General features: G+C 26.8%; 56 protein-coding genes, 1 other RNA gene, 2 pseudogenes and 1 other annotated feature (1 of these 60 running past the window's edge). Of the genes and pseudogenes, 53 read left to right on the forward strand and 6 right to left on the reverse strand.

Features of this window, described 5'->3' with window-relative positions:
- The 50 genes from dnaA to SGLAD_RS05435 all read left to right on the forward strand — a co-directional run bounded on the left by dnaA (position 1) and on the right by SGLAD_RS05435 (position 46,904).
- A complete protein-coding gene (dnaA, locus tag SGLAD_RS00005) occupies positions 1 to 1,329 on the forward strand; it encodes a chromosomal replication initiator protein DnaA (RefSeq protein WP_166739183.1) in 1,329 nt (442 codons plus the stop codon).
- Positions 1,330 to 1,466: 137 nt separating this feature from the next.
- Positions 1,467 to 2,591 (forward strand): DNA polymerase III subunit beta, encoded by a 1,125-nt coding sequence (gene dnaN / locus SGLAD_RS00010; protein WP_134297006.1) that lies wholly within the window; start codon positions 1,467 to 1,469, stop codon positions 2,589 to 2,591.
- Positions 2,592 to 2,644: 53 nt separating this feature from the next.
- A complete protein-coding gene (gene gyrB / locus SGLAD_RS00015; protein WP_134297007.1) occupies positions 2,645 to 4,546 on the forward strand; it encodes a DNA topoisomerase (ATP-hydrolyzing) subunit B in 1,902 nt (633 codons plus the stop codon).
- A gap of 15 nt (positions 4,547 to 4,561) precedes the next feature.
- Positions 4,562 to 7,000: a DNA topoisomerase (ATP-hydrolyzing) subunit A gene (gene gyrA, locus SGLAD_RS00020; protein WP_134297008.1), complete on the forward strand. Its 2,439-nt coding sequence runs from the start codon at positions 4,562 to 4,564 to the stop codon at positions 6,998 to 7,000.
- A complete protein-coding gene (gene serS, locus SGLAD_RS00025) occupies positions 7,000 to 8,265 on the forward strand; it encodes a serine--tRNA ligase (protein ID WP_134297009.1) in 1,266 nt (421 codons plus the stop codon). The genes gyrA and serS overlap by 1 nt, the downstream gene beginning before the upstream one ends.
- 106 nt (positions 8,266 to 8,371) lie before the next feature.
- Positions 8,372 to 8,459, forward strand: an RNA gene (gene ffs, locus SGLAD_RS00030) — signal recognition particle sRNA small type.
- A 19-nt stretch (positions 8,460 to 8,478) separates the two neighbouring features.
- A complete protein-coding gene (locus SGLAD_RS00035; RefSeq protein ID WP_134297010.1) occupies positions 8,479 to 8,907 on the forward strand; it encodes a deaminase in 429 nt (142 codons plus the stop codon).
- Positions 8,908 to 8,935: 28 nt separating this feature from the next.
- Entirely contained in the window at positions 8,936 to 10,813 is a 1,878-nt protein-coding gene (gene dnaX / locus SGLAD_RS00040) for a DNA polymerase III subunit gamma/tau (RefSeq protein WP_134297011.1), read from the forward strand.
- Between the two features lies 1 nt (position 10,814).
- A complete protein-coding gene (locus SGLAD_RS00045) occupies positions 10,815 to 11,390 on the forward strand; it encodes a toprim domain-containing protein (RefSeq protein WP_134297012.1) in 576 nt (191 codons plus the stop codon).
- A 7-nt stretch (positions 11,391 to 11,397) separates the two neighbouring features.
- Complete coding sequence (gene tmk, locus SGLAD_RS00050; RefSeq protein WP_134297013.1) at positions 11,398 to 12,036, forward strand: dTMP kinase; 639 nt, start codon at positions 11,398 to 11,400, stop codon at positions 12,034 to 12,036.
- Positions 12,029 to 12,775: a hypothetical protein gene (locus SGLAD_RS00055; protein ID WP_134297014.1), complete on the forward strand. Its 747-nt coding sequence runs from the start codon at positions 12,029 to 12,031 to the stop codon at positions 12,773 to 12,775. Before tmk ends, SGLAD_RS00055 begins: the two co-directional genes overlap by 8 nt.
- Positions 12,775 to 13,524 (forward strand): tRNA1(Val) (adenine(37)-N6)-methyltransferase, encoded by a 750-nt coding sequence (locus SGLAD_RS00060; protein WP_134297015.1) that lies wholly within the window; start codon positions 12,775 to 12,777, stop codon positions 13,522 to 13,524. The genes SGLAD_RS00055 and SGLAD_RS00060 overlap by 1 nt, the downstream gene beginning before the upstream one ends.
- Positions 13,508 to 14,653, forward strand: coding sequence for a tRNA lysidine(34) synthetase TilS (tilS, locus tag SGLAD_RS00065; RefSeq protein WP_166739139.1), 1,146 nt, complete (start codon positions 13,508 to 13,510; stop codon positions 14,651 to 14,653). Before SGLAD_RS00060 ends, tilS begins: the two co-directional genes overlap by 17 nt.
- Before the next feature lie 42 nt (positions 14,654 to 14,695).
- Entirely contained in the window at positions 14,696 to 16,600 is a 1,905-nt protein-coding gene (ftsH, locus tag SGLAD_RS00070; RefSeq protein WP_134297017.1) for an ATP-dependent zinc metalloprotease FtsH, read from the forward strand.
- 103 nt (positions 16,601 to 16,703) lie between these two features.
- Positions 16,704 to 17,564 carry an Hsp33 family molecular chaperone HslO gene (locus tag SGLAD_RS00075; RefSeq protein WP_134297018.1) on the forward strand — a complete coding sequence of 287 codons (861 nt, stop codon included), beginning with the start codon at positions 16,704 to 16,706 and terminating at the stop codon, positions 17,562 to 17,564.
- Between the two features lie 175 nt (positions 17,565 to 17,739).
- Positions 17,740 to 18,723: an ABC transporter ATP-binding protein gene (locus SGLAD_RS00080; protein WP_425057116.1), complete on the forward strand. Its 984-nt coding sequence runs from the start codon at positions 17,740 to 17,742 to the stop codon at positions 18,721 to 18,723.
- Between the two features lie 97 nt (positions 18,724 to 18,820).
- Complete coding sequence (locus SGLAD_RS00085; RefSeq protein ID WP_134297019.1) at positions 18,821 to 19,135, forward strand: DUF1904 family protein; 315 nt, start codon at positions 18,821 to 18,823, stop codon at positions 19,133 to 19,135.
- Positions 19,135 to 20,130, forward strand: a complete 996-nt coding sequence (gene dusB / locus SGLAD_RS00090) for a tRNA dihydrouridine synthase DusB (protein ID WP_134297020.1) — start codon at positions 19,135 to 19,137, stop codon at positions 20,128 to 20,130. Before SGLAD_RS00085 ends, dusB begins: the two co-directional genes overlap by 1 nt.
- Entirely contained in the window at positions 20,120 to 21,625 is a 1,506-nt protein-coding gene (gene lysS, locus SGLAD_RS00095; protein ID WP_134297021.1) for a lysine--tRNA ligase, read from the forward strand. Before dusB ends, lysS begins: the two co-directional genes overlap by 11 nt.
- 3 nt (positions 21,626 to 21,628) lie before the next feature.
- Positions 21,629 to 22,633: a class-II aminoacyl-tRNA synthetase family protein gene (locus tag SGLAD_RS00100; protein ID WP_134297022.1), complete on the forward strand. Its 1,005-nt coding sequence runs from the start codon at positions 21,629 to 21,631 to the stop codon at positions 22,631 to 22,633.
- 53 nt (positions 22,634 to 22,686) lie between these two features.
- Positions 22,687 to 23,295 (forward strand): IspD/TarI family cytidylyltransferase, encoded by a 609-nt coding sequence (locus SGLAD_RS00105; RefSeq protein ID WP_166739140.1) that lies wholly within the window; start codon positions 22,687 to 22,689, stop codon positions 23,293 to 23,295.
- A 109-nt stretch (positions 23,296 to 23,404) separates the two neighbouring features.
- Positions 23,405 to 23,905 (forward strand): 30S ribosomal protein S6, encoded by a 501-nt coding sequence (rpsF, locus tag SGLAD_RS00110; protein WP_134297024.1) that lies wholly within the window; start codon positions 23,405 to 23,407, stop codon positions 23,903 to 23,905.
- Positions 23,906 to 23,927: 22 nt separating this feature from the next.
- A complete protein-coding gene (locus SGLAD_RS00115; RefSeq protein WP_134297025.1) occupies positions 23,928 to 24,374 on the forward strand; it encodes a single-stranded DNA-binding protein in 447 nt (148 codons plus the stop codon).
- A 14-nt stretch (positions 24,375 to 24,388) separates the two neighbouring features.
- Positions 24,389 to 24,613: a 30S ribosomal protein S18 gene (rpsR, locus tag SGLAD_RS00120; RefSeq protein WP_134297026.1), complete on the forward strand. Its 225-nt coding sequence runs from the start codon at positions 24,389 to 24,391 to the stop codon at positions 24,611 to 24,613.
- Between the two features lie 76 nt (positions 24,614 to 24,689).
- Positions 24,690 to 25,136 (forward strand): 50S ribosomal protein L9, encoded by a 447-nt coding sequence (gene rplI / locus SGLAD_RS00125; protein ID WP_134297027.1) that lies wholly within the window; start codon positions 24,690 to 24,692, stop codon positions 25,134 to 25,136.
- The gene (gene dnaB / locus SGLAD_RS00130; protein WP_134297028.1) at positions 25,136 to 26,488 is read left to right on the forward strand and encodes a replicative DNA helicase; all 1,353 of its coding nucleotides are present in this window, start codon (positions 25,136 to 25,138) and stop codon (positions 26,486 to 26,488) included. The genes rplI and dnaB overlap by 1 nt, the downstream gene beginning before the upstream one ends.
- Before the next feature lie 49 nt (positions 26,489 to 26,537).
- Positions 26,538 to 27,764, forward strand: a complete 1,227-nt coding sequence (locus SGLAD_RS00135; RefSeq protein ID WP_134297029.1) for a hypothetical protein — start codon at positions 26,538 to 26,540, stop codon at positions 27,762 to 27,764.
- 156 nt (positions 27,765 to 27,920) lie between these two features.
- On the forward strand, positions 27,921 to 30,209 hold the full coding sequence (locus SGLAD_RS00140; protein ID WP_134297030.1) for a hypothetical protein: 2,289 nt from the start codon (positions 27,921 to 27,923) through the stop codon (positions 30,207 to 30,209).
- Between the two features lies 1 nt (position 30,210).
- On the forward strand, positions 30,211 to 30,876 hold the full coding sequence (locus SGLAD_RS00145) for a uracil-DNA glycosylase (protein WP_208338084.1): 666 nt from the start codon (positions 30,211 to 30,213) through the stop codon (positions 30,874 to 30,876).
- A 10-nt stretch (positions 30,877 to 30,886) separates the two neighbouring features.
- A complete protein-coding gene (locus tag SGLAD_RS00150; RefSeq protein ID WP_134297032.1) occupies positions 30,887 to 31,804 on the forward strand; it encodes a hypothetical protein in 918 nt (305 codons plus the stop codon).
- Positions 31,805 to 31,814: 10 nt separating this feature from the next.
- Positions 31,815 to 33,149, forward strand: a complete 1,335-nt coding sequence (cysS, locus tag SGLAD_RS00155) for a cysteine--tRNA ligase (RefSeq protein ID WP_134297033.1) — start codon at positions 31,815 to 31,817, stop codon at positions 33,147 to 33,149.
- Between the two features lies 1 nt (position 33,150).
- Positions 33,151 to 33,870 carry a 23S rRNA (guanosine(2251)-2'-O)-methyltransferase RlmB gene (gene rlmB / locus SGLAD_RS00160; RefSeq protein WP_166739141.1) on the forward strand — a complete coding sequence of 240 codons (720 nt, stop codon included), beginning with the start codon at positions 33,151 to 33,153 and terminating at the stop codon, positions 33,868 to 33,870.
- A 22-nt stretch (positions 33,871 to 33,892) separates the two neighbouring features.
- The gene (locus SGLAD_RS00165; protein WP_134297035.1) at positions 33,893 to 34,474 is read left to right on the forward strand and encodes a hypothetical protein; all 582 of its coding nucleotides are present in this window, start codon (positions 33,893 to 33,895) and stop codon (positions 34,472 to 34,474) included.
- A 24-nt stretch (positions 34,475 to 34,498) separates the two neighbouring features.
- Positions 34,499 to 34,660 (forward strand): 50S ribosomal protein L33, encoded by a 162-nt coding sequence (rpmG, locus tag SGLAD_RS00170; RefSeq protein WP_134297036.1) that lies wholly within the window; start codon positions 34,499 to 34,501, stop codon positions 34,658 to 34,660.
- 2 nt (positions 34,661 to 34,662) lie between these two features.
- On the forward strand, positions 34,663 to 35,058 hold the full coding sequence (gene secE / locus SGLAD_RS00175; RefSeq protein ID WP_134297037.1) for a preprotein translocase subunit SecE: 396 nt from the start codon (positions 34,663 to 34,665) through the stop codon (positions 35,056 to 35,058).
- A 14-nt stretch (positions 35,059 to 35,072) separates the two neighbouring features.
- A complete protein-coding gene (gene nusG, locus SGLAD_RS00180; RefSeq protein ID WP_134297038.1) occupies positions 35,073 to 35,705 on the forward strand; it encodes a transcription termination/antitermination protein NusG in 633 nt (210 codons plus the stop codon).
- A gap of 54 nt (positions 35,706 to 35,759) precedes the next feature.
- Positions 35,760 to 36,269, forward strand: coding sequence for a peptidylprolyl isomerase (locus tag SGLAD_RS00185; protein WP_134297039.1), 510 nt, complete (start codon positions 35,760 to 35,762; stop codon positions 36,267 to 36,269).
- A gap of 443 nt (positions 36,270 to 36,712) precedes the next feature.
- A complete protein-coding gene (gene rplK / locus SGLAD_RS00190; RefSeq protein WP_134297040.1) occupies positions 36,713 to 37,150 on the forward strand; it encodes a 50S ribosomal protein L11 in 438 nt (145 codons plus the stop codon).
- Positions 37,150 to 37,836, forward strand: coding sequence for a 50S ribosomal protein L1 (gene rplA, locus SGLAD_RS00195; RefSeq protein WP_134297041.1), 687 nt, complete (start codon positions 37,150 to 37,152; stop codon positions 37,834 to 37,836). The genes rplK and rplA overlap by 1 nt, the downstream gene beginning before the upstream one ends.
- A 147-nt stretch (positions 37,837 to 37,983) precedes the next feature.
- Positions 37,984 to 38,844 carry a hypothetical protein gene (locus SGLAD_RS00200; RefSeq protein ID WP_134297042.1) on the forward strand — a complete coding sequence of 287 codons (861 nt, stop codon included), beginning with the start codon at positions 37,984 to 37,986 and terminating at the stop codon, positions 38,842 to 38,844.
- Positions 38,829 to 39,920: a hypothetical protein gene (locus SGLAD_RS00205; RefSeq protein WP_134297043.1), complete on the forward strand. Its 1,092-nt coding sequence runs from the start codon at positions 38,829 to 38,831 to the stop codon at positions 39,918 to 39,920. The genes SGLAD_RS00200 and SGLAD_RS00205 overlap by 16 nt, the downstream gene beginning before the upstream one ends.
- Before the next feature lie 140 nt (positions 39,921 to 40,060).
- On the forward strand, positions 40,061 to 40,477 hold the full coding sequence (locus SGLAD_RS00210) for a lipoprotein (protein ID WP_134297044.1): 417 nt from the start codon (positions 40,061 to 40,063) through the stop codon (positions 40,475 to 40,477).
- Between the two features lie 681 nt (positions 40,478 to 41,158).
- Entirely contained in the window at positions 41,159 to 41,968 is an 810-nt protein-coding gene (locus tag SGLAD_RS00215; RefSeq protein WP_134297045.1) for an HAD-IIB family hydrolase, read from the forward strand.
- Between the two features lies 1 nt (position 41,969).
- Positions 41,970 to 42,347 carry a MerR family transcriptional regulator gene (locus tag SGLAD_RS00220; RefSeq protein WP_134297046.1) on the forward strand — a complete coding sequence of 126 codons (378 nt, stop codon included), beginning with the start codon at positions 41,970 to 41,972 and terminating at the stop codon, positions 42,345 to 42,347.
- 14 nt (positions 42,348 to 42,361) lie between these two features.
- Entirely contained in the window at positions 42,362 to 43,390 is a 1,029-nt protein-coding gene (locus SGLAD_RS00225; RefSeq protein WP_134297047.1) for a zinc-binding dehydrogenase, read from the forward strand.
- 75 nt (positions 43,391 to 43,465) lie between these two features.
- Positions 43,466 to 44,263 (forward strand): Cof-type HAD-IIB family hydrolase, encoded by a 798-nt coding sequence (locus SGLAD_RS00230; RefSeq protein ID WP_134297048.1) that lies wholly within the window; start codon positions 43,466 to 43,468, stop codon positions 44,261 to 44,263.
- A 144-nt stretch (positions 44,264 to 44,407) separates the two neighbouring features.
- On the forward strand, positions 44,408 to 44,557 hold the full coding sequence (locus SGLAD_RS05280) for a hypothetical protein (RefSeq protein WP_166739142.1): 150 nt from the start codon (positions 44,408 to 44,410) through the stop codon (positions 44,555 to 44,557).
- Positions 44,558 to 45,117: 560 nt separating this feature from the next.
- Positions 45,118 to 45,273, forward strand: a sequence feature (ribosomal protein L10 leader region).
- Between the two features lie 30 nt (positions 45,274 to 45,303).
- The gene (rplJ, locus tag SGLAD_RS00235; RefSeq protein ID WP_134297049.1) at positions 45,304 to 45,804 is read left to right on the forward strand and encodes a 50S ribosomal protein L10; all 501 of its coding nucleotides are present in this window, start codon (positions 45,304 to 45,306) and stop codon (positions 45,802 to 45,804) included.
- A 55-nt stretch (positions 45,805 to 45,859) separates the two neighbouring features.
- Positions 45,860 to 46,225 (forward strand): 50S ribosomal protein L7/L12, encoded by a 366-nt coding sequence (rplL, locus tag SGLAD_RS00240; RefSeq protein WP_134297050.1) that lies wholly within the window; start codon positions 45,860 to 45,862, stop codon positions 46,223 to 46,225.
- 94 nt (positions 46,226 to 46,319) lie between these two features.
- Complete coding sequence (locus tag SGLAD_RS05435) at positions 46,320 to 46,904, forward strand: CatB-related O-acetyltransferase (RefSeq protein WP_134297051.1); 585 nt, start codon at positions 46,320 to 46,322, stop codon at positions 46,902 to 46,904.
- 195 nt (positions 46,905 to 47,099) lie between these two features.
- Here SGLAD_RS05435 and SGLAD_RS00250 read toward each other — a convergent pair whose 3' ends face one another.
- From SGLAD_RS00250 to SGLAD_RS00260, 5 genes and pseudogenes are all read right to left on the reverse strand, one after another.
- Positions 47,100 to 47,378, reverse strand: a complete 279-nt coding sequence (locus SGLAD_RS00250) for an IS3 family transposase (protein WP_166739143.1) — start codon at positions 47,376 to 47,378, stop codon at positions 47,100 to 47,102.
- A gap of 147 nt (positions 47,379 to 47,525) precedes the next feature.
- On the reverse strand, positions 47,526 to 47,699 hold the full coding sequence (locus tag SGLAD_RS05285) for a hypothetical protein (protein WP_166739144.1): 174 nt from the start codon (positions 47,697 to 47,699) through the stop codon (positions 47,526 to 47,528).
- Between the two features lie 60 nt (positions 47,700 to 47,759).
- Positions 47,760 to 47,867 (reverse strand): annotated as a pseudogene (locus tag SGLAD_RS05495) (hypothetical protein); the annotation flags it as partial.
- Positions 47,851 to 48,057, reverse strand: coding sequence for a hypothetical protein (locus SGLAD_RS00255; protein ID WP_134297053.1), 207 nt, complete (start codon positions 48,055 to 48,057; stop codon positions 47,851 to 47,853). The gene SGLAD_RS00255 and the pseudogene SGLAD_RS05495, both read right to left, overlap by 17 nt.
- Positions 48,029 to 48,355 carry a hypothetical protein gene (locus SGLAD_RS00260; protein WP_134297054.1) on the reverse strand — a complete coding sequence of 109 codons (327 nt, stop codon included), beginning with the start codon at positions 48,353 to 48,355 and terminating at the stop codon, positions 48,029 to 48,031. Before SGLAD_RS00260 ends, SGLAD_RS00255 begins: the two co-directional genes overlap by 29 nt.
- A gap of 386 nt (positions 48,356 to 48,741) precedes the next feature.
- On the opposite strand from SGLAD_RS00260, the gene SGLAD_RS00265 reads away from it, so the two are divergent.
- The gene (locus SGLAD_RS00265; RefSeq protein WP_134297055.1) at positions 48,742 to 48,975 is read left to right on the forward strand and encodes a hypothetical protein; all 234 of its coding nucleotides are present in this window, start codon (positions 48,742 to 48,744) and stop codon (positions 48,973 to 48,975) included.
- A gap of 26 nt (positions 48,976 to 49,001) precedes the next feature.
- Here SGLAD_RS00265 and SGLAD_RS00270 read toward each other — a convergent pair.
- Positions 49,002 to 50,371: pseudogene (locus tag SGLAD_RS00270) on the reverse strand (ISNCY family transposase).
- 194 nt (positions 50,372 to 50,565) lie between these two features.
- Here SGLAD_RS00270 and rpoB point away from each other — a divergent pair.
- The gene (gene rpoB / locus SGLAD_RS00280; RefSeq protein WP_134297058.1) at positions 50,566 to 54,396 is read left to right on the forward strand and encodes a DNA-directed RNA polymerase subunit beta; all 3,831 of its coding nucleotides are present in this window, start codon (positions 50,566 to 50,568) and stop codon (positions 54,394 to 54,396) included.
- Between the two features lie 14 nt (positions 54,397 to 54,410).
- Positions 54,411 to 57,671, forward strand: the 5' portion of a protein-coding gene (gene rpoC, locus SGLAD_RS00285) for a DNA-directed RNA polymerase subunit beta' (protein ID WP_134297059.1). Its footprint extends 501 nt past the window's final position; 3,261 of the gene's 3,762 nt are visible here — the first part of the coding sequence; its start codon is at positions 54,411 to 54,413; its stop codon lies off the right edge, out of view.

The raw sequence follows: 57,671 nt of genomic DNA on the forward strand, positions 1-57,671 counted from the left end.
ATGAAAAACTCAGAGCTATGAAAAAACATAAAAGGGTGATTGATAACTTCAGAAAATGTTGAACCTAACATTTACGATGATTATATTAAAAAAGCAACTTTAGAAACATTGTCTCAAGATCATTTAGCAATTGTTGTTTCAAGTGAAGTTGCAAAAAAACACCTAGAATATATGAAAAATAATATTAACAAACAAATGAATTATTTGTTAGAAAAAGAAATTGTACTTTCTATTTTAACAAATGAAGCTTTTAATAAAGAAAAATCAATACAAAAAATAGTTGATAAACAAAAAAAGAATAAAAATAATGAGTTTTCATTTGAAAACTTTATTCCTGGGATTAGCAATAAGAACGCTTTAGAAGCTACAAAAGCTGTTGTTAATAATCTTGGAAATAAATGAAATCCTTTATTTATTTTTGGAGACTCTGGGTTAGGAAAAACTCACCTATTAAAAGCCATAAATAATGAACTTTGTAAAAAACAAGAAGGTATAGAAATAAAATACTATACATCATCAGATTTTAGAAAAGAAATTATAGATTCTCTGCAGGGAGGTTTTCATGAAATAGAAGCTACAAAAAACAAATTTAATAATTTAGACGTATTATTAATTGATGATATTCAATTTTTAGCAAAAAGTGATAAAACTAATGAAATTTTTTTTGATTTATTTAATTCATGCATTGAAAACAATAAACAGATCGTTATTACTTCAGACAAATATGCTGAAGCGTTAAACGGTTTTGATAAAAGACTAATTTCACGTTTCACTCAAGGATTAAATGTAAAAATAGAAAAACCTGATACGATTACTGCAATAAATATAATTGATCATAAAGCTAAAGTTGCTAATATAAATCTTTCGGATGAAGCTAAACGCTACATTGCATCTTACTATGGTTCTGATGTTAGAAAAATTGAAGGGGCAATTAACAAAATTGAGTTTGCTTTGATTCAAAATAAAATTGATTCTTCAAATTTAATAAACGATGATGAAGTTACAGTATTTCTATCTGACTATTCTTATGCTCCTGGTGGAGAAATAACTGTGCAAAAAATAAAAAACGTTGTTTCACAAAACTATGGAATAGCTCCAAATTCAATTGACTCTAAAATAAGATTGCAAAAAGTTGTTTTAGCTAGACATTTAGCTATGTACCTAACAGGAGAATTGTTAAAAAGAAATTATACCGAAATTGGGGTTTCATTTGGAGGTAAAGATCACACCACTGTTATGCACGCATTCAAAAAAATAAATGAACTCATAAATACAGACAAGGTGTTTAAAAAATTGCTTATAAAAATAAAAAAAGAAATAACTTCATAGTTGTGAATAACTTTTTTGCGGTGTTAATATCGATATCTCTCACGACTTATAAAGTTTAGGTTGTAGTCAATTATCCACTTATTAACACTATAATAATAATAAATAATTAATAATAATCTAATAGTAGGGGTGAATATATGTATTTTAAAATAAATAGAAATTATTTTATTGATGAATTAAGTAAATGTAATAGAATTATTGATTATAAGAATCCTGTTCCTGCGTGTACCGGAATATTAATAGAAGTTGAAACTGATAAAATTTCAATCGTTTCAACAAATAGTTCAGTTTCTATTAAAACTTCAACTTATGCAAATCAACATGATTTAGAAATAAAAGAAGCTGGAATTTTTTTAATTAGAGGAAAAAACTTTATTGAAATTTTAAAAAGAATGGAAGACGAGATTATTTCTTTAAATAAAGTTGAAACAAACATAATAACATTGTCAGGAAATAAATCGGAATTTTTATTGAATGTTTTAGAACATACCGATTTTCCTACTATTCTTTTTAAAGAAGAAGGGGTGTTTTTTGAAGTTTATGGATCTGAATTAAAAAAAGGAATGAATCAAACTATAATTTCGGTTAATGAATGAAATCAAAAAATTGTTTTACAAGGACTGAATTTTTTAGCTGAGGCAAATAACTTTTACATAACTGGAACTGATGGGTTTAGAGTTTCTAGAAAATTGATTTCTTTAGAAAGTTCAGTAATTGAAAAAGTTACAGCAAACGTACCTTTTAAAAGTGTTTTTGAAATAATAAAAGTTATTGACGATAAGCAAATGATTAAAATTATAGTCCATGATAATCTAATTTCTATAAGAAGCAAAGATACTATTATTCAATCTACTTTGTTAGAGGGGCAATTTCCTGATGTTAACGGAGTTTTTCCAACTGATTTTAACAGTACAATTTTTGTAGAAAACAAAACTTTTTATAAACTAATATCAAGAGCAGATATACCAAGTGAAGAAAACACTTCAACAGTTGTAAATTTTGTTTTAGATGGAGATGTAATTTCAATAAAATCAAACATACAACAAATTGGAAGTTTTGAGGAAGAATTTAAAGATTTTGAGTTAAGAGGTATAGATGATCAAAACATTTATTTTAATTCAAAATTTATTTTAGATTCTTTGAGAAGTTTTGAAACAAAAATTATTGAAATAAGTTTTATAGATTCAAAAACACCGATTGTTATTGCTTCAAGTGAAGATACTTCTTTAAGTCAAATAATATTGCCGATGTTTTCTAACTAGCATATTATCTATACCTTTAAATGGTATAATAGCAATAGTGGGAGAAAATCGTTATGTCAAACAACAAATACGGTGCAAATCAAATTCAAGTTCTTGAAGGACTTGAAGCTGTTCGTAAGAGACCTGGAATGTATATTGGTAATACTAACAAAAACGGGTTACATCATTTAATATGAGAAATTTTAGATAATTCTGTTGATGAAGCATTAGCAGGTTTTTGTGATGAGGTTACAATTGTAATAACTGAAGAAAACGAAATTATTATAAAAGATAATGGAAGAGGTATTCCGGTTGATATTCATCCAAAAACTAAAAAAACTACTTTGGAAACTATTTTTACAGTTTTACATGCTGGAGGTAAGTTTGATGAATCAGCTTATAAAATCTCTGGTGGTCTTCATGGTGTAGGAGCGAGTGTGGTTAATGCACTCTCTTTATATGTTGAAGCAATTGTTATGAGAGATGGAAAAATGTATAAACAGTATTTTTCAGAGGGTGGAACAAAAGCAACGCCATTAGAAGAATTAGGAGCTTCAGATCAAAATGGAACAATAGTTAAATTTAAACCAGATCCAGAAATTTTTAAAGAAACAACAACTTTTGAATTTAAAATTATTCAAACAAAAATAAAACAACTTGCATTTTTAAATAAAGGGTTAAAAATAAATTTAATAGATCAAAAATACGACAAACATCTTTCTTATTGTTTTGAAGATGGTATTAAAGATTATATTAAAGAAATTAATAGTGGAAAAGAAAAAATTGGAAGTGAAATATTTTATGTAAATGAATTATTTAATAAAATCGATGTTGAAGTAGCGATCCAATATAACGATACATACGATGAAAATATTTATTCATTTTGTAACAACATTTTTACAAGTGAAGGTGGAACACACGAAGAAGGTTTTAAAATTTCAATTTTAAAAGCGATTAATTATTATGTAGGTAATCAAAAAAACTATAAAGGAAAAAAATTTATTTTTGATGATATCAAAGAAGGATTATGTGCAGTAATTTCAATTAAGCATGTTGATCCACTTTATGAAGGACAAACTAAAGCAAAACTTTCTAACTTAGATGCAAAAGAAGCGGTTTCAAATATTTTGTTTGAAAATTTTAAAGAATTTCTTTTAAAAAACCCAAATGACGCTAAAAGTATTATTGAAAAAATTATTATTTCAGAAAAAGCTAGAAAAGCAGCTCAACGAGCAAGAGAAGATACAAGAAGAAAGTCAGCAATTGACAATTTTTCATTGCCAGGGAAATTAGCAGATTGTGAATCTAAAGATGCAGAAACTTCAGAACTTTATTTAGTCGAAGGAGATTCAGCTGGAGGTAGTGCAAAAATTGGAAGAAATCGTAAATTTCAAGCAATTCTTTCTTTAAGAGGAAAAGTATTAAATGTTGAAAAAGTAAAACAAGCTAAAGCTTTTGAAAACAACGAAATTCAATCAATAATAGCAGCTATTGGAACAGGTGTTAAAAAAGATTTAAATTTAAATAAATTAAGATATAAAAAAATTGTAATTATGACCGATGCTGATGTTGATGGTGCTCATATTAGAGTTTTATTATTAACTTTTTTTTATCGTTATATGAAAGAACTTATTGTGAATGGAAATATTTACATCGCACAACCCCCACTTTATAAAATTGAGTCTGGAAAAAATGTAGATTATGCATACTCTGACTTACAATTAGAAGTTCTAAAAAATGATAAATATAAAGATTTGAAATATGTAATTCAACGTTACAAAGGATTAGGAGAAATGGATGCAATTCAATTATGAGAAACAACTATGGATCCATCAAGAAGAACAATGTTACAAATTAAAGTAGATGATGCTTTCATGGCAAATGAAGTTTTTTCTAGTTTAATGGGAGAAAATGTAGAAATGCGTAGAAATTTTATAACAGAGAATGCGCAATTCGTAGAAAATATAGATATATAAAATTGAGGTGATTAAATGATTGACAATAAAGAAACAATATTAGAAATAGATATTAAAGACGAAGTTGAAAAAGATTTTTTAGAATATTCAATGAGTGTTATTGTTAGTCGTGCTCTTCCAGATTTAAGAGATGGTTTAAAACCTGTGCAAAGAAGAATTTTATATTCTATGAATGATTTAAAAATTACTTCAGATACTCCACATAAAAAATCAGCTCGTATTGTTGGTGATGTTATTGGTAAATATCACCCACATGGAGACAGTTCAGTTTATGAAGCAATGGTAAGAATGTCACAAGACTTTTCTTATCGTTATCCTTTAGTTGAAGGTCATGGAAATTTTGGATCGATTGATGGTGATGGAGCAGCTGCTATGCGTTATACTGAAGCAAGATTATCAAAAATATCTTCAATGTTATTAAAAGATATTGATATGGAAACTGTTCCTTATATAGATAATTATGATGCTTCTGAAAAAGAACCACAATATCTAACTGGTTATTTTCCAAATCTTTTAGTTAACGGAGCAACCGGAATTGCTGTAGGAATGGCTACTAATATACCGCCTCATAATTTAAGAGAAGTTGTTGACGCGATTATTGCATATATAGAAAATACAGATATTACAATCGATGAAATTTTAACTTTCATTAAAGGTCCAGATTTTCCAACAGGAGCATTAATGACAAATGGTTCTAATATGATTGATGGATATAAAACTGGTAAAGGAAGTTTAATAGTAAGAGCAAAAATAGAAATTGAAGACACGTCTAAAAAACAAAGAATAGTAATAAGTGAAATACCTTATCAAACTAATAAAATAAGAATAGTTGAGAAAATAGCTGAACTATATAAAAATAAACAAATTACAGGAATAACAGATATTAGAGATGAATCAAATTATGAAGGCATAAGAATAGTTTTAGATTTATCTCAAAACACAAATGCTCAATTGATTATTAAAAGACTTTATAAATATACAAGTCTACAAACAAGTTTTGCAATTAACATGCTTTCTCTAAATAACGGAATACCACAGATTTTAAACATCAAAGATATAATAAAATTTTATGTAAAACACCAAATTGATATGATTTTAAAAAGATCAATTTTCGAAAAAAATAAAATTAAAAAAAGACTACACTTATTGTATGCTTTAAAAATTGCTTTAGATTCTGATAATATCGATAAAATTATTCAAATTATTAGAAGTTCAAAAACAAATGAAATAGCTTATAAAAAACTAAAAGAAAACTTTGGTTTTGACGAAGTACAAGCAAAAGCGATTTTAGACATGAGACTACAAAGATTAGTTGGTTTAGAAAGAGAAAAAATTGAAACTGACATTAAAAACTTTGAGCTAAGATTAGCAGAACTTGAAAAAATAATTAATTCTAAAGAAGAACAAAATTTTATATTAAAACAACAGCTAACAGATATTGCAAACAAATATGGTGACGATAGGCGAACTGTAATAATAAATGAATCGCAAACTAAAATTGAAGAAGAAGAATTAATTCAAGATCAAAGAATGATTCTAACTATCACAGAGAGCGGTTATATTAGAAGACTTAGTTCAGAAGAATTCAAAACTCAAAAACGTGGAGGGAAAGGAATCATAATCAATTCTTATCCTGAAGATAATATTGTTATTTCACAAATGGGAAAGACAAAAGATGATGTACTATTTTTCTCAAACGAAGGAAAAGTTTACAAAGTAAAAGGATACAATATTACACAATTTACAAGAACATCAAGAGGTCTTCCTATAATAAATTTTATAGGTATTAACTCAACAGAAAGAATAACAGCAGTCCTTTCCTATAAAAACAAAAATAAAAAATTTAAGTATTTAGTTTTTGTTACTAAAAAAGGAACAATTAAAAAAGTACCTATAGAAGAATTTGATAAAATAAATAATTTTGGTAAAATAGCTATTATTTTAAATAAAGGGGACGAACTAGTTTCAGTTGTTCCAAGTGCTGGTGTGAATGAAATTTTAATTGGATCAGAAAAAGGAAAAATACTTAAAATTGATGAGACAGATGTTAGAGCGATGTCAAGGTCTTCAATCGGTGTTAAAGGAATTTCTCTAGATAAAGATGACGCAGTTGTTAAAGCTGTAACAAATTATGGAAATGAAATTGTTGCTACAATATCAGAATCAGGAATAATGAAAAAAACTTTAATTAGTGATTATAGTATTTATGGTAGAGGTTCAAAAGGAATTACTGGAATGAAATTGAATGATAAAACAGGTAAGTTTAAATCATTTCACGCTATAAGAGAAACTGATGATTTAATAATGATTTCCTCAAAAGGGAAAATTATAAAAATCGAAGCAAAGGATATTAATCTACAATCAAGAAACTCTATTGGTGTAATCGGATTTGGTTTAGAACCAGGCGAAACGATAACAGCAACAGCAATAGAATATAAAAAAGGAGATTACTAATGATTGATATTAATAGGATTGAAAATGAGTTTGAGAATGTTTTAAAGCAATTAAACAAACGTCAAAACGACTATACAGATAAATTGCAAAGCATTTTAGACTTAAACAAAAAAAGAAAAACTATTATAAAAGAAGTTGAAGACCTTAAAGCTAAAAAAAATAAATATTCAAAAGAAATAGGTACTCTTGCAAGAGAAAAAAAAATAGATCAACAAGAGCAATTAAAAACTAAAGTTATAGAAATAAATCAAATTATAGAAAGTTTAGATACAAATTTAAAAACTTTAGAAATTAATCTAAATAAAGAATTACTTCAAATTCCTAATATTCCTAATGAAAAAATGCCAGAAGGTAAAGATGATGAAGATAATATTGAAATTAAAACATGATTAACACCTAATATGAAAAGTAATAATGAAGCTCACTGAGATATTGCGACAAAACTTAAACTAGTAGATTTTGAATTAGGAGTTAAAATATCAGGTTCAAGATTTCTTTCTTACACAGGTAAAGGGGCTAAGTTTGTAAGAGTCCTTGCTGACATATTAATAGACAGACATGTAAAAAATGGTTATAAAGAAATTACTCTACCGATTTTAGTAAATGAAGAAAATATGTTAGGTACAGGACAATTACCTAAATTCGCTGATGATGCTTATAAAGTTGGCGATCAATATTTAATTCCTACCTCAGAAGTTTCTTTAACTAATATTGTAAGAAATGAAATCTTAGAACAAAAAGACTTGCCAATTTATTTAACATCGTTTTCTCAATGTTTTAGAAAAGAATCTGGAAGCGCAGGAAGAGATACAAAAGGAATGATAAGACTACATCAATTTAATAAAGTTGAAATGGTTAAAATTTGTGAACCTATTAACTCTGAAAAAGAGTTGGAAAAAATGCTTAATGATGCAGAAGAGTGTTTGCAAATGTTCAACCTTTCTTATAGAGTTGTAGAGTTGTGCTGTGGTGATGTTGGATTCTCTTCACAAAAAACTTATGACTTAGAAGTGTGATTCCCTAACCAAAACAAGTTTAGAGAAATATCTTCTTGTTCTAATTGTGGAGATTTTCAAGCCAGAAGAATGATGGCAAGATATAAAAATAAAGAAGGAAAAACAGATTATGTTAATACATTAAATGGTTCAGGATTAGCAATTGATCGCTTGTTTGCAGCCATTTTAGAAAATTACTACGATGGAGAAAAACTAATTCTTCCAGAAATCATGAGACCTTACTTTAATAACAAAGAGTATATTGATTAAAATGTTTCACGTGAAACATTTTTTTATTATTTGAATGTTTCACGTGAAACAAAAAAAAAAAAAAATAAACAAATTATTGAAAAAAATAAATATATGGTAATATTAGTATGTCATTGTAAGGGTGACGTTCGAACTTGGTCAGGACCGGAAGGTAGCAGCCATAAGAATCTAGTGCCTTGTACAGTGACTTTTTTATTTGGAGAAATTAGATATATGACAAATGAAATTTGAGAAAAATTAGAAGAAAAACTAAAAGAATGTGAAGTCTCAAAAGATGTACCTGTAGCAGCTTTATTATTTAAAGAAGACAAAATAGTTGCAAGTGCAAGAAATGTTAGAATGCAGAATAAAGATATTGCAGGACATGCAGAAATTAAAGTAATTAACAAATTATATAAAACTAATAACTCTAAAAATTTATCAGATTACAATATGGTAGTAACCTTAAAACCATGTTTAATGTGTATTGCTGCAATAGAACAGGTTAATATTTCTTGTGTTTATTATTTTTTAGATAACTGAAAGGTTCCTTATGATAAATATAAAACTAAAATAAATTTCATTAAAATAAATTCAAATAAAAACGAGTTGTATGAAATAACACTAAAAGAATTTTTCAAAAAGCTTAGAAATAGTATGTAAAATTAAATTATTAGAGGAGTAATTTTTAATGGAAAACAAAAAATCCTTATATAGAATTTATAGACCTAAAAATTTAGATCAAGTAGCAGGACATGAAGAAATCAAAGAAATTCTTTCTATTCAAGTAGAAAGAAATAATTTTCCTCATGCACTTTTGTTTTCAGGACAAAGAGGTACAGGAAAAACTTCTATGGCAAAAATTTTTGCTAAAATGATTAATTGTGAAAATTTAAATAACAACAAATCTTGTGACGATTGTAAGAGTTGCCTAGAGTTTAACAGAAATGCAAACCCAGATATTTTAGAAATGGATGCAGCTTCAAACAATGGAGTAGATGAAATAAGAAACATTAATAATAATGTAAACACATTACCAACAATATCTAAGTTTAAAGTTTATATTATTGATGAAGTTCACATGTTAACAAACTCAGCTTTTAATGCTTTGTTAAAAACTCTTGAAGAACCACCTGCTCATGTTATTTTTATTTTGGCAACAACTGAGTATTTTAAAATACCAGCAACAATAATTTCAAGATGTCAAATATATAATTTTAAAAAAATTTCAAAAGAATCTGTAGAAAAGAAACTTATTGAAATTTCTAAAGCTGAAGGAAAAGAAATTGATAAAGAAGCCTTACAAGAATTATTTTACATGTCTGAAGGTTCATTAAGAGATGCTCTTAATTTGTTAGAACAAACCTTAATAATAGCTAAAGAAACAATCACTATAAATGAACTTAAAAAAGTATTTTATATTTCAACTAAAGAAGAAAAATTAAATATCATAAAAAATATATTTTCTAAAAACTCAAAAAATATAATTGATTATTTTGAAAATGCAAACAACCAAGGACTAGATTTTCAATCAACTTGTATTGGTCTATTAAATATTTTAAAAGAAATAATAACTTTTAAAATGACAAACTCATTAGAAGTTTTAAGCATTTTAGAAAAAAAAGATATAGATCAATTATCAGACATTGAGTTAAAAGATTTATTTTGTCTATCTGATAATATTACAAATGCTTATACAAAGTCTAAAAATTCTAATATTAACTACCAATATATATTAATCAACATATTAAAAACTGTAGCAGAATTAACTACACATATAAGTGTAGTTAATTTAAACAAAAAAGTCAATTCTTCTTTACCAAACAACACTTTATCAAAAAATGAAGTTAAAAAAGAAAATGATATTGTTACAAAACCTGCAAAAGTTTATGAAGAAACAAAAACAATATCTCAAGAATTACAAAATGAATTAATAATTGATCAAAAAAAAGAAGTTGAAGCAGAGAATGAAAAACTTGAAAAAGATAGAAAAAAAGTTTTTAAAGAAGAAGAGGGAGAAAGCAAATTATTAAATTATCAAATATCGACTTTATGTCTTGAAACAAATAATTTGATTTCTGAAGTTAAAGTTACAGACGATCAAATTTTTAATTTAATTGTTGGAGCAACAAAAGAAGGAAGAAAAATATTTGAAGAAAAGTTTGAGCTTTTAATTAAAGAAAGCCAAGATAACGAAGAAGATTTAAAAAATACAATCTATTTTTACAACGTTAAAGTTAGAGCTGCAAACGATGAAGCTGTTTTAATAGTTGTTGAAGACAGTTTAACTGCAAACTGAATTAATAATAAATTTCAAGATCACGAATTCAGAAAGCTAATTTTTCAAAAATTAGGAAATGAGTTTGCTATGATTTGTATTGACAAATATAGATGAAATCATATTAAAGAAGAATATATGTATAGAAAAAAAACAAACACACTAAAACAAAATTATGAAAAAATTAATGCAATTAATTACTATACAAATTTAAGTAAAGTAGAAAACGAAAGTATATATTTACAAAGAGCAAAAAAACTTTTAAAAATAAACATAAAAGTGGTGGACTAATATGGATGAATTAATAGAAATTTTAAAACAGTTTGATGGTGTTGGTAACAAAGCGGCAAAAAAAATTTTTTTTCAAATTATGACAAGTAAGAGTAAAAAAGATAAATTAATTGAAACTATAAACAAAATTTCTGAAAGTTATTCAATTTGCGAAAGGTGTAATTTTTATAAGTTTCAAAATAAATGTTCATTTTGCGATGACGAATTAAGAGATAAAAATTTTATCTGTGTTGTATCTTTTATAACTGATGCCCAAAAAATATTAGAAAGTAATTTCAAAGGTTTGATACATGTTTTGAATGGGGAAATAAATTTAAATAAAAATATTCAACCCGAAAACCTAAAAATAAAAGAATTATTTGCTAGAATAAATAAGGAAGTAGAGATATTATTGGCTTTAAATTTAACTTTTGAGGGCGAAGTTACTGCAAATTATATTGCTAACCAATTAAAAAATAATATCAAAGGCATAACAAGAATTGCAAGGGGAATTCCTTTAGGTGGAGTTTTAGATTATATGGATTCTAAAACTTTAGAAGATGCTATAAATAATAGAAAAAATATTGAGAAAGGATAAAAGAAGTATGCTTTTTATAACACTAGAAGGAATTGATGGTTCTGGAAAAACAACTGTATCAAAAATGTTGAAAGACTCTTTAATGCAAAGTGGTCATAGAGTTTTATTAACAAGAGAACCAGGAGGAGAACCTTTAGCAGAAACAATTAGAAAAATAATTTTAGACACAGAATCAAATCCGACACCTTGAACAGAAACTCTTTTATATATTGCGGCGAGAAGACAACACTTAGATAAAGTTATTGTTCCAGCTTTAAAAGATGGGATTATAGTTATATGTGACAGATTTATGGACTCGACTAGTGCTTATCAAGGATACGCAAGAAATATTGGAGTAACCGATGTAGAAGAAGTTCAAAATATAGTTTTAGGAACTACAAAACCAGACATAACAATTTTTTTTGATATTACTCCAAAAGAAGCACAAGTTCGTTTGCTTAACAGAAAAAGAAATCCCGATAGATTAGAAAAAGAAGATCAAAAATTTCATGAGGCTGTTTATGCGGGTTATCAAATGTTAATTTCTGAAAATACAGAAAGAATAAAGGTTATTGACTCAAGAAAACCAATTAACGAAGTTATGCAACAAGTTAAATTTATTGTAGATAATGCTATTGGAGAGTTAATTTCAAACAATAATGAATAAAACAGATACATTGAATTACTTGAATAAAAATATAAAAAGCAAAACTTTACATCATGCAATTTTATTTGCTTGTCCTAATCAAGAGATTTTAGAAGAAATTTCAAACGAGTTTTCTAGAATGATTGTTTGTAAAAACTCATCTTTAGAGTTCGATGATTGCGAATGATGTATTAAAGCATCAAGAAACTTATCTTACAATATATTAAACTTAGGAAATGGAATTGAAAAAATTAAAAAAGAGGAAGTAAGTAAACTAATAAAAACTTTTTCTTCTACTAATATTGAAAACACAATTTACAAAATTTACAAAATTAAAAATGCAGAAAACTTATCAGAAGTTTCTGCAAACTCTTTATTAAAATTTTTGGAAGAACCGCCAAAAAACACTTTGGCAATTTTATTAACTAATGATCTTAATCAAGTTCTTCAAACTATAAAATCAAGATGTTTATCTATTGTTATTAACGGTGATCAAAACGAAAAATTTCATAAATCAGATATAGAAGATTTTATTTTAAATAAAGAGAAAGAAAATTTATTATTATATGCAAGAGAATTTAAAAAAATAGATAAATTAGATCAAATAAAAAATTTAGAATCTGTCTTTCACAGAATTATTTTAAACAGTTATCCAAAGTTAGCAGATATTTTTTTAGACTCTATTTTAGAATTAAAAAACTCTTCTTATACAAATTTAGTTATAGAAAATTTATTTATCAGTATATATGAGGCTATCTAATGAAAGTGATTAACAAAGTTTTAAATTATAAAAATTTAAATATTATTCAAGATACTGAAATGTTTTCGTTTTGTTTAGATTCAATTCTGCTTGCAAATTTTTACAAACCTAAAACAAAAGAAAAAAAAATTTGTGACTTTGGTACAAATAATGCAATTATTCCATTAATAGTTTCAAAGTTCTCAAATGATCAAACAAAAATAACTGGAGTAGAGATTCAAAAGCGAGCTTCAGATATCGCAAAAGAAAATGTTTTGTTAAATTGCTTGGATAAAAAAATAGAAATAATAAACGAAGACATAAAAGATTTTTTAAAAAATAAAAATAATTATTTTGACATTATTTATTGTAATCCTCCATTTTTTAAAACTAATAAAGATTCAAATTTGAATAAAAAAAGTGAAACTTTAATTCCTGCAAGACATGAAACTTTAATAAATTTAGAAGAAATTATTTTTTCAGCAAAAGTAGCTCTAAAAAATGGAGGAAGGTTTGTGATGGTGCATTTAGCAGAAAGATTAGATGAAATTATTTATTTACTTTGAAAGAATAATTTTAAAATTAAAAATTTACAATTTATTTATTCAAAAAAAAACCAACAACCAAAAAAAATACTTTTAGACGCTATAAATGACGGTAATTGTGGAATAAATATTATGAAAAACTTTTATGTTCACAATGAAAATGGAACATACACAAATGAAATGAAAAAAGTATTTGGAGACTTATCTGATGAAGATATGCAATAAAAAAAAATACATTGTTGGTTTATCTGGTGGACCAGACAGTTTATTTCTTTTGGACAACTTAATAAAAAAAGTAAATAGAGCAAAAATTATTGCTTGTCATGTTAATTATAATTTTAGAGAAGATTCTGAAAAAGATAAAAATATTGCTATAGAGTTTTGTAAAAAAAATAATATTGCTATTATTGTAAAAGATATAAGAAAAGATTATTCAAATCTAGAAAAAAATTTTGAAGCTTGAGCAAGAGAACAAAGGTATGATTTTTTTGTAGAGCAACTAGAAAAATTTAATTTTGACAAAATTCTTATTGCGCACAACATGAATGACGATATAGAAACTTACTTAATGCAAAAACAAAAAAATAATTTAACTAAATATTGGGGAATAAAAAAAGAAACTTATTATAAAGAAAAAAAAATTTTAAGACCTATAATAGAAGTTAAGAAGTCTGAGATTTTAAATTACTTAAAAGAAAATAGTATAAATTATGCTATTGATTCGACAAACTTTGATACAAAATATTTAAGAAATAATATCAGAAGCAAGTTGAGTGAAAATGATTTTGAGATCTTATTAAAAGAAAAAAAAGAACAAAATATATTATTAAAAAAACAGTACAAAAAAATTTATTCTATTCTAGAAACAGATCTTAGTATTAAACATTTCAACAAAGATTTTCATTTCAACGAGAGATTACTATTTAGTTTTTTTGAAAGTAAAGGTTTTGGTGATATCTTTTATTCAAGGAAAAAAAATACTTTAAAAGAGATTATCAAACAATTAATGTCTTCAAAGTCTTTTATAAAAATACAAATTGAAAGTTTATTATTAATTAAGGACCGTCAATACATTAAATTTATTAACTTACAAGCTTACAAAATTATAGATAAGCCAATAGGTCTTTTAGATATAAATGAAATGAATTATTTATTTTTGAAAGAAGATATCAACGATTTTGATAAAAAATTATATATAACAAATAATTGAGAGTATCATAAAAATGATTTATTTTATCAAGATAAAAAACTTAATTTATTTTATAAAAAACAAAAAACAAGCTATTATTTTAGGTTTTATCAAGCTATTATATATGACAAAAAAAATAAGAAAATAAAAAATAGTTTAAATTAATGATAAAATCAAAATATTGTCCTAGAAAAGGTGAAACAAAAAATGAAAAATAAAAGAAAGATATTTTTATGAATATTATTCTTGGCAGTTTTAATTGTTATTGGGGTTGTTTTGTACTATTTCCAAAAAGGAACTGTAACAAAATGGAATTATGATCAACTTTGTCAAAATGCTTCAAGTATAACAGGTCAAGTATCTGTTAAAGTTACATCAAACGGTGTATATGTATTAGAAGGTTACTATACTTCTGCTGGAAAAATATACAAATTTATGGCGGTTCTTGACGAGAAAGACTACTATTCTTTCAAAGGTTTAGGAATTGCAGATATGATGTTAGGTTATGAAGAAGGTAATACTTGGAAACAATTATTAGTTAGTCTTATACCAACAGTACTAATTGTTGTTTTCTACATCTGAATGTTTTCAAGCATGATGAAAGGCGGAGGCATGGGTGGTAACATGTTTGGTAACAATAAACAAAGACCAAGAGAAACCAAGTCTGACGTAAAATTTAAAAATGTAGCAGGTATTAATGAAGAAAAACAAGAATTAGTCGAAATTGTAGACTATTTAAAAAATCCAAACAAATATGCACAAATGGGGGCAAGAGTTCCTAAGGGTGTTCTAATGGAAGGGCCTCCTGGAACAGGAAAAACTCTTTTAGCAAAAGCTGTTGCAGGGGAAGCTAATGTTGCTTTCTTCTCTATGGCCGGATCAGAATTTGAAGAAATGTTTGTTGGTCTTGGAGCAAGCAGAGTTAGAGATTTATTCTCTGATGCTAAAAAAGCCGCACCTTGTATAATCTTTATTGATGAAATTGATGCGGTTGGTAGAAAAAGAAACTCTTCAATGGGTCTTGGAACAAGTGAACAAACTTTAAACCAATTACTTGTTGAAATGGATGGATTTGGAACAAACTCTGGAGTTATTGTTATGGCAGCAACTAACAGAGTTGATGTTCTTGATCCTGCCTTATTAAGACCAGGTCGTTTTGATAGAACTATTCAAATTTCTTTACCAGATATTAGAGAAAGAGAAGCAATTCTAAAACTGCATGCAAACAACAAATCTGTTTCACCAGAAATTGATTGAAAACGTATAGCTGAAAGAACTCCTGGGTTCTCAGGAGCTCAACTAGAAAATGTATTAAATGAAGCTGCAATATTAGTTGTTAGAGAAAAAAGAAAAATGATAACAATTAACGATATTGATGAAGCTATTGATAGAGTTGTCGGGGGACCAGCAAAAAAATCAAGAGCTATGACACTAAAAGATAAACAAATAGTTTCATATCACGAAGCTGGTCACGCTTTAATTGGATTAAAATTAAGATCTGCTTCAAAAGTTCAAAAAGTAACTATTATTCCTCGTGGAAACGCCGGAGGATATACAATAATGACTCCAAAAGATGAATCAAACTTTTCATCTAAAGAAGATTTACATGCAGCTATTGCAGGTTATCTAGGAGGAAGAGCAGCTGAAGAAGTTATTTTTGGAAAAGATAACATTACAACAGGAGCTCATGACGATTTAGATAAAGCAACAAACATTTCTAGAAAAATGGTTACTCAATTTGGTATGTCTAAACTTGGTTTAACAAAATATTTGACAATGGCAGAAGAAGCTTATGGTCAAACTAAAGGTGTTTATTCTGATGAAGTAGCTTATAAAATTGATCAAGAAATTAGTAATATGCTTGATGAATGTTATAAAATAGCAATTAAAATCATTAATGAAAACAAAGAGTTATTAGAATTAATCGCTGAATCATTAAGGGTTTTAGAAACTATTACAGCAGAACAAATTGACTATATTAATAAAAATAATAAATTACCAAACGAAGTTATTTTAGAAAAAGAAAGAAAAGCAAAAGAAGATAAAAAAAGAGAAGCCGGAGAAATCTTGGAATTTGAACCTGATGCTGATGAAGGCGATACAAAAAACTAATCTAACTTAAATCTGTGTTATACACAGATTTTTTTTATCTCTAAATTACTCTTATATAAGAGTTTTTAATTTATAATTATTGTATGTAAAATGGAGGTAACAAATGGATATGCAAATTAGAGCTACAAGCTCAAAAAGAAATGTAAAAATGGCAATTGTTGACATTTCAGAATCATTAGAAAAAATAATAAAACTACAAAAATCAAACCCATTAGCTTCTGTGGCTTTAGGAAGAACAATAATAGCAAACTCTTTGTTAAGTTTAAGTATTAAAGATGGAACTAAAATGACAACAAATATTAATGGAATGGGCTTAGTCGGATCAGTTATTGCAGAGTTTCAAAACAACACTATTAGAGGATATATTGAAAATCCAAACTTTGATGCTTCTAGGCTAAATGAAAACGAAGCAAGTCCGTTAGCACAAGCTGTTGGAAAGTCTGGTTTTTTACAAGTTTCAAGAGATAATGGAGGAAGCGAACCTTACACTTCAAAAGTTGAAATGATCTCTGGAGAGATAAATATGGATTTTATGTATTACTTACAACATTCAGATCAAATAAATTCACTAATAACTTCTACTGTTGAAATAAATGACGATGGAAGCATTAAAAAAGCTTGCGGAATAATTATTCAATTATTACCTGGATTTAAAGATGAAGATATTGATTTTATTGAAGAAAAAATTGGAACACTTGATCATTTAAAAAAAACACTTCTAGAAACAACAAACTATGAAGCTTTACTAAAAGATATTTGTGAAGATGCAAAAGTTTTAAGTGTTAGTGAACTAAAATTTGAATGTACATGTAATTTGGAAAAAGTAATGAATTCAATAAAAATGTTAGGGCAAGACGAAATCCAAAAAGCTTACAATGAAGGAGAAGTCGTTGAAGTTATTTGTGATTTTTGTAAAAAACAATACAATATTGAAGCAAATGAATTAAAAAACCTACTAAATTAAAATATGATATAATATTTTAGACGTTATTTAATTTGAAATAAGGAAGTGTTTTATGACAAGTACAAACTCAAATAATGGATCAGATAAAAATAATCCAGATAATATTAAATCAAAAGCAAAAGTTAATAATAAAAAAGCTAATGCAAAAAAAAGTAAAAAAGATAATGTAGAGTGATTGCCTGAATTAACTAAGGATGAAAGAGCTGCAGAAAAACAAGCTAGAGCAAAAGAAAAAATGCTAGCTAAGGCTAAAAAGTATGCTGCAAAAAAAGACTTATCTAATAGAGTTCTTAAAGTTGTTGACTTTCCAGAAGTTAATGAAACTGGATTAAAAGGATATAAAACAAGAATTAAATTACAAAAACAATTAACAAGTAAATATTCAAAAGATATATTAGTTAATAAAGATATAATTTCTACAACAGGTAACCAACCAGATACAAATAAGTATGCAATCGAATTGTACGGAGCTAAAAAGTGATATACAAATGGAGATATGGTTACACAAATTTTAAAAGGCGTAGATTTAAAAATTGAAAAAAGTAAATTTATAGTAATTTTAGGACCCTCTGGTTCAGGTAAAACTACATTACTTAACTCGATTTCTGGACTAGACAAAGTTACATCAGGAGATGTGTTCTCTGTTGGCTATAATCTAACTTTATTAAAAGACTCACATTTAACAAAATTTAGAAGGGAAAACGTAGGATTTATATTTCAACAATATAATTTATTATCAAATTTAACAGCAAGAGAAAATGCTGAAGTTGGAGAAAACCTAAGTGTTCCAACAGAAAATTCAATGTCAATTGAAGAAATATTTGAAACAATTGGTATGAAAGAACAAATGAACAAATACCCACACCAAATGTCTGGAGGACAACAACAAAGGGTTTCAATCGCTAGAGCATTAGCAAAAAATCCTGAAATTTTATTCGGAGACGAACCAACTGGAGCTTTAGATGAAGAAATGGGTAGAAAAGTTTTAGAAATATTATTAGAAGTTAAAAACAGATTTAAAACTACTGTTATTATTGTAACTCACAACCCAAACATTGCAGAAATTGGAGATACTGTAATACATGTTAGAAATGGGTTGATTGATCAATTAACAAACAATCCAAATCCAAAAAAACCATCTGAAATTGACTGATCTTAATCATTACGTTTTAGTAATTTTAACAATAAAGCTTGTATGTTTATTTTTAAAACTTAAAAAATTGTTTATAATAAAAAAGAAAAGGTAGGAAAAAAGTATGCCAGTTTTTACATTTAGAGGTATATCTGAAAATAAGGTACAAGAATATTTTAAAAAAATAGGAGAATTAGCTCAATTAATCAACGCAGACATTGAACAATTTGTTTTTTGAAATGAGGAAGCAAAGTTAATTGGGAACGGTTATGAAAAGGATGCTATCTATATTTCTATAGAATGAAAGGGTAGACCTTTAAAGCAAGAAGCTGTAACTATGCATATTCAAGAATTTTTTGGTTCAATTTCTAAACATATTTATGTTAAATTCACTGAGATTAATAGCTTCTTATACATTAACGGAGAAGTAATTAGCTAATGAAAATTAAAAACATTAATTTAAAAGGTAAAGTTTTTTTAGGTCCAATGGCTGGAACAACAAACGCAGCTTTTAGAATAATTTGTAAGGAAAAAGGAGCATCTCTTGTTTATGCAGAGATGGTTAGCACTGAAGGTCTTGTTCATAACAATCAAAAAACAAAGACAATGATTGAAGTTTCAGAGCTAGAACACCCGATTACCTTACAAATTTTTGGTTTTGATACAAACTCTTTTGTAGAAGGGGCAAAAATAGTAGAAGAGCTTTCTGAGTGTGATATAATTGATATCAATATGGGTTGTCCCGCTCCAAAAGTAGCTTTAAGAAGTCAAGCGGGGGCTAATTTATTAAAATACCCAGAAAGAGTTGGAGAAGTTATAAAAGCAGTTGTTGAAAATACAAATAAACCTGTAACTGTAAAAATGAGAATTGGTTGAGATGAAAACAACAAAAATGTTGTAGAACTTGCAAAGATTGCAGAAAAAAACGGAGCGTCAGCTATTGCGGTTCATGGTAGAACTAGAAACCAATTTTATACCGGAAAAGCAGACTGATCATGAATTAAAAGAGTTAAAGAAGCTGTTTCTATTCCTGTAATAGGGAATGGTGATGTAACTGATGGACCAACAGCTAAAAAGATGATCGAAGAAACTGGTTGTGATGGAATAATGATAGCAAGAGCGGCACAAGGAAATCCTTGAATTTTTAGAGAAATACAACATTATTTAGATACTGGAGAAGAACTTGAAAAACCATCATATCAAGAGTGAAAAGAAACAGTTATTCGTCATACAAATCTTTTAATAGAGATGCGTGGAGAAGAATTTGCAATAAGAGAAATGCGGAAGCAGGTTTTGTGATATTTAGCAAGATTAAAAAAAGAACCAATAGTTATAGAAATGAAAAAATTAGCAACCCAAATAGAAAATATTGACGATTTAAATAATTTATTTAAAATGTATGAATTAGAAATAGGAGAAAATTATGAACGATAATTTTGAAAGAGATTTTAGTGAACAAGAAATTATTCGACGCGAAAAATATCAAAAATTAGTAAGAGAAGGAAGAGACCCTTTTGAAATAACAGTTTTTGATAGAACTCATGTAATCAATCAATTGATTGAAAACTATTCAAATTTTTCAAAAGAAGAATTAGCAAACAATAAAGACCAAATCTCAACAGCAGGAAGAATAAGACTTTTTAGAGAAGCGGGGAAAAAAGCAATATTTGCAAATATTCAAGACCAAAACTCTATAATTCAAATTTATGTTAGAGAAGATGAAGTAGGAGAAGAAGAATTCAAGTATTTTCAAAATCTTGACTTAGGTGACATTATTGGAGTTAAAGGTACAATGATGAAAACAGATCATGGAGAATTAACAATAAGAGTTAAAAAAGCTCTTCTTTTATCAAAAGCTTTAAAACCGTTACCGGACAAACATTTAGGAATAGCAGATATTGAAGAAAAATATCGCAGAAGATATGTAGATTTAATAGTTAATCCTGAAACTAAAAAAACTTTTATTAACAGAAGTAAAATAATCAGAACAATTCAAAACTTTTTAGATCAAAAAGGGTACATGGAAGTTGAAACTCCAATTTTACACTCATTAAGTGGTGGAGCTGCAGCCAAACCATTTGCAACTCATTATAATGCTTTGGATAGTCAATTCTATTTAAGAATTGCAACCGAATTACACTTAAAAAGATGTATAGTTGGTGGTTTTGAAGGTGTATATGAAATAGGAAGAATTTTTAGAAATGAAGGATTAAGTACAAGACATAATCCTGAATTTACATCAATTGAATTATATGTTGCGTATAAAGACATGTACTTTTTAATGGACTTATGTGAAGAAGTAATCAGAACTTGCGCTATAGCTGTTAATGGAAAAACTACATTATCTTATGGAGGTTATGATTTAGATTTAGGAAAACCTTTTAAAAGATGACATATGGTTGATGCAATTAAAGAAGTAACAGGAGTTGATTTTTGAAAAGAGATTACTTATGAAGAAGCAAAAAATATTGCTCAAAAACACAACGTTAAAGTTGAAAATCACCACTTCTCAGTCGGGCATATAATTAATTTGTTTTACGAAGAATTTGTAGAAGAAAAAATAATTGAACCAACTTTTGTATATGGACATCCAAGAGAAATATCACCATTGGCAAAAGCTAACCCAAAAGACCCTAGATTTACAGAAAGATATGAACTATTTATTGTTAATAGAGAATATGCAAATTGTTTTTCAGAGTTAAACAATCCAATTGATCAGTTTGAAAGATTTTTAGATCAGATCAAAGAAGCGAGACAAGGAAATGATGAAGCAAATGATATGGATATTGATTTTGTTGAAGCACTAGAATATGGAATGCCTCCAACTGCTGGAATAGGTATTGGAATCGATAGACTAGTTATGCTATTAACAGGATCAGAATCAATTAAAGATGTTTTATTATTCCCTCAAATGAAACCGAGAGGATAATATATGAAGTTTGGAATTGCATTAGGCTATGTTTCAAAATTAAGTTTATTAAAAACTATTGAAGGCATGGGGCAAATAAAAAGAAAGATTAAAGAGTCTGTAAAAAGAAAATTTAATCTTTTAGAAGTTAATTCAGCAATAGTAACAGATAAAAATTTATGATTAAACGATGACGCTCAACAAACTAAAAGACCAATTGATTTTGACATTTCCTATAATAATAGTTATGGAGAAGTGCTTCAATCAAACAACAAATGAAGAAGATACTTTTTAAGTGAAGTAGGACTAAAGGATAACAACACAGGAATTTTTACAGATTTTCAATCAATTGAAAGAGATAGTGAAATTAGCAATGTTTCTTCAATAACTTATCACGAGTATGGAATGGAAATAATTAAAGTTAAATACTCTTTAGAAGATATTAATTATGTTATTACAAATATTTTTCAAATAATATCAAACGTCGACAGAGAAGTATCAAAAAATTTAACAGAATTAAACTCAAGTCATTTTGGTAACACTCTTATTTTTGTAACGCACAAAAAATTAAAAGAACTTTATCCTTTACTTACTTTTAACGAAAGAATTAATCGTTTTGGAAAAGACAATGGTTGTTTTGTGTTACAAGAGTTTGTAGAAAAACTATTTAACCAAAATAATGTAAATCAATTCTCAAGTGACATATTCGATTTTAAAACTTTTTCAAAAATATATTATTACAATAGTGACTGTGAAAAAGTTGTAAGTATTGGTTATGTTGGTTACTCTGTTGATCGTGAAACTTTAAAAAAACAAAATAATATTTTAAAAGAAAATGCAAAAACCCAAACACAGTATCACCATTTGTTAAAGTCTAATAAACTACCATTGACTATAAGTTGTGGAATATATATTGATAGAATAACAATGGCGATACTAGAAAAACAACACATTGCAGAAGTGCAATCATCTATTTGAGATCAAGACTTTGTTAATTATTGCAATATTAACAATATTAAAATATTATAATCAATCATTTTATGATTGATTTTTTTATTTATAATCAAAATAGGAGATATAAAATGATTGATTTAATAATAGTTGCTAATGGTAAAAGTTCTAGATTTGGGAAAAACAAATTATTAGAAAAAATAAATAGTCAAACTGTAATTGAAAAAACTATTGAATGTTTTTTAGAAAATAAAAATTTTAACAAGATAATAATAGTAACAAATAATGAAATTGAAAATATTTTAAAAAGTAAATTTTTTAATATTAAATTTTTAAAAGGAGGAAAAACAAGAAGTCTTTCTGTTAAAAAAGGATTACAACTTGTTGATTCAGAATTTGTAATGGTTCACGATGGAGCTAGACCTTTTGTAAATAATAAACTTATTGAAAATTTAATTAGTAGTATTAAACAAAATGATGCAGTTGTACCTGTTCTTAAAATTACAAGTTGTTTAAAAAGAACCATAGGAGAATTAATCACTCAAAATAGAGATGAGTTTGTGGTAAGTCAAACTCCACAACTATTTAAAGCTAGTGCATTAAAAAAAGAGTATAAAAACGTTGATCAAGATTGATATGATGATTGCCAAGCAATTGAAAATAAAGGTTATAAAATTATAACAATTGATGGAGATAATGAAAATATAAAAATTACTTATAAAAGTGATATAAAAAGATAATATAAATTAAGTTTTAAAAAGATTTAATATATAATATATAGGCGAGTTAATTTATATTAACTCCTTGCCTAATAAGGCCAATAGACCATAAGGAGAAGCTAGTAAATATATGATTAGAAAATACGAAGTTATGTATATAATTGATCAAGACACAAGTGATGTTAAAGCAATTCAAACTAAATTGAATGACATACTTGTTGCTAATGGCGGTAAAATTCTTGAATCTGAAGATTGAGGATTAAAAGATTTTGCCTATGAAATAAACAAAAAGAAAAAAGGTTTTTACACAGTTTTAATCGTAGAAACAAATAGTGATAATATTGAAGAATTTAGACGTGTGTCAAGAATTGACAAAAGTGTTGTTCGTGAATTAATTATTAACACAGAAAATGAAAAAAAATACATTCAGTCAACTAAATTATCAAAAACTGATATGGCTAAATATAAAGAAGAGAAAAAACCTTCAAGAGGGTTTGAAAGAAGACCAAACTACAGAAGACCAGAAGGTGATAATAATTCTCAACCACAAAGAGAATTTAAAGCTGAAGCTGCAAAAGAAAACACAGCACCAGTTGAAGAAAAAAAAGTAATTAAAAAAGAATCTGATTAATCTGATTTAAAGGAGGAAGAAAATGAACTCAGTAAACTTAATAGGAAGAATTACAAAAGATCCAGAATTAAGAACTTCAAGCGGAGGAAAAGTTTTTGTAGCGTTTACTTTAGCGGTCAACGAATATGGAGCAGGAACTCAATACACTCAATTTATTCCATGTTTTGCATGAGAAAAAACAGCTGAAAATATGACTAAATTTGTTAAAAAAGGATCACAACTTGCTGTTGAAGGAAGCATTAGTGTTAGACAAGATAATAGCAACAATCAATATTCAACAGTAGTTACTGTTAGAGCAAATCGTGTTCAATTTCTAGGTTCAAGTCAAGGAAGTGGAGCTAACAATTCACAAAACTACAACCAACATCAACAACAAAACAACCTACCTCAAACAAATAACTATGATTTTGATTTAATTGAAGATAATAATCCTTCAAATGATGATGATTCAATTTTATGAGAAGATTAAAAGGAGAATAAATTATGAAACCAAAATTTATAAGAAGAAAAAAAGTTAACTTTTTTGCTAAAAATAGTATTGATTACATAGATTATAAAGATGTAGATTTATTAAAAAAATTTATATCAACTAATGGACAAATATTACCAAGAAGAATTACAGGAACATCTCCTAAACACCAAAGAATGCTTGCTACTGCAATTAAAAGAGCAAGAATTATGGGATTGCTTCCATTTGTAAGTAATTAATTTATGTTTTTTAATTAAGCACTCATTTATAGAGTGCTTTTTTTAATAGTTTGTTATAATTATTTTGGTGATTTATATGAAAGTTATTTTATTACAAGATGTAAAAAATTATGGTAAAAAAGATCAGGTTGTAGAAGTTTCTGATGGATATGCAAAAAACTATTTAATTCCAAAAAAATTAGCTATTTTAGCAACAAAAAATGATGTTAGTCATTTAGGAGTTAGATTAAAAAAAGAACAACAAATAATGGATGCTAAAAAAAATGTAGTTGAACAATTAAAAAATCAAATAGAATCTTTAATTTTAAACTTTAGTTTAAAAGTTAAAAGTGGAAAACCATTTGGTTCAGTCTCTTTATCTCAAATTTGTGACAGATTAAAAAAAGAGTTTAGCATTGATCTAGATAAAAGAAAGTTTGAAAAACACGATAACTTAGTTGAAATTGGATTACATTATTTAAAAATTAAACTAGATTTTAAAATTATTGCAACTTTAAAAGTTCAAGTAGAAGGAATAGAATAATGGTTCCAAACATTGACATAGCACAGCAATCGATTTTAATAGATTCAGAAAAAACAGTACTTTCTATTGCTATGCATTCTCCAAAAGTTAATTTTGAAATACTTAGTAGGTTAGAAGCAGATGACTTCTCTATTGAATCTCATAAAATTATTTTTAAGGCAATCAGTGCTATTAATCAAAATAATCAAACCCCATCAATTGCGATATTATGCCAATATTTAGAAGATAAAAATCAATTAGAAAAAGTTGGAGGTTTAGAATATTTAGCTGATATTTCAAGTTATTTTTATACTGATGAAGGTTATGAAGATTATGTTCATATTGTTTTTAAAAATTCTATAGGAAGACAATTAGACCGCTTTGTAATTGAAATAAAACAACTTAGAGATAGTAAACACCCAATCGAAGAAATCTTTATGATTGCTCAACAAAAAATTTTAAATATTAAAACAGAATTAAAAACAGAAGATGCTGAAGAAATTAAAAAAACAATTGTTGAAGTTGTAAAAAAAATTGAAGCACTTGAAAAAAATGGAGATATTATTAACGGTGTACCTTCTGGATTTAATGATTTAGACACAATCACAAATGGTTGGCAAAAAGGTGATTTTATCATTCTAGCGGCAAGACCAAGTATGGGGAAAACTGCTTTTGCACTAAATCTCGCTATTAATGCAGCTGAAAGACAAAAAGGAGTTGTATTTTTCTCCTTAGAAATGCCAAAAGAACAATTGGTACAAAGAGTTTTATCTTCTGTATCTGCAGTTGATGCTTCACTATTAAGAACAGCACAAAACTTAACAACAGAAACTTGATCAAGAATAACTAATGGTAGCGAGCAAATTAAAAATATGAATATTGTAATTGATGATTCACCAGGATTAAATGTTTTACAAATTCAATCAAAATTAAGAAAACTTAAAAGAGATTTTAATATTGAACTTTGTGTAATTGATTACTTACAACTAATTTCTTCTATTCAATCAAGAATGGATAATAGACAAAATGAAGTAGCTGCAATTTCTAGACAACTGAAAAAAATTGCAAGAGAGTTAAATATACCAATTATTTGTTTGTCACAATTATCTCGTAGCGTGGAAAAAAGAGAAGAAAAAACTCCATTAATGTCTGACTTACGAGATTCAGGAGCGATTGAACAAGATGCTGACATAATTATGTTTTTATATCGTAAGGCTTATTATGAAAAAAAAGAATATGATAATTTAGAGGTACAGGCTAATGATGAAACAGATGTGATTATTTCAAAACATAGAAATGGTGCAACGGGAGTTATAAAAGTAAACTTCTTAAGAAGTTATGGTAAATTTATAGATAGAACTAAAAACTCTTAAAAAAATCGCAAAATTATTATAAAATTATCTAGCAAGATAGGAGAAAAGTATGAAAAAATTATTATCACTTATGAGTATTATGACAATTGTTGGAAGTGTTTCTACTTCCGCTTTAGCTTGTACGCTTGAAACAAAAAAAGTTGTAGTAACAGTTGATGGGTTAGAAAATAAAGTTGAAAAACCAGAAGAGTTAGAAATAACTAGTTATGATAACACTTTACAAGCTAACAAAGTAACTACAACCGCAAGTCTTTTGTTAGAAGGGATAACTTTTACAAAAGATAAATATCAAAATGCACAAACTCTAAATAAACAAAAAGAATTTTTAGGTGTTCAAGGGCAAAGCTTATCTTTAAATAAATACTTAGATGATAATGCAGAAGCTATTAATAAAGATGAAACTTTAAAAAGTTTTAAAGAAGCATACGAATCTTCTCGTAATACAAACTTTACTTCAATAGATTTTGGAAGAAGTGAAGAAGCAAAAACTAAAAATAATAAAAATAGTAATTTTGATGTAAAAACAGATTCAAGAATTTTTGTTGTTAAAAAAAATAAAGAAGATAAAAAAGTTACTTCATCAGAAATAGTTGACAATTGAGATATTACAGAAGGTTTAGATAACAAAACTAAACTAAAAAATGATGCTAAAACCGTTATTGAAACTGGAAAATCACTAGACAGTTTTTTAGAAGTGTTGGCACAAAAAGATGCAGAAACTAAAATTTTTGAAAGCTATGACTCAACAAATGATGATGACAAAGAAATAATAAATAGAGCTACAAAATTAAGTAAAGTTGCAGAAGATGAAAAAAACACAAGATCTATAAAATTGCTTGGTGAGTTTGATGTACCAACTAAATTTGATAAAAATGTTGTTAAACCAGTTGATGATAAAGTATTAGAGTCTGCTCCAACAGGAGATACCTTTAAATTATATGCTTCAGAAGATGGCAAAACAATTCAAGCTAATAAATCATTTGTTTATACAGAATCAAAAAACTTTGCAAAAATAACTTTAGGATTTGAAGACCCCGGGATTAATGAAAACATTGTAAATTATAAAATTGAATATAATAATATTAATAAGATTGCAATACAATGAGGACTTAAAAATGTTGATCTTACAACAACAAATGACGGAGTTGAATATTCAATTGTTTGATACGAACCGTATAAATATAGTTTTAAAAATACTTTCGCAGATGAAAAAAAATACATGTACAACATTTTAGATGAAAATTTTGTTCCTGAAATTAAAATTACAAAAAAATAATTACTACAATCCTTTATATTTAGATTCAGACTTGGTTCTAATAATCTTCATATGAAGGATTTTTATATTATAATTATTATACTAAGTAGTAAAGTACCTCTTTAAAAAAAAGTAATTTTGTGAGATAATAATTTATATTAAAGGTGAGGGCTATTTGTGAATTATTACGTAAGACTTGATAATGGCTACTATCATATAGTTGATGGTAATATAAATAAAGTGGTTGCATCATTTGCGAGCGAAGTAGACGCTCACAAATTTCTTCAATCACTTTTTAGTGCTTTAGGAGAACCTTGTTTAACAGTTTATGATTCTTTAATTCAAGGTCCTGTTTTTGGTCAAAATGGTTTTGCTTTTTCTAATAGTTCTATTCAACAGCCTGATTTTCCGTTGTGTCAACAACCAATGCTAAGTTCTATTCCATCATTTGTTGGTTCTCAAAACTTTATGAATTACGATTATCAAAGTCAATATTTGCCAAACCCTCCTCAAGACATGATGTTTTCATACCATCAACCAATGGAAGGTTATCCACAAAATGAAAACTTTAATGTAAGTGGAATGCCAATAAACAATGATATTTACGGACAAAACTCTAAATTAGATCATTTAAATAGTTTCGGACAAAACCAACAATTAAGGCAAGATAGTTTTGACAGCAGTCATTTACTAAAACAACAACTTAACAACGGTTATGCACAAAATAAAATGCAAGATTATAATAATAGAACTCAAAATAATGCGAGTCAATTTTCTAATAATAGAGTTCAACCACAGCAAACCACACCCAACGTTCAACCAATAAACCAACCAAGTTCAAATCAAAATAATAATGAACAGTTTAATGTAGCTCAACATGGTGGAAAACATGCAAATCAAAACGAACAACAAAGCGAAATTGCAAGTAATAGTAGTAAAGACAATCCAAACTTAAACCAAAACAATAATTTATCTAATAACCAAGAAGAGCAAAGTGCGAATAAAAATAAAGAAAACCAAGAGTCATCAAAATCAAAGTATAAAGGTGATAAAACTTACTATGTAGATGAAAAAGATAAAGTTTATCACGATAGAAAAATTGAATTTGATGATACAACTATGGCATTTGATGTTAATGCTTTAGAAGAAGAAGGTGCTATTGTACAAGTTGATGATTTAGAGATAAATAATAAAGACGATGATAGTTTAGGAGAAGCTGCTGCTTATTCTAAAAAACGAAAGATGGGAAAATCAAAAGAAAAAAAGGAAGAAGACGAAGCTCTAGATAATTTCGAAATAAATAGTGCTGCATTTGTAAATGATATAGATTTTGAACAAAATGATTTATCTGATTACAAATTAAAAAGCGAAGAAATTAACAAGTTAAAACGAGAACGAAATACTCAAGAAAATATTATTAGTGATTATGATTTAGATAATATGAGTTCAGTTTTAGGGAGCGGTCGTCAAAAGTATGATTCTTGAGACAAAAGTGTTTTAGAAGAAAATAAAAATTTTACCGAATCTTATGAATTTAATGATACCAATGAGAATGATGATTACACTCTTACTGAAGACGAAATTAAAAAATTTGAAGAAAAAATTTTAGGACCATCTAACGATTATAAAACTGACTTTAATAATTACGACAATTTAAATACGGAATCTCAAAACAATCAATATTGAGATGAAATAGCAAATTATGATAAAAGATCAGCTCAAAATTTAGATGATATACAAAAAAAATCTTATGGAAGTGAATCTATAAACGACTCAATACCTAAAGAAGTAACAATATCTAAAAAAGCAGATGACGTCATTGATCTTGGACCAATTGAAGAAGATGATGAAATTTTTTCTACACCAAGAAATGACGCTCAACAAAAAGACTATGAAGATTATAGTGCTTTAAGAAACGATAAAAAAGCACTTAAAAAAGCTAAAAAAACAAGCAAAAAAGATTTAGGTTTAACTAATGATTCGATAACTTATGTTGTTGATGGAGTAGAAGATAACTTAGACCTTCAAAAATCTTTTAAAAATTTAAAAAATATAGAAAAAATAAGTAAAAAAAATAAAAAAGCTGAATTAAAAAATCAAGAAAATATCATAAATACAAACATAAAAACAGAATTTATTGAACAGGAATTTATTAGTCAAACAAATGAACAAGTATTTTCTTCAAATAACTTTAAAGAAGATACAAATTCATCAACAATTACACAATTGTATGAAAATAATTTAATGCCAACTCATAGTCCTGTTTTATCTAAAAAAGCAGATGACATCATTGATCTTGGACCAATTGAAGAAGATGATGAAATTTTTTCTACACCAAGAAATGACGCTCAACAAGAAAAAGAAGAAAAAATTGAAATTACTAAAAAAGATAGAAAAGCTTTAAAAAAAGCTAAGAAAGTTGAAGAAACTTATAGAAAACGTTATACAAAAATGTTAAGAGATTAATATGTTGGATATATTGGCAAATATTAAAGAAGATTGAAAAAAATTATTTGAAAAAAATGGTATTGATAAAGATATCTATGAAGTTTTAGATAAAATTAAAAACTTCAATAATGTCTATCCCCCTAAGGAAGAAATATTTAGGGTTTTTGAATTAATTGATTTTAAAGATGTAAAAGTTATAATTTTAGGTCAAGACCCTTATCATAGCGATTTAGTAGCAAATGGAATCGCATTTAGCGCAAGCAATAAGGTAAAAACGCCAAGAAGTTTAGCTAATATTTTTAAAGAACTAAATAACGATTTAGGTATTGATCATTTTAACAACAACGATTTAAGTGGGTGAGTCAAGCAAGGAGTTTTATTATTAAACACTTGTTTAACTGTACAAAAATCCCTACCAGGATCACATACAAACATTGGGTGAGAACAAATAATTATTAAAATTATTAAAATATTGAGCAAAAACAATAATTTAATTTATTGTTTATGAGGAAATTTTGCAAAAAACTTATATAATATTCTTAATATAAATAGTGAGTTTGTCATAAAAAGTGCTCATCCATCACCGTTTAGTTATAAAAAAGGGTTTGAAAACTCAAAACCTTTTTCAATTATCAACAATTATTTAATTTCTTTAAAATTAGAAAAAATTGATTGAACTAAATAAAGGAGAAAGTATGCAAAAGTTAGCAGAATTAATGTTACAAGGTAACAACTTAGCTTATCTAGGTTCTGGAATAATAGGGTTTTTTATACTTGCATATATTGTTTATAACTGTTTGTCTTATTCAATCCTTAGAGAAAGGTATCACGGGATTAGATTTACAACAAAAAACATTGCTTATATAACAATGCTAGTAGCAGTTAGTGCAAGTGTAACAATTGTTGTTTCCTTAGTTGCTCCTGTTACTGTTTTTCCACCAGTTAGAATAGCTATTGAAGGATTAATGGTAAAAATTGCAGGTTTCATTTTCGGACCAATTGTTGGAGTTATAGTGGGGTTAATTACTGAAATAATTGTTATGCTATTTGTACCTTCTTTCATTCACCCTGCATTTATAATTGTTGTTATTTGTTATGGATTTGTTTCTGGAATTGGGGCAAGTTTTTTAAGAATTGGTAAAGGTAATAATTGAATAATAGTAGCAATTTTAAATATATTTTTATTAGCATTTGCTGGTGTAATGTATTACATCATTGACGTTGCAAATTTTCCTGATAATACAATTAATATGGCTGGAATACTTATGAGTAAAGAGGTATTTAAATGAGTATTTCTACTTTCAGTATTTTTATGTGTAATAATTGTTTGAATTGTTTATATCGTAGGAACAGTAACTGGTAAAAGTAAAAAACTCAATGTCTTTTTACCAATTATGTTATTTGCAACGGCATCCGAATACCTAGTCACAGCTTTAATCTCTGCTTGAGGAGATTATGGTTTTTTAGGATTAGAAACCGGAGACAATGATAACGGTTATATTTTAATGTTTATGTCAAGATTAGTTCAAGCTCCAATTAAAATTATTGGTAACTCAGCAATTTTATATTATACTTATAAAGCAGTATCACCATTAATTAAAAGTGATAGATAGGAATTTAATAATGCTAAAAATTTATGACTCTCTTACGGGCGAGAAAAAAACTATTAATGACTCAAAGGTAAGAATCTATACATGTGGACCAACAGTTTATAATTATATCCATATTGGAAATGCAAGACCATTAATATTGGCAGACTTAGTTGTAAAATTTTTAACCTTTAAAGAAGTTAAGGTAAAATATCTTTTAAATATCACTGATATCGATGACAAAATAATTAATAAAGCTATAGAAGAAAATGTGTCTGAGTTTGACATAGCCAAAAAATATAGCGATGCATTTTTTAATGATATAGAAAATTTAAACATAACACTCCCAACTAAAGTAATACCAATCTCTTCAAAATTGATTGAGATAATTGATTTTATAGAAATTTTAATAGATAAAAAGTATGCTTATGAAGTAAATGGAAATGTATATTTTGATATTTCTTCCTTAGAAAAAGAATATGGAGAATTATCAAAACAAAAGAAAGAAGAATTAAACACAGGAGCAAGAGTTGAACAAGATTTTAATAAAAAAAATTCTGGCGACTTTGTTCTTTGAAAAAAAACAGATAAAGGGAAGAAATGGCTATCAAAGTGAAGCTATGGTAGACCAGGTTGACATACAGAGTGTGCCTTACTAATTGATAATTTCTTTACTAAACCTTTAGATATTCATATTGGAGGAATTGATTTAAAATTCCCTCATCATGAAAACGAAAGAATACAGTATATTGCAAAAAATAATAAAGAAATAGCAATTGCTTGGGCTTACAATGGACATTTGTCAATTAATAATGAAAAAATGTCAAAATCATTAGGAAATACTATTTTAGTAAAAGATTTTATTGAGAAGTATGGAGCTAATGAGTTAAGATTTATTTATTTAAATAGCAATTATAAACAGCCATTAAATATAACAGAGGAATTAATTAACCAATCAATTGAATGAAACAACAAAATCTTTAATTTATTGAAACTGGCTAATTGAAAAATTGCAACAAAAGAAGTTATTTTAAATAATCAAACACCAATTGATGATGATTTTGACTCTTATAAATATATAACTAAATTTAAAGAGTTTATGAATGATGATTTAAACACTCCAATGGTAATAACTTTATTAGAAGAAATGGCAAAAAACATTAATAAACAAATTAAAAACAAAGTTTTAGACAAAACCTTAGAAAAATTTAAGGCGATCTTAAATGTATTAGGTTTAAGTTATAAAATATTAGACATTGATAAAAAAACAAAAGAGAAGTTATTGGAATGATTAATGCTATTAGAAAATAAAAATTATGAAAAAGCAGATATCATTCGGAAAAAACTTCAAGAAGGAGGAATTATTTAGTATGCCAAATATAGTTTTTGGAAAAAAAAACATTTTTAGCATTATTAAAAACTCCCCTAGTTTAGTCGAAAAAATTTATGTAGTTAAAGGATTTTCGTTTGATAATGAAATCTATAATTTAATAAAAACAAATAACTTAAAATGAGAATCAATAGAAATTAAAGAATTTCAAACGATTTTAAATCAAAATGTTAATCATCAAAACATAATTGCTTATGTAAAAGACTTTCAATATAGTCAATTGCAAGATTTAATAAGCAATGAAAAAAAACAAACTATTCTTGTCTTAGATAGAATTCAAGATCCAAATAACTTTGGTGCTATAATTAGAAGTTCTGTATTATTTGGAGCAAATGGAATTGTTATTTTAGACAGAAACCAAACAGAAGTAACACCAGCAGTTATAAAAACCTCTGCAGGAACAGCTTTTGAAATGCCAATTGCAAAAGTTACAAATCTTGCTAACGCTTTAAATGTTTTAAAGCAAAAAGGATTTTGAGTTTATGCTTCGTATTTGTCAGATGATTCAGTTGATCTTTCAAATATAGTTTTTGAAGATAAAAAAGTTATTTTAATTGGAAGTGAAGGTGAAGGTTTGACAAACAAACTAGTGTCACATTCTGATTTTAAATTTAAAATTAAAACATCAAACATAATTGATTCACTAAATGCATCTGTTGCAACAGGAATAATTCTATTTAAAGCAAACGTTGACCAATAATAGTTTAAAGCATGCCATCTATTTGATTTTAAAAGATAAATTTGAATTTTTAACTCATGAAGAACTACTAACAGTTACAGAAAGAACTGAAAACATCATGCTAAAAATTCATAGAAAATCAAAATTAAATTTATTTGAACCAAGTGAAGAATTAACCCCTTTTTATGAAGCTGTTAATGAAATTGCAAGAGTTTATGATGAAAAAAAATGTGACAATTTTTTAGCTTTTTACTATTTAAGATTAAGACAAAGAATTTTAGACTATATGAGATGAATTACAAGAAAAAATCGTGATCTATTTAAAATGGAAAGCATTGTTCAATACGAAAACGGTCAAACCAATTATGATAAAATGGTTGATAAATATTCTTATGAATCTTTTGTAGAACAAAATTTAAACCATATAAGTCGAACTACCTTTTTAGCTTTTTGTAAAAGTAGTAAAAATTACAAAGACATTATTACAATTAATCTTGTTTTAAATGGTTATAATATTCGAAAAACTTGCTTGATGCTAGATATTACAAGAAGAGAATATGATAAAATAATTACAAATTTTAAAAAGTTTTTAATTAATTTACTAATTGAAGATAAAAATATATAATATTTTTTAGAAAGAGTGTTTTGTATGGCAATTGCATCAAAGAAAAAGATTTTATTAGTTTGCGAAGATTGCTTGTCAAGAAACTATAGTTTGCAAAAAAGCACTATCTCACAAAGAGAGAGATTAATTATTAAAAAGTTTTGTAGCAAATGTAATTTAAGAACAACACACAAGGAGTCAAGATAAATATGAAAGAAAAAGATTTGGATAAAAAAGCTCAAAAGCAAGCTTTAAAAGAGAAAATTAAAGCTGAAAAAGCAAAAGCAAAAGCGGCTAAAAAAGAACAATTTAAAGAAATTTATGCTGCCCTTGAAGGTGACAAAGGTCTTACAAAAGAGCAACGTGTTAAAAAAGCAAGAGCTGCAAAAGTAAAAGAGCATAAGCAAAAAATTAATGTTAAGTTAGCTTTAAAAGAAGCTCCAATAAAAATGCTTAAAGAGATCAACAAAATTAAATGAAGTGGAAGAGCAAATTTAGGACAAAAATTTTCATGAGTAATTATATTTATATTAATTTTTGCATTATTTTTCTACGGAATTGATACTGGATTAAAACATTTATTTATATTAATGAAAATCATTTAGGAGAAACAAAAAAAATGGAAACTAAAGAAATAGCATCGCTTACAGAAGAACTTGAGTCTTATAAAGGTCAATGGTTTGTAATAAATTGTAATAGTGGTCACGAAGACCGTGTAAGAGGAGATTTATTACAAAAAATAGAAACTTCAGGACTTGAAGAAGTTATTTTTGATATAAGAATTTCAAAATCTCAATTTATGGGGAAAAACAATAAGTTAACTGATAAAAACAAATATCCTGGTTATTTATTTATAAATATGTTAATGAATGATGAAACTTGATTTATTGTTCGTAACACTCCGGGAGTGAATGGTTTTATTGGTTCGTCTGGGAAGGGTGCTAAACCATTTCCAATCACTGCAGAAGAAGTAGCAAGAGTTTTACAAAGTCAAAATGATAGTGGGTCAAAAAACACTGGTCAAAAAAACACCGGTCATACTCAACCTAAAAAAGAAAAAGTATTATTTACAGCTTCTTTTAAAAATAAAGATGTAGTTGTTGTTAAAGATGGACCTTTTGCAAATACTGAAGGACAGGTCTTAGAAATGGATTTTGAAAAAGGAGTTGCTGTAGTGAACATTGAATTGTTTGGTAGAATTACACCAACTGAATTTGAATTTTCAAACCTTGATTTAGCTTATAAATCATAGCAGCAACTTTATTTATAAAGTTGCTTTTTTAAACAAAAATAGGGAGATTAATATATGAATACAATTAAAATTAAAATTATTTTAGAAGATTCTAGAGTTATGAATGCAGAATTATACCCAGACTTAGCACCATTAAGTGTAGAAAATTTTGTAAATTTAGTTAAAAAAAATTACTTTGACGGACTAATTTTTCATAGAGTTATAAAAGGATTTATGATTCAAGGTGGAGGTTTGGATATAAATATGCAAGAAAAAAATGACTTAGATCCAATTAAAGGAGAGTTTTCAAGTAATGGGTGGAAAAATAACTTGCAATTAAAACATGGTAAAGGTGTTTTATCAATGGCAAGAACAAATGATCCTAACAGTGCAACAAGTCAATTTTTTATCGTGACTGGGGAAGCTGGATTTTTAGATGGACAATATGCAACATTTGGAAAATTAATTGACAATAAAAGTCTTGAAGTCGCAAGTCAAATAGAAAACTTAGAAACAAAAAGTGTTGATTTCTACGATGATGTTCCTTCACAACCAATAATTATAAAAACCATTGAGTTGATCTAATGACTACTATATGGGTTATTTATATATTTTATAAAAACTAAAAAATTTTTATAATTTAAAATATATTTTTTGGAAATTTTTTTAAAGTTACTATATAATAATAAATGGGATTGGTCCCAAAATAAATTTATGTAAAGGGAATTAAATTTTTAAACAAATATTGAAAATAAAAAGTGATAAAGAGTATATTTAAGGATGTCAACTAAAGGACTTGTGTATTATAAGATATACGTTAATAGCATTTTATAAAATATATATCAACTAAATAACTGGTTTGTGATGTAATCAGTTTTTTTAATGATTACACAACATTTTTTGTTGTTATTTAATATATTTGTTTTAAATTTATGATAATATTATTAATGGCAGATTTTAATTGTGGAAGTAAGAATATGAATATATTTAAACGTTAGGACCACAGCGAAAACAGGGAGGTGTTGTTCGTGGCAAAAAAAATCACACGTATAGCAAAACTTGAATTTATGGCAATGCAAGCAAAGCCTGGAGCTGAATTAGCTTCTTTAGGAATTAACATGCCGCAATTCACACAACAATTTAATGAAGCCACAAAAGAAAGAGCTGGAGAAGTAGTTCCAGTTGTTATCACAGCTTATGATGATAAATCATTTGACTTTGAATTAAAAACAACTCCTGCAGCATTTTTATTAAAAAAAGCAGCAGGAATTAACAAAGGAAGTAAAACTCCTGGAAAAGAAGTAATAGCAACAATTTCAGCAGATGAAGTTAGAAAAATAGCAGAATACAAAATGGTTGATTTAAATGCAACTAATATTGAAAGTGCTATGAGAATTATTGAAGGATCAGCAAGAAACATGGGTATTAAAGTAACAGGTATGCCTGAAAAAGAAGGTAATAAATAATGCCAAAATTAAGCAAAAAACTTAAAGTAGCAAATGCTAAAGTAGATAAAACTAAATTATACCCAATCAATGATGCAATTAAACTTGCAAAAGAAACTTCAATTACAAAATTTGATTCTACAGTAGAAATAGCTTTTAATTTAAATGTTGATCCAAGACATGCCGATCAACAAATTAGAGGTGCTATTGTATTGCCTGGAGGAACAGGAAAATCTCAAAAAGTTTTAGTTTTAACTAAAACAAAAGCAAAAGAAGCTCAAGAATCTGGAGCAGAGTTTGTGGGGGCAGAAGAACTAATACAAAAAATTCAAAAAGATAATTGATTTGATTTTGATGTAATAGTTGCAACACCAGAAATGATGGCAGAACTTGGTAAAATTGGTAAAATCTTGGGACCAAAAGGACTTATGCCAAACCCTAAAACAGGAACTGTTACAGTTGATGTAAAAAAAGCAGTTGATGAAATTAAAAAAGGTAAAGTAGAATATAGAACTGACAAAGAAGGAAACATCCACTCAATACTTGGAAAAGTTTCATTCAAAGAAGAAGAATTATTAAAAAACTATCAAGCTTTAATTGATGTAATAAAAAAAGCAAAACCAGCTGCAGTTAAAGGAACATATATTAAAAATATATCTGTTACCACAACTATGGGTCCTGGTATTAAAGTACTAATTGAAAATTAATTTAAAACATTTACAAAGTTAGTTGAATATATAATTCAATTAATAAGTAAATGTTTTTTATACCTTAGAGGAGCAATGGTTCAATGGGTTTACTAGTCACTAAAAATAGTGTATAATACTAATAAATAACAAAAAGAGGTAATTGTGTTGAAAAAGTTATTATCCAGTTTTTTCATTTTGCTTTTAACAACTTTTTCTACAAGCTTTGTTATAGCTTGTCCAGTCCCTGCATTAAATTTAAACGATTTAGAATTTAAAGACCTTGGTGTTGTTAAAGGAGTAGGTAGTCTTCCAAATGAAGAATATTTAGTTGAAAAAATTAATGAAATGAATAATCTAAATATTAAGGCAAATGAAATTTATATTGATAAAACTCAATTAACAATTTCATATGCAAAAATTATTGCTAAATGAAATTCCTTAAAATTTATTGGAGAAGCAAGTTTAAATTTTACTTATGTAGAGAAAACAGTATTATCAAAAGTTATAAAGAAAAAAACTTTGGGGGAAGTAGAAAACGTCTCTGAAGATTCTATTTTAAAGGCTGTTAATAAAGTAAACTCAACAAATTTTACTATTGAAGATGTTTCTGTTATACCAAAAAAAAATAATACTGGTGCTACATTAATATCAAAAAAACAATCTAATTATGTTGGGGATGTTGACGTATCTTATTATATAAAACCAGAGAAAGAGAAATGAGACTTATCAACAATAAGAGCAGAAGATAAAATTTTAAGAACTGAAAAAAACACTTATGTGGAAGATGTAAATATTGTAGCTATAGAAAAAATTAAAGAAATTTGGGGTATAACAATTGAAAAAAATAAGGATTATACTTATGATCCTGATAAAAACTTTAAAGCGCCATCTAAAATTGCTGATGGAAAATTTGAAATAACTTCAACTTCAAATAGTGAACTTTTAAAAGCAAACCGTTCGGTAACTTTTATTATTCCATATAAATATAAACAAGAAGGAGAAAATACTTTATGAAAAAAATATTAGCGTTTTTAAGTTTTTCATTATCTACTTCTACTTTGTCAACTATAGTAGTTTCATGCTCGAATACCGCTTATGATTTAAACGAAATTATAGAATCTGATCTTGGAGAAATTCAAGGACCAACAGAGTTACCAACTTTATCAGATATTATAAAAGCAATAAATGCAAAAAATACAGAATTTCAACTAGAAGAAGACGATGTTTACATCAAAAAAAATAATCCACAAACTTTAACGAAAGCAACTTTATATTCTTCTTGAAAGTCAGTAAAGTTTATTGGTAGAGTAGTTGTTAATTATAATTATATAAATTCTAAAAAAGATTTATCTAAAATAGAAAATAATACTATTTTGAATTTAGATTTAAATATAAAAGAAGAAGTAGTTAAGCAAGTAACTAACAAAATTAAAGAACTTTTAGATGTTGATGTTTTTGAAGACACTGATATTGTTTTGGAAAATTTAGTACTACCAAAAGAAGAAAAAGATGGTTCAGTAGAAGTTAAATCTATTGAAACAAGTGAAAAGTTATTTGCCAATAAATCCATAACATTTGTTTTAAAATTAAAAGAAACAAAAACAAATATAAATACAGTAATTAAAATTTCAAAACTTGGAGAAATAAAAGACGAAGAAGAACAAACAATTTTAGATGCAATTAATAAGGTTAATGAAACAAGTTTTACTAATCAACTTATAATTAAAAAATTGGGAGATGGTAAATCTGCAAATGTAACTGCACAAGAAAGTTCTAAATTTGAAGGAAGTGTTAAAGTTACTTATTCATTACCAGTTATAGTTGATAAAAAAGATTTAAATGAAGTTACTGGAGAGAAACTAAAAATAACACCAAGCGATGATAATCAGCAAGAATCTTTTGAAGCAACTGCAATAAAAAGAATTAAAGAAGTTTTGAATATTGATGTTCAAAAAGGAGAAGACTTTAGTGTTGAAAAAAATGACTTTGTTAAACCCACACCTGATAAAGAGGGAAGTTTAAAAATCACTTCAACTTCTTCAAGTAAAAAGTTAATCGCTAATAAATCTATAACTTTTATAGTAAAATATTTTTCAGTTTAAAAAAGTTTATGTTTCACACAAACTTTTTTTATTTTATATAATTTAAATTTGGAAATCTTGAAAAAAATATTTTTTACACAAAATAATTTTTTATTATAATTAACTTAGGTTTAATTATCAAAGAAGTAGGAGATAAAAACGTGAAAAAATTACTTAGTTTATTAGGGGCTATGGGAATGATTACAACTACTTCAAGTACAGTTGTCGCATGTCCAGATAATGGCAATGAAGTAAAAGATTTAAATAACATGACAACAAAAAACTTAGGAGATATTAAAGGAACAGAAAGTTTATCATCAATTTTTGAAATTGTTCAAGCAATAAATGTGGTAAACAAAGATTATGGTTTACAAGATAGTGATGTTGAATTTGATGGAACACCAACAACTTTTAAAGCAACTTTAAAAGCAAAAACAGACTCAAAAAACTTTACAGGATCTGTTGAAGTAAGTTACAAACACATTCAAGAAAAATTAGATTTATCAACTATTAAAGTTGAAGAAAATGGTTTTAAAAGAGCTGCTCCAAATGAAAAAGGTAGTTTAAAAATTAGTTAATTAGATAACAGCTCACTACTTATTAAAGGAAAGTCAGCAACATTTGAATTAAACTTTTTTGAAGATAGAAAAGACTTAAATTCAATAGCAGAAAGCGATAGAGTTATAAAAGTTAATTCAGTGGATTAAAGTGTAGCTGAAGAAGCAGCAATTGAATTAATCAAAGAAAAACTAAAACTTAGTCTTTTAGAAGCTAATGACATTTTATTTTCAGAATTTGCATTCAAACATGATAAGGGTAGCAATAAAATTACAGGAAAACTAAATATAAAATCTAAGGAAAGTAACTTAAAAATAAAAGGCAATATTTATTTAGATATAGAGGATAGTAGGTTAGACCTCGGGAATGGTGAAATTTTTAAAAGAGATATAGGAGATGTTAAAGGTGTAGGGAAAAATGCAACATTAGATGAAGCAATAACATGATTTAATGCAATAAATCCAAATTATTAAATCTCTAAAAATGACGTAATGTTTGTAGAAGATTCAGTAAGCAATCAAGGCGCTACTTTAAAATCAATACCTAGCTCTAAATATTATTTTGGAAAACTAACTTAAATTGAAATTATACACAGTAACAATAATATTTAAATTTATGAAAAATTTTTCATATTTTTTTTATAAATCACTTGCATTAACCTTAGGTCAATGTTTTAAAATAACATTGTAAGGAAAAAAGATATGAGTAAAAAATGATGATTTTCAGATTATGATGGAACAATTTTATTAGATTCTTCAGAAGGTATTTATAAACAAGACTTAGACTTTATTAATAAATGAATAAGAAACAATAATAACTTTGTAATTGCTTCTGGAAGAAATAGAGATGATTTAAAAAATATTTTAAAAACAAACAACTTAATTTATAACTATTTAATAACAAATAATGGAGCAATGGTACACGACAAAAATGATAAAGTAATTTTACACAAAACAATTTCTTTAGAAGTTAGAAAAGATATTTTAAAACTTATTAATAAATGAAAAGATAAAGTAGGTATACAACTTTTATTTGGTAATGAAAGTTTAACTGTGTCATGTATAAAAAATAAAAGAAAGGATGTAGAACCTAATCAAATGGTAGAACTACATTGATTAAAAGTAAATAATTTATCTTTAAATTTTGAAAGTAAAGTTTTAAACGATAAAAACTTAGACACAATAAAATTTTATAGTTATTTAGAAGATCTTGACTGTATTGAAAAAGATTTTGCAATTATAAAAAATACACGTTATATGCAAACTTATTATTTTGTATTAGAACTAACAAATAAAGAAGCCTCTAAATTAGATGGAATAAAAGAAATACAAAAAATATTTAATATAAAAGAAAATGACATTTATGTTTCAGGTGATGGAGAAAATGATATTGAAATGCTTGAAGCTTTTCAAAACTCTTTTGTTGTATCTTCAGGAAACAAAAAAGCTTTAAAAGCAGGTAAACATGTTATTGACTCGATAAGTGATATTAAAAAATATGTAGAGGAATAAAATGATGGAAACAAAAAAATTTTATGTAAGTGAAATTGCAAAACAATTTCACTTAACCCAAAACACTATAAGATTTTATGAAAAAAAAGGTTTATTACCTTGTATGAAAAGAGATTCAAACAATTATCGTTATATTTTAGAAGAAGATATTAAATGATTTAATACAGTTATTTGTTTAAAAAAAACAGGTATGTCTATAAGTGATATTAAAAAGTATATTTCACTAGCACAAAAGGGAAACACAAGTGCTAACGAACGTTTAGAAATGATTACAAAACAAAAAACACAAGTTGTTAATCAAATAGAGTTTTTAAAAAAACAACTAGAGTTTCTAAATTATAAAACAGATTTTTACAAAAAAATTTTAGAAAATAAATAAAGGAGATTAATTATATGAAAGCAGTTTTTGGAAGCAACTATCCTAATAAAGTTGTAGAAATAAAAGATGTAGAAAAACCAAAAAACTTAAAAGAAGATGAAGTACTAGTAAAAACTTTATTTTGTAGTTTGTGCCATAGTGATTTGAGCATGGCAATTGGAGAATGAGGAGAAAAATCAAAAACAAGTGTTGGTCATGAATCTATTGGAGAAGTTGTTGAGATTGGTAAAAATGTAAAAGATTTGCAAGTTGGAGATTATGTTGTAGGACCAGCTGGTATTCGTGGTGCATGTGAAGAGTGTAAATATTGTTTAAGAGGTGAAGAAGTATTTTGTAGTGAAGGTATTTTTATTGATAAACGTGGCTATGGAACAATGCAAGAATATACTATTGAAAAAGCAAACTTTAGTATAAAAGTTCCCAAAAATATAGATCTTGCTTCAGCGTGTATTATTACATGTGCTGGACTAACAGTTTATAAAGGTTTTAAATTAGCTAATACTATTAAAAATGACATTGTTGCAATTTATGGAATTGGAGGTTTAGGAAATATTGCAATTGAGTATGCTAAAAATGTTTTTGGTTTAAAAGTAATTGCAATTGGTTCGAATGAAGACAGTTTAAAAATAGCGAAAGAAAAAGGAGCAGACCTAATTATAAATTGAAAAAAACAAAATGTAGAGTCTGAAATTAATAAATTCACAAATAACCAAGGTGTAGATTTAGCAATGGTAACTAGTTCTACTATTGAACAATTTAGTTTAGCTTTAAAAAGCTTAGCTCCTTTAGGAAAACTTTGTTCAATAGGTTTACCTAATAAAGATTTAAATATAAATATTTTAGATTTAACATTCGGACAAAAAACAATATATGGATCATTGATTGGAACTAGACAAGATTTAAAAGAAGCTTTACAAGCTTTATACGATAATAAAGTTCATCCTGATTTTGAAATTAAATCAATTGATAAGGCAGAGAAGTACTTTGAATTAATGAATGAAAATAAACTTTTTAAACGAATTGTGTTTGATTTCTCAAAATAATCTTTAAAGATTATTTTTTTAATGCTTTAACAAACTTTGTTTTATAATATTTAAGAATAGAAAAAAGGTAAAAAAATGAAGTGATGATTTTCAGATTATGATGGAACAATTAATCTAAACCATAATGATTCAATTGATCCAAAAGATTTAAATTTTATAAATCGTTGAATAAAACAAGGAAATACTTTTGCTATTGCAACAGGAAGAATGGTTGGAGAAATACAAGATATTTTAAAAAAAGCAAAAGTACCTTACAACTATATAATTTGTAACAATGGAGCAATGGTTTATGAAAAAGAAAAAGGAATAATTGCCAAAACCCCAATACCTTTTGAATATCGTAAAAATATAAGTGAGATATTTAAAGAATTAAGAAATAATTTTATTTTAGGCTATTGTCTTTTAGATCAAAGAATGTCCTACTCAAAAATATACACAAAAGAAGTTGAGGAAAATCCTTTTTTAATAAAGTATGCGCCTAAAAAAAATAATTTTGAACAAGGACAAAAAGATATTTTAGAAAACCCTGATTTAAATTTGTTATATATTTATATAAATCAATCTGAAGCAAGAGATGTAAAAAAAATGTTACAAGAAAAGTTTAAAGGTTTGAAAGTTGTAAGAACTCACGCAAATGTAATTGAAGTAATGCATAAAGAAGTTTCTAAAGCGCATGGAATATTGGAAATTCAAAAATTAAAACATTTTGAATTAGACGATGTTATTACAAGTGGTGATGGCGAAAATGATATTGAGATGTTAGCTTTAACAAAAAACTCTTTTGTTATGAAAAATTATCAACCTGGTGTTGAAGAATACGGAAAGCACATAATTTCTAATGTTTGAGAAATTGAGGAGTATCTTAAAAAATAATATTATAAGTTTTTATAAAAAAATTTAAATTAATGTATATGAAATAACTCGTATTAAGATTACAATAACTAAAATTTTAAAACTGATTATATTATATTTCCGTTAGCTTTTTTGTAAAACTTTATTTCTTGAAAAATAAAGCTCATGATTTATCGAGTTGTCAAATACTGACCTGGAATTATTAAAGGTTTTAATGGTACACCAACGTTAGAAGAAATTGTTAATTCTGTAAATATAAGTAAGGAAAAATATAATCTTAATTATTCTGATGTTTATTATAAATATGATAACTAACCAAACAATAATCACGCTGTTATTTATTCTAGTTGAAGAACATTTATTTTTTTGGTATCGCTAATATTAACTATAAAAATATAATATTAGAAAAATTTATATGAATTAGAAGATGAAAATGTATAAATTTATTTAAACAGAAACGTTGATAAAAATGTCATCAAACAAGCAATTCTAACAATTAACATTTTTTTTAATATAGAAATAAAAAATGATTTGGATATAAAAATTAATAATATAATTATACAAAAAGATGAGAAATCGGAAAGTGTAGATATAGCACATTAAAATCTAGCCAAATTTTTATAGTTAATAAAATATGAAAAAAGACTTAACATCATTATCTAGTGAAGATTTAATTTTACAACCCAAAAAAGAATCAAAAGGAGTAATTACTATAATATTACTTCCTAATAGTTTATATATAAAAGTTGATAAAAAGGCTATAATTTTATTATCTCTTGATTGATTATTTTACTTGTTACATAATTGCTTGTTATTCATAAATATGTTTATTAGATTTTTAAAAAGTATAAGACACATACTTTAAATATGGTATTATATTAATGCTATTCGTACCAAAGAAAGTAACAGGGTTAAACCCTTAATTTGTTACCGAGGAATGAAATTATATTACATACTATTTTTTAAAATAGATATTTAGTGTATTTTTAATTAACCTCGTAAATAACTTTTCGAGGTTTTATTTTGATTTAATTTTGAATAGTGAAAAGGAGGTCGTACTAGTGTCAGTTTCAAGACCAGCACATGCTAAAAAAGATGAAATTGTAAAAGATATTACTAACAGAATTAAAAACTGCAAAGGAATGGTAATAGCTGAATACAAAAACTTATCAGTTGCTCAAATGACGCAATTAAGAAACAAGGCTCGTGAACAAGGAATCTTTATAAAAGTTTATAAAGATAGCTTAGTTTCAAGAGCAATTGAACAATTAAAAATAACAGGTTTAGAACCATATTTAACACAACAAAACGTGTACATATTTTCAGATGAAGAAGCTTTATATCCTGCAAAATTAGTTGATAATTTTGCAAAATTAAATAAAGATTTAAAGTTAAAAGCTGGAATTTATGAAGGTAACGTTATGGATACAGCAGCAATTAACGAAATTGCTTCTCTACCATCAAAAGAAGAACTATACTCAATGTTTGCTTCTTCACTTATTTACCCACTACGTCAATTTATGTTGACAGTAAAAGAAATCGCAAAAACAAGATCAGAATAATTTAAATTAAAGTGTACTAATAGCAAATTTAATTATTTGAAAAGGAGAAACTATCATGGCAATTACAAAAGATGATATTATTAAAGCTTTAGAAGAAATGAAGTTAACTGAGTTAAACGATTTAGTTAAAGCAATCGAAGACCACTTTGGAGTTGTTGCAGCAGCAGCAGTTGCAGCACCAGCTGCTGGAGCAGCAGATGCAGCACCAACAGAAGTTAATGTTTTATTAACAAATCCTGGAGGAAACAAAGTTGCAGTTATTAAAATTGTAAAAGAATTAACAGGATTAGGATTGATGGATGCTAAAAAATTAGTTGATGGAACATTACCAGCAACTATTAAAGAAAACGTAAAAGTTGAAGATGCAGAAGCAATCAAAAAACAATTAATGGATGCTGGAGCATCAGTGGATCTAAAATAATTTTAACAATTCCAAAAAGATTGATTACTCTTTCTATAAAAATTATGTTATATAATTTTGTAGAAAGAGTTTTTTTGAATTTAAAGAGGTATTTATGGCAAAATCAAACAAAATAGATTTTTTAAAAGATTATATAACAAACGAAGGTATAGAAGTAGGTGACTATACTTACTTTTATTCTCTTAATGGAGTCCAAGGACTAAAGGAATTTCAAAATAAAAATGTTTTATATCACTTCCCTAAAATAACAAAAACAAAATTAATAATTGGTAAATTTTGTGCGATTGCAGAAGATGTAAAGTTTATAATGAGTGGAGCAGAGCATAGAATTAACTCGTATTCAACTTATCCATTCGAAATGTTTTTAGAGTTTAGTAACAAATCAAAAATAAATTTAAAAAAGAATTATAAAAGCAATACCATTGTAGAAAATGATGTATGAATTGGTTATGGTGCTACTATTTTACCAGGAGTAAAAATTGGTAATGGGGCTATAATTGGTGCAAAAAGTGTTGTTACTAAAAATGTTGAACCTTACACAGTTGTTGCTGGAAATCCAGCAAAAGTTATAAGAAAAAGATTTGATAATAAAAAAATCTTCTACTTATTAGATTTAAAATGATGAGATAAACCAATAGATAAAATAATTAAACTTTTAGAAACTCTTACTAATGAATAAAATAATTTTAAGCATATTTTTATAGGTGTAATTAATTTTTACCCTTATATTTTTAAGTTACTAAAATAAATTTTATTTATCTAGAATAAAGTAAGGTTTTTTTTACTTTTTAAAAATACTCAAAATTATTAATAACAATTTAAATTAAATTTATTTTGAATTTAAATATACTTTGTCAAGTATAAAAAATGTTTTTTATAAGAATACTTCAAAATTATTTGAAGTATTTTTTTTATGTGGAATAAAACCGATATAAGCATATGCCGGAGGTCCATTATGTTTAATCATTATTCTTGTATAGTTATAAAACTCTACATAATTATCTATTACCTTTTTTAGATTGATAAAACTATTTTGTTTTAATTTAGTTTTTCATTCTTCTTTTAATGAAGAGAAAAAAGTTTCACACATTGCATTATAAATAGAGTTACCAGGTCTAGATATTGATATTATCATGTTATTTTTTTTTAGCATATCGTCTCGCAAATACAGATGTGTACTGAATTCCATTATTAGAATGAATAATTAGTTTTTTAGATATATCTTTTCTATGTAGCGAAGCTTTTTCCAGTGATTTTTTATAAATATCTATATCGTTTTTTAAAGATACTTCATGACCGACTATAAACCCAGTATTTGATCTTTTATAACACTTAAATATGCAAACTTTTTGTTAAACAGTATATAAGTGACATTTGTAACTCATAACTCATTTTTTGAGTATAAAGATCAGTTTCTATTAATATGATTAGGACCGTGTATTATTTTTTTGACTTCTTTAAGTTTTCTATTCATTTTTTTAACTCTTATAACTGAATATAATTTAAATATTTTCATAATTCTAGATATCTTAGTTTGGCTTACCATATTGCCTTTATTATTTAAAATTATTTTTATTATTAGTTCACTATAAATTCCATTGTGCTTCATAAAAATATCTTTTATTTTATAAGCTAAATTCATATCTAATTTTAATTATTGTATTTTGACTTATTTTTTTGTATCAACGATAATAACTAGCTCTAGTTATATTTAATAATTTACATAAAGAAAAAATTGCATATGTATTTTTATATTTATCTATTGTTTTGTAATAATTAATTATTCTTTTTTTGAATCCTCTGCTAGTTCATTGAACTTTTAAAAACCTCATTCTCCATTTCCAATCATTTTAATTTTTTGTTAAGTTTAGCGATTTTTTTGTCTTTTGGATCTTTTGAATTAGTTCTAATTTTTCCGTGATGTTTGTTGTGTTTTCCTGTTTTTGAAATGAGTGATTCATCACCATAAACTTCTCAATCTAAACACATTCTTCTAACTGTTGAATATGATATGTTGTAAGTTTTTGGTAAATCTCTAAAAGATAAATTTTGCTTAAAGTATTTATTTATTAATTCTTTTTTAGTATCAAAATCTAGAATATTTGATTTGTTTCCTTTTAAATTTGCCATATAAAAAATTCTCCTTGTATAATTTTATGTTTTTTTTAACATAATGTATACTTAGAGAATTATATTTAGATAATCTCATTTATTTGTTTTTATTTTATTAATTTTTAGAAAAAGCAAAACAACATATAATATAAGTAATAAGTTAGGAAAATTATATGATTCTTTTTATTAATATTACAAATATTTTTAGAAACCAGTAATTCTTCTTAAAAGCTCTATAAATCTATTAAAAAAGAGTTTATCTTTGATAAAGAAACAAAACAATAAATAAAAAAATCAAATATTACTTAGCAATAGAATGTATCAATATTTTTATTGCTTTGACTTTTATGTTATAGGCTTTTATATTTTATAAGTACAATTTTGATGAAGTTATTTATTTTCTTATGATAGGAATTGCAGGTATTTTTGTAATAGCCATCTATATTGCTGACAACACATTTGCATTATTAACTTATAAATTATTTTATAGTTGTATAGAAATAAATAAAAAATCATATTTAACAATTTTGTATGTAATTGCCTTAACTTTTTTTCCTATAATAGGATTTTTTGCAATGTTATTTATATTAAAAATACAACAAAAATTATTAAGAAGTACTGTATATGATTATTTATAAAAAAAACGTAATTTCTATGTCAATAACTAATTAATTTTTCCTAAAACTTTATTTTTTGAGTTTTTATAAAAGATTCAATTAGTATACTTTCAAGGACTGCTTGTTTTTATTGGCTTATAAATTTTATTTATCTCAGCCGGGTTTTTATCTTCATACACCTCTTTATAAGTAGAATTTTGTAATACTTCTAATAAAGGCATTCATTCGCTATATGAGTTTGAATATAGTTTTCCGTCAAATGTCTCAACAACCATTATTTTTGTTTTATTTTTATAAAAAACTGGTTCTCCATTTGAATGTGGAATATAGTACTTATTTTGGTATTTTATAGTTGAACCCTTATTTACGGTTCTTTCAAATCTTCTAGATAAATAAAAATCTATATTTTTAGTTTCTTCAAAAAATCTAAAAGAATTAGTGATATTCTCTATTTGAAGGGAAAACTGTGAATTATATTTATCTATATATTCATCTAAAAACAAATTAGCTTGGTTTATAGTTGATATATTATTTTCTTTAAGTTCCTTTGGTAGGCGATCTTGAAGTGTATTTCACAACCTTTCAATACGGCCTTTAGTTTGTGGAACGCTAGATGTTGTTAATTTTATTCCTAAGTTGTGACACAAAAATCCGTATTGTGTTAAGGAGTCAGAATGTAGATCTGACTCCTTTTCTTTTGGACTTCAAAATACCGTTCTTTTGTCTGTCAATATTTCTTTAGGAATCCCATAGTTAAGAAAAACTTTCTTTGTGATATTGTAATAACCCATAAGAGTTTCTTCAGTGTCAAAATATAAAGCCAATATTTTGCCAGTAGCATCATCAATAAAACCATGTAGATATCATTTTTCTTCTTTAATTCAGTAATGTACAGAAGCATCTGTTTGCAACCTTTCTCCAAACTCAGTTTTTCTATGTTGCATTGGATGACTATTTTCAATACTTAATAAAGTATTTAAATATTCTTTTTTTTCTATATTTTTTATATTTTGATTTTTTAAACTGTAAGCTATTTTTTGTTTAATTATTTTTTTAGTTACTTTATGTATTCTTGGAGAATACATGTTATTTTCCTTTAAAAACTAAGTAAATATGTATACGAAACTTTTATATTATAATTTTCTAGCAACTTTTCTTGAAAGTGTTTGTAATTGTAGTCACAAAATTCATCTTTATATAATTTAATTATTTTTTGACTAATATCACTGCTTATTCTTCTGCAAGACAATCTGCCAGTGTTCTTATGAATAAAAGCTATGTAACCATTTTTTTTATATTTATTAATTAATATATTTACATTTCTAATTGTTTGACATAACTTTATAGAAGCTGACTCTTTTGTTATTTTTTGATCTATAACGTCTTTGATAATTTCCATTCTCTTTTTTTCATTCATATTTAAATATCTCCTCATTTTAAACCTCCCAATAAAATAATTATAGTTTGGGAAATTTTAATTTGTTATATATAAGGAAAATATCATATGTTATTGACAGATTATTTATAAAAAAAACGTAATTTCTATTGAAATCTACGTTCTTTTAATATAAAATTTGTAAGCGTATGTTTTACTTTAATGGAGGCCACTAAATGAGTTACAAAAACAAACAAGTAAATGCATTAGTTACTCGTCGTGATTATACAAAAGTTTCAGGAAATTTGCCACTACCAAATTTAATTGAATTACAAACTGAAACATTTGATTGATTTATAAAAGAAGGAATTAAAGAAGTTTTTGATGAGGTATTTCCAATCCTTTCAGGAGATGGAGATATCGTTTTAAACTTGATAGATTGAGAATTTAGAGAACCTAGATTATCAGTTCGTCAAGCTAAAGAAGAATCAAAAATCTTTGAAGCTCCAATCTATGCGAATTTAAACTTAACTATCAGACAAGAAGCAACTGAAATCTTTAAAGAAGATATCATTGCAGGAGATATGAAAACATTCTTAAAAGGTTGATTACAAGAAAAAATAGAATCAACAAATGTTGAGTTTAAAAATTCAAAAGACAAGTTATTCTTTTATGAATATAAATCAAAATCAGGAGATAAAGACTCAATTCAAATTGAAATTATCTCAGAATCAGACGAAATGTACATTGCAAATATAGATATTTACAAAACAGGGGAAGTATTCTTTGGTGAGTTTCCTCTTATGACAGATAGAGGAACTTTTATAATCAACGGTAGTGAAAAAGTTGTTGTTTCTCAATTAGTAAGATCACCAGGAAGTTATTTTAAAAAAGAAATGAACCGTAAAAACGGGGAAATGATTTATTATGCAGACATAATTCCTTCAAGAGGAACATGATTAGAATTTGAACTAGATGCTAAAAAGTTGTTAGACAATAAAGTATCTAATATTTTCTATGTAAAAATTGATAAATCAAGAAAAACAACTTCTACAAGTTTATTAACAGCATTCAAAATGGAAAGTCAAGAAGTTATTGACTTATTTGATAATGATCCAATTATTAGTTCAAGCTATGAACAAGATGGACTAACTGGAGATTTAAAAATTGACTTTGAAAATCAAGTACAAGAAATTTATAAAAAAATTAGACAAGGTGAAACTGCTACAACTGAAGGAGCAAGTAAACACTTATATGGATTATTATTTGATAAAAAAAGATATGATCTTACAAAAGCTGGTAGATTTAAGTTAAAACAAAAACTAGCTGTTAAAAATCGTTTAATTGGTAGAGTTTTAGCAGAAGACATAATTGATGTTAATGGTAAAGTTGCCTTTAAAAAGGATACTGAAATAACAAAATCAATGTATTCTCATTTAGAAGAAGTTTTAGATGCAGGAGCTATGGTAAGAACTATTAACTTTAGTGAAGCAATTATTTCAGGTAATGAAATTCAAAAAGTAAAAGTTTATAAAAACAATGACACTAGAGATGAAACAACTACAATTATTGGAGTAACAAACACTAGTGATGATGAATTTATTAATGTACCAGATATTATTGCAACAATTTCATATGCAATTAACCTAATGGGTGACATTGGTGAAGTTGATGATATTGATCACTTAGGTAACAGAAGAGTTAGAACTGTTGGAGAACTATTACAAAACCAATTTAGAATCGGTATGGTTCGTATCGAAAAAAATGTTAGAGAAAAACTAGCAACTTCAAATCCTTTCAAAATGAAACCATCAAGTATTATAAACAATAAACCACTAACAGCTATAATTGGGGAGTTTTTCAACTTATCTCAATTGTCTCAATTTATGGATCAAACTAATCCTTTGGCGGAGTTAACTAACAAACGTCGTTTAACAGCTTTGGGACCTGGAGGACTAAGTAGAGATAGAGCAGCTCTTGAAGTAAGAGACGTTCATACCTCTCACTATGGTAGAATTTGTCCAATTGAAACACCAGAAGGACCAAACATTGGTTTAATTAACAACCTTTCAACTTATGCAAAAATTAATAAATATGGATTCATTGAAACACCATATCGTAAAGTTGTAAAAGGAAAAGTTTTAAATGATGAACACGTTTATTTAACTGCAGATAAAGAAAAAGACTTTATTGTTGCTCAAGCAAATATTCAAACTTCAAAAGATGGAAAAATTTTAGATGAAAGTGTTATTGCTCGTTATAGAGGAGATGACATAATGGCAGACCCAATGGATGTTGATTTTGTTGACGTTTCTCCAAAACAAATTGTTTCAATAGCAACGTCATGTATTCCTTTCTTAGAAAACGATGATGCCAACCGTGCATTAATGGGAGCGAACATGCAACGTCAAGCTGTGCCTTTAATCAATCCAGAGTCTCCAATCGTTGGAACTGGTGTTGAATTTGAAGCGGCACGTGACTCAGGAGATGCTGTTGTTGCTTCTGAAGATGGAATTGTAAGATATGTTGACTCAAAAACAATTACTATTGAAGGAAAAAATGGACCTAGAAGTTATACTTTAAATGATTTTTATAGATCAAATAACGGTACAGCAATTACTCACTTACCAATTGTTAAAGTGGGAGATAAAATAAAAGCAAACGATATTCTAGCTGATGGACCTTCTATGGAAAAAGGAGAATTAGCATTAGGGCAAAATGTTGTTGTTGCCTTTACAACTTGAAATGGTTATAACTTTGAAGATGCTGTTATAGTTTCTGAACGTATTGTTATTGAAGATCGCTTTACTTCTATTCATATTGATGAATATACTTTAGAAAGAAGACAAACTAAACAAGGACCAGAAGAAATCACAAGAGACATTCCAAATATAAGCGAATCTAATAAAAAACATTTAGATAGTGATGGAATTGTTGCAATTGGTACAGAAGTTAAAGTTGGAGATATCCTTGTAGGAAAAGTTACACCAAAATCTCAAACTCAACTATCTCCAGAAGACAAATTATTACATGCAATCTTTGGAGAAAAATCAAGAAATGTTAAAGATAATTCTTTAAGAGTTCCCAATGGGGGAGAAGGAATTATTAAATCAATAAAAAGATTTAGTAAAGCTGATGGTCATGACTTACCAGCAGATATTTTAGAAATTATTAAAATTTATGTTGTTCAAAAACGTAAAATCCAAGAAGGAGATAAAATGGCTGGACGACATGGTAACAAAGGGGTTATTTCAAAAATATTGCCAATCGAAGATATGCCACATATGGAAGATGGAACACCTGTTGATATTATGTTAAACCCTCAAGGAATTCCTTCACGTATGAACATCGGTCAGGTTTTAGAAATTCACTTAGGAATGGCTGCTAAAAAACTTAATTTAAAAGTTTCTACTCCAGTTTTTGAGGGTGTTAAAGAAGACGACTTAAAAGCAATTATGGATGAAGCTGGAATGACAAATTATGGAAAAGTAACATTAATCGATGGAAGAACAGGAGAAGCATATGATAAACCAATTTCTGTTGGAGTTATGTACATGCTAAAACTTTCTCACATGGTTGATGATAAATTACATACAAGAAATATCGGACCTTATTCATTGATTACTCAACAACCGCTTGGAGGAAAGGCTCAAAACGGGGGACAAAGATTTGGAGAAATGGAAGTTTGAGCGCTTGAAGCGTATGGTGCAGCTTACACATTAAGAGAAATCTTAACAATTAAATCTGATGATATTAAAGGACGTATTAAAACTTATGAATCAATTGTTAGATCAAAACCAATTCCAAAACCAGGGATTCCTGAATCATTTAATGTTCTTACAAAAGAAATAATGGGACTAGGATTTGATATGCATATGATTGATGAAGAAGGTAACAAAGTTGCAATCAATGCTTATGAAGAAGATGAAATAGACTTTGCAAACATTGATATTGAAACATCATTTGACTCAAGCGATGTTGAAGATTATAAAGAAACCGGAGAAGATGATGATATTGTCTTTGAAGAAAACGACGACATTGATAATGTTGATTATGATGAAGAATAAGGGGGATTTTTAATATGGCAGGAAGCAAGAGAATGATAAAAATTGAACTAACATCTCCTGAAACTATTAAAAAATGATCTCGTGGTGAAGTTACAAAACCTGAAACAATTAACTACAAGACATTAAAAACTGAAAAAGAAGGTTTATTTGATGAAAGAATCTTTGGACCAACTAAAAACTATGAATGTAGTTGTGGAAAATATAAAAAAGTAAAAAACAAAGGTAAAGTGTGTGAGCGTTGTTTAGTAGAAATAACAGAAACTATTGTTCGTCGTGAAAGAATGGGACATATAGAACTTGAAGAGCCAGTTACTCATATTTGAATGTTAAAAGTTGCACCTTCAAGAATAGCTTCAATTCTAGATTTAAAAACTAAAGAAGTTGAAGAAGTAGTTTATTTTGTTAGCCACATTGTTTTAGATCCAGGAACATCAAGACACTTAAAAAGAGGTCAAGTTCTAGATTTGGGAAATGCAAAAGCAAGTTTAAAAACAAGACAACAATTATTAAAAACATTAGAAGATATCAGAGAAGAATTGACTCCTGATACTTTCCCTTGAAAAAGAGCTGAAGGTTTATTAGAACAATTAAAATCAACTAATATACCTTTTTCAATGGATGAAGCAGCGACATTTATTTCAAGACACATTGGTGCTAAATTTGGAATTGGTGCTAGTGCTATTGAAGAGTTATTAAAAGGTATCGATTTAGATAAAGAAATTACAAAAATTAGAGAAGATTTAAAAGAACGTAAAGGTTCATCTGAACAAAATAAATTAATGAAACGTTTAGAAATTTTAGACTCTTTAAAAAAATCTAATTCACGTCCTGAATGAATGGTGCTACATGTTATTCCTGTAATACCTCCAGACATTCGTCCGATTATTCAATTGGATGGAGGAAGATTTACAACTTCTGAAATCAATGATTTATATAGAAGAATTATCATTAGAAATGAACGTTTGAAAAAAGTTAAATCAATGGGTGCACCAAGCATTATTGTTAACAACGAAAAACGTATGTTACAAGAAGCAGTTGATGCATTACTTGATAATGAACGTAAACCAAGACCAGTTACTGGAAAAGATAAACGTGCATTAAAATCTTTAACTTCAATTTTAAAAGGAAAACAAGGAAGATTTCGTCAAAACTTATTAGGAAAACGTGTTGACTATTCAGGACGTTCAGTTATTGCGATTGGACCTGACTTAAAAATGTATCAAGCAGGTATTCCAAGAGATATGGCAATCACATTATTTAAACCTTTTGTTATTAGAAGATTGCAAGAAAATAACTTTGCAGAAAATGTAAAAGTAGCCGAAAAAATGATTTTATCTAATGACTCAAAAGTATGAGATGTATTAGAAGAAGTTATTAAAGATAGACCGGTTCTTCTAAACCGTGCTCCAACACTTCACCGTTTAGGAATTCAAGCATTTGAACCTAAACTTGTAAAAGGAAAAGCAATTCGTTTACATCCGCTTGTTACAACTGCATTTAATGCTGACTTTGATGGGGACCAAATGGCTGTCCACTTACCAATTAGTGATGAAGCAGTTGCAGAAGCAAGAGCTTTAATGTTGGGAAGCAAAGCAATATTAGGTCCAAAAGATGGTAAACCAATTGTTACTCCAACTCAAGATATGATTTTAGGTAACTATTATATTTCTACTGAGGAAAAATCAAGTGAAGGAAACGAAATAAAGGGACAAGGAACAATTTTTTCTAGTCTAGAAGAAGTTAAAATTGCATATGAAACAAATAATGTTTCATTAGCAGCAATTGTTGCTATTCCAGTAAGTGCTTTAAAAAATAAAATCTTTGATCAAGAAGATGAAAGCAAATACTTAATTACAAATGTTGGTAAAATCTTTTTCAACCAAATGTTTAATGAAAAATTTGCTTGAATTGTAAATAATAATATTTGAGAAGCAGAAAAAGAAATTAAAAAATTCTTAGTTCCAGAAAACACAAATATAAGAGAATACATTGAAAACGAATATGAAATTCAACAACCAATTAAGAAAAAAGAACTTTCATTAATTATTGAAAAATACTTTAAAATGTATGGAGCACAAAAAACTGCTCAAATGCTAGATAATATGAAAGATTTAGGATTTAAATTCTCATCTAAATCAGGAACTACAATTAGTGCAGCTGATGTTGTTGCTTTTGAAGAGAAACATGAAGAATTTAAAATTGCTGATGAAAAAGTTCATCAAATTACAGAATTCTATAATTTAGGAATGCTTACAAAAGCAGAAAAAAAACGTAGAGTTATTCAAATTTGATCAAGTGTAAAAGATAACATTCAATCAATGTTAGAAACTGTTCTTAAAAGAGATCCAAAAAATCCAGTATTTGTTATGGCAGATTCAGGAGCTCGTGGTAATGTTTCTAACTTTACTCAACTTGTTGGTATGAGGGGACTTATGAATGACCCTAAAGGTGATATTAAAGAAATTCCTATTAAATCTTCATTTAGAGAAGGTTTAACAGTGTCTGAATACTTTATTTCTACTCACGGAGCTAGAAAAGGTATGGCTGACGTTGCTTTAAAAACTGCTGACTCAGGTTATTTAACAAGAAGACTTGTAGATATTTCTCAAGAAATTATTGTTACTCAAGATGATTGTGGTGGAACAAAAGGATTTAACGTTTATTCAATTATTGATACAAAACATAACAACATTATTGTTCCTTTAAAAGATAGACTTCTTGGAAGATACTCTTTTGAAGATGTATATGATAGTAATAACAACATAATTGTTACTGCAAACACATTATTTAGTGCTGAATTAGCAGATAAAGTAATCGAAGCAGGAGTAACTGATGTTCAAATTAGAACTGTTTTAAATTGTGAAGCTGCTCGTGGAGTGTGTAGAAAGTGTTATGGAATTAACTTAGCCACTGGAAACGAAGTCGCATTGGGAGAACCAGTTGGAGTTGTTGCAGCTCAATCAATTGGAGAACCAGGAACACAACTTACAATGCGTACTTTCCATACCGGAGGGGTTGCAGGGGGTGCTGATATTACTCAAGGACTTCCACGTATTAAAGAATTACTTGACGTTACAACACCAAAAGGTTCAATTGCTCTAATTTCTCAAATCGATGGAGTTGTAAAAGAAGTAGTTGAAGAAGATCAAATAATTACAATTGTTGTAGAATCTGACAATGAAGAAAGAAAATACAAATCACAATATGGAGCTATTTCAAGGGTTCAAGTTGGAGATAAAGTTAAACGTGGTAAAAAACTTACTGAAGGAGCAATT

The organism is Spiroplasma gladiatoris (assembly GCF_004379335.1).
GTDB classification, from domain to species: Bacteria; Bacillota_I; Bacilli_A; order Mycoplasmatales; family Mycoplasmataceae; genus Spiroplasma_A; species Spiroplasma_A gladiatoris.